The organism is Actinoplanes sp. NPDC048796, from assembly GCF_040650035.1.
GTDB lineage: Bacteria > Actinomycetota > Actinomycetes > Mycobacteriales > Micromonosporaceae > Actinoplanes.
Genome location: NZ_JBEZGO010000015.1, coordinates 1 through 54,663, shown reverse-complemented (window position 1 = coordinate 54,663; position 54,663 = coordinate 1). Strand labels below are relative to the sequence as shown.

57 protein-coding genes and 2 pseudogenes (1 of these 59 only partly in view) are annotated in these 54,663 nt (G+C 70.8%); 28 read left to right on the top strand and 31 right to left on the bottom strand.

From position 1 onward, the window contains the following. The 4 genes in view from AB0C26_RS38775 to AB0C26_RS38760 are tightly spaced (at most 11 nt apart) and all read left to right on the top strand, a layout consistent with a single transcriptional unit that may run on beyond the window. A protein-coding gene (locus AB0C26_RS38775; protein ID WP_360258122.1) for an AMP-binding protein crosses the window boundary here: on the top strand, window positions 1–1,130 show its 3' portion. 430 nt of this gene lie to the left of the window's left edge; the window shows 1,130 of its 1,560 coding nt (coding positions 431–1,560); its start codon lies off the left edge, out of view; the stop codon is at window positions 1,128–1,130. Between the two features lies 1 nt (window position 1,131). Beyond that, window positions 1,132–1,758 carry an isochorismatase family protein gene (locus AB0C26_RS38770; RefSeq protein ID WP_360258119.1) on the top strand — a complete coding sequence of 209 codons (627 nt, stop codon included), beginning with the start codon at window positions 1,132–1,134 and terminating at the stop codon, window positions 1,756–1,758. Between the two features lie 11 nt (window positions 1,759–1,769). Beyond that, window positions 1,770–3,029: a SidA/IucD/PvdA family monooxygenase gene (locus AB0C26_RS38765; protein ID WP_360258117.1), complete on the top strand. Its 1,260-nt coding sequence runs from the start codon at window positions 1,770–1,772 to the stop codon at window positions 3,027–3,029. A gap of 7 nt (window positions 3,030–3,036) precedes the next feature. Further along, window positions 3,037–4,929: an ATP-binding protein gene (locus AB0C26_RS38760; RefSeq protein WP_360258114.1), complete on the top strand. Its 1,893-nt coding sequence runs from the start codon at window positions 3,037–3,039 to the stop codon at window positions 4,927–4,929. A gap of 13 nt (window positions 4,930–4,942) precedes the next feature. Here AB0C26_RS38760 and AB0C26_RS38755 read toward each other — a convergent pair whose 3' ends face one another. Both AB0C26_RS38755 and AB0C26_RS38750 read right to left on the bottom strand, forming a co-directional pair. Continuing rightward, window positions 4,943–5,824 carry an alpha/beta hydrolase gene (locus AB0C26_RS38755; RefSeq protein WP_360258112.1) on the bottom strand — a complete coding sequence of 294 codons (882 nt, stop codon included), beginning with the start codon at window positions 5,822–5,824 and terminating at the stop codon, window positions 4,943–4,945. Between the two features lie 86 nt (window positions 5,825–5,910). Then, window positions 5,911–6,828: an S-4TM family putative pore-forming effector gene (locus AB0C26_RS38750; RefSeq protein ID WP_360258110.1), complete on the bottom strand. Its 918-nt coding sequence runs from the start codon at window positions 6,826–6,828 to the stop codon at window positions 5,911–5,913. 93 nt (window positions 6,829–6,921) lie between these two features. Here AB0C26_RS38750 and AB0C26_RS38745 point away from each other — a divergent pair, with 93 nt between their 5' ends. Together AB0C26_RS38745 and AB0C26_RS38740 are read left to right on the top strand one after the other, a co-directional pair. Beyond that, complete coding sequence (locus AB0C26_RS38745; RefSeq protein ID WP_360258108.1) at window positions 6,922–8,082, top strand: hypothetical protein; 1,161 nt, start codon at window positions 6,922–6,924, stop codon at window positions 8,080–8,082. Between the two features lie 73 nt (window positions 8,083–8,155). Beyond that, on the top strand, window positions 8,156–8,611 hold the full coding sequence (locus tag AB0C26_RS38740; protein WP_360258105.1) for a GNAT family N-acetyltransferase: 456 nt from the start codon (window positions 8,156–8,158) through the stop codon (window positions 8,609–8,611). Between the two features lie 230 nt (window positions 8,612–8,841). Here the strand turns inward: AB0C26_RS38740 and AB0C26_RS38735 are convergent, their stop codons facing one another. Both AB0C26_RS38735 and AB0C26_RS38730 read right to left on the bottom strand, forming a co-directional pair. Then, window positions 8,842–9,123, bottom strand: a complete 282-nt coding sequence (locus AB0C26_RS38735) for a hypothetical protein (protein WP_360258103.1) — start codon at window positions 9,121–9,123, stop codon at window positions 8,842–8,844. A 95-nt stretch (window positions 9,124–9,218) separates the two neighbouring features. Further along, complete coding sequence (locus tag AB0C26_RS38730; RefSeq protein WP_360258101.1) at window positions 9,219–9,368, bottom strand: hypothetical protein; 150 nt, start codon at window positions 9,366–9,368, stop codon at window positions 9,219–9,221. 367 nt (window positions 9,369–9,735) lie between these two features. On the opposite strand from AB0C26_RS38730, the gene AB0C26_RS38725 reads away from it, so the two are divergent. Beyond that, the gene (locus tag AB0C26_RS38725; RefSeq protein ID WP_360258099.1) at window positions 9,736–10,410 is read left to right on the top strand and encodes a TetR/AcrR family transcriptional regulator C-terminal domain-containing protein; all 675 of its coding nucleotides are present in this window, start codon (window positions 9,736–9,738) and stop codon (window positions 10,408–10,410) included. Window positions 10,411–10,507: 97 nt separating this feature from the next. Then, window positions 10,508–11,638 (top strand): NAD(P)/FAD-dependent oxidoreductase, encoded by a 1,131-nt coding sequence (locus AB0C26_RS38720; protein WP_360258096.1) that lies wholly within the window; start codon window positions 10,508–10,510, stop codon window positions 11,636–11,638. On the opposite strand, the gene AB0C26_RS38715 is transcribed toward AB0C26_RS38720, so the two are convergent. After that, window positions 11,635–12,567 carry an AbfB domain-containing protein gene (locus tag AB0C26_RS38715; protein ID WP_360258094.1) on the bottom strand — a complete coding sequence of 311 codons (933 nt, stop codon included), beginning with the start codon at window positions 12,565–12,567 and terminating at the stop codon, window positions 11,635–11,637. The genes AB0C26_RS38720 and AB0C26_RS38715 overlap by 4 nt on opposite strands. Before the next feature lie 171 nt (window positions 12,568–12,738). On the opposite strand from AB0C26_RS38715, the gene AB0C26_RS38710 reads away from it, so the two are divergent. Next, complete coding sequence (locus tag AB0C26_RS38710) at window positions 12,739–13,746, top strand: hypothetical protein (protein WP_360258092.1); 1,008 nt, start codon at window positions 12,739–12,741, stop codon at window positions 13,744–13,746. On the opposite strand, the gene AB0C26_RS38705 is transcribed toward AB0C26_RS38710, so the two are convergent. Beyond that, on the bottom strand, window positions 13,743–15,302 hold the full coding sequence (locus tag AB0C26_RS38705) for an alpha/beta fold hydrolase (RefSeq protein ID WP_360258089.1): 1,560 nt from the start codon (window positions 15,300–15,302) through the stop codon (window positions 13,743–13,745). The two genes, AB0C26_RS38710 and AB0C26_RS38705, sit on opposite strands and share 4 nt — an antisense overlap. Further along, window positions 15,302–15,937, bottom strand: a complete 636-nt coding sequence (locus tag AB0C26_RS38700) for a class I SAM-dependent methyltransferase (RefSeq protein WP_360258087.1) — start codon at window positions 15,935–15,937, stop codon at window positions 15,302–15,304. The genes AB0C26_RS38705 and AB0C26_RS38700 overlap by 1 nt, the downstream gene beginning before the upstream one ends. 315 nt (window positions 15,938–16,252) lie before the next feature. Here AB0C26_RS38700 and AB0C26_RS38695 point away from each other — a divergent pair, with 315 nt between their 5' ends. Beyond that, on the top strand, window positions 16,253–17,263 hold the full coding sequence (locus tag AB0C26_RS38695; RefSeq protein WP_360258085.1) for an aldo/keto reductase: 1,011 nt from the start codon (window positions 16,253–16,255) through the stop codon (window positions 17,261–17,263). A gap of 15 nt (window positions 17,264–17,278) precedes the next feature. Here the strand turns inward: AB0C26_RS38695 and AB0C26_RS38690 are convergent, their stop codons facing one another. After that, complete coding sequence (locus tag AB0C26_RS38690; protein WP_360258082.1) at window positions 17,279–18,418, bottom strand: lipase family protein; 1,140 nt, start codon at window positions 18,416–18,418, stop codon at window positions 17,279–17,281. Between the two features lie 357 nt (window positions 18,419–18,775). Here AB0C26_RS38690 and AB0C26_RS38685 point away from each other — a divergent pair, with 357 nt between their 5' ends. Next, window positions 18,776–19,537: a hypothetical protein gene (locus AB0C26_RS38685; RefSeq protein WP_360258080.1), complete on the top strand. Its 762-nt coding sequence runs from the start codon at window positions 18,776–18,778 to the stop codon at window positions 19,535–19,537. A 160-nt stretch (window positions 19,538–19,697) separates the two neighbouring features. On the opposite strand, the gene AB0C26_RS38680 is transcribed toward AB0C26_RS38685, so the two are convergent. Together AB0C26_RS38680 and AB0C26_RS38675 are read right to left on the bottom strand one after the other, a co-directional pair. Beyond that, a complete protein-coding gene (locus AB0C26_RS38680) occupies window positions 19,698–20,249 on the bottom strand; it encodes an ATP-binding protein (protein WP_360258078.1) in 552 nt (183 codons plus the stop codon). Beyond that, complete coding sequence (locus AB0C26_RS38675) at window positions 20,250–21,314, bottom strand: M20/M25/M40 family metallo-hydrolase (RefSeq protein ID WP_360258076.1); 1,065 nt, start codon at window positions 21,312–21,314, stop codon at window positions 20,250–20,252. A gap of 108 nt (window positions 21,315–21,422) precedes the next feature. On the opposite strand from AB0C26_RS38675, the gene AB0C26_RS38670 reads away from it, so the two are divergent. From AB0C26_RS38670 to menC, 3 genes are read left to right on the top strand one after another with little or no spacing between them, the layout of a single operon-like run. Further along, a complete protein-coding gene (locus tag AB0C26_RS38670) occupies window positions 21,423–22,061 on the top strand; it encodes a GNAT family N-acetyltransferase (RefSeq protein WP_360258074.1) in 639 nt (212 codons plus the stop codon). Next, complete coding sequence (locus tag AB0C26_RS38665) at window positions 22,058–22,669, top strand: SIS domain-containing protein (protein ID WP_360258072.1); 612 nt, start codon at window positions 22,058–22,060, stop codon at window positions 22,667–22,669. The genes AB0C26_RS38670 and AB0C26_RS38665 overlap by 4 nt, the downstream gene beginning before the upstream one ends. Next, window positions 22,666–23,781 (top strand): o-succinylbenzoate synthase, encoded by a 1,116-nt coding sequence (gene menC / locus AB0C26_RS38660; protein WP_360258070.1) that lies wholly within the window; start codon window positions 22,666–22,668, stop codon window positions 23,779–23,781. The genes AB0C26_RS38665 and menC overlap by 4 nt, the downstream gene beginning before the upstream one ends. A 136-nt stretch (window positions 23,782–23,917) precedes the next feature. Here the strand turns inward: menC and AB0C26_RS38655 are convergent, their stop codons facing one another. After that, complete coding sequence (locus tag AB0C26_RS38655; protein ID WP_360258068.1) at window positions 23,918–24,385, bottom strand: arylamine N-acetyltransferase; 468 nt, start codon at window positions 24,383–24,385, stop codon at window positions 23,918–23,920. Between the two features lie 36 nt (window positions 24,386–24,421). Next, a complete protein-coding gene (locus AB0C26_RS38650) occupies window positions 24,422–25,042 on the bottom strand; it encodes a hypothetical protein (protein WP_360258066.1) in 621 nt (206 codons plus the stop codon). 119 nt (window positions 25,043–25,161) lie between these two features. Between AB0C26_RS38650 and AB0C26_RS38645 the strand changes: the two genes are divergently transcribed. Then, window positions 25,162–25,626, top strand: a complete 465-nt coding sequence (locus tag AB0C26_RS38645) for a hypothetical protein (RefSeq protein WP_360258064.1) — start codon at window positions 25,162–25,164, stop codon at window positions 25,624–25,626. Here AB0C26_RS38645 and AB0C26_RS38640 read toward each other — a convergent pair. The 6 genes and pseudogenes from AB0C26_RS38640 to AB0C26_RS38615 all read right to left on the bottom strand — a co-directional run. Continuing rightward, window positions 25,623–28,724: a PAS domain S-box protein gene (locus AB0C26_RS38640; RefSeq protein ID WP_360258062.1), complete on the bottom strand. Its 3,102-nt coding sequence runs from the start codon at window positions 28,722–28,724 to the stop codon at window positions 25,623–25,625. The two genes, AB0C26_RS38645 and AB0C26_RS38640, sit on opposite strands and share 4 nt — an antisense overlap. Window positions 28,725–28,730: 6 nt before the next feature. Beyond that, the gene (locus AB0C26_RS38635) at window positions 28,731–29,681 is read right to left on the bottom strand and encodes a DUF5995 family protein (protein ID WP_360258059.1); all 951 of its coding nucleotides are present in this window, start codon (window positions 29,679–29,681) and stop codon (window positions 28,731–28,733) included. 68 nt (window positions 29,682–29,749) lie between these two features. Continuing rightward, a complete protein-coding gene (locus tag AB0C26_RS38630) occupies window positions 29,750–30,514 on the bottom strand; it encodes an aminoglycoside phosphotransferase family protein (RefSeq protein ID WP_360258057.1) in 765 nt (254 codons plus the stop codon). Continuing rightward, the gene (locus AB0C26_RS38625; RefSeq protein WP_360258055.1) at window positions 30,514–31,047 is read right to left on the bottom strand and encodes a hypothetical protein; all 534 of its coding nucleotides are present in this window, start codon (window positions 31,045–31,047) and stop codon (window positions 30,514–30,516) included. The genes AB0C26_RS38630 and AB0C26_RS38625 overlap by 1 nt, the downstream gene beginning before the upstream one ends. Before the next feature lie 31 nt (window positions 31,048–31,078). Beyond that, the gene (locus tag AB0C26_RS38620; RefSeq protein ID WP_360258053.1) at window positions 31,079–31,579 is read right to left on the bottom strand and encodes a hypothetical protein; all 501 of its coding nucleotides are present in this window, start codon (window positions 31,577–31,579) and stop codon (window positions 31,079–31,081) included. 35 nt (window positions 31,580–31,614) lie between these two features. After that, window positions 31,615–31,875: pseudogene (locus AB0C26_RS38615) on the bottom strand (class I SAM-dependent methyltransferase); the annotation flags it as partial. A 135-nt stretch (window positions 31,876–32,010) separates the two neighbouring features. On the opposite strand from AB0C26_RS38615, the gene AB0C26_RS38610 reads away from it, so the two are divergent. Further along, window positions 32,011–32,442, top strand: a complete 432-nt coding sequence (locus tag AB0C26_RS38610) for a hypothetical protein (protein WP_360258051.1) — start codon at window positions 32,011–32,013, stop codon at window positions 32,440–32,442. Here the strand turns inward: AB0C26_RS38610 and AB0C26_RS38605 are convergent. Continuing rightward, window positions 32,417–32,632 (bottom strand): hypothetical protein, encoded by a 216-nt coding sequence (locus AB0C26_RS38605; protein WP_360258048.1) that lies wholly within the window; start codon window positions 32,630–32,632, stop codon window positions 32,417–32,419. The two genes, AB0C26_RS38610 and AB0C26_RS38605, sit on opposite strands and share 26 nt — an antisense overlap. A 30-nt stretch (window positions 32,633–32,662) precedes the next feature. On the opposite strand from AB0C26_RS38605, the gene AB0C26_RS38600 reads away from it, so the two are divergent. From AB0C26_RS38600 to AB0C26_RS38580, 5 genes and pseudogenes are all read left to right on the top strand, one after another. Next, on the top strand, window positions 32,663–32,992 hold the full coding sequence (locus tag AB0C26_RS38600; RefSeq protein ID WP_360258046.1) for a nucleoside triphosphate pyrophosphohydrolase family protein: 330 nt from the start codon (window positions 32,663–32,665) through the stop codon (window positions 32,990–32,992). Window positions 32,993–33,099: 107 nt separating this feature from the next. Then, window positions 33,100–33,930, top strand: a complete 831-nt coding sequence (locus AB0C26_RS38595) for a MerR family transcriptional regulator (protein WP_360258044.1) — start codon at window positions 33,100–33,102, stop codon at window positions 33,928–33,930. A gap of 47 nt (window positions 33,931–33,977) precedes the next feature. After that, window positions 33,978–34,358, top strand: coding sequence for a VOC family protein (locus tag AB0C26_RS38590; RefSeq protein ID WP_360258041.1), 381 nt, complete (start codon window positions 33,978–33,980; stop codon window positions 34,356–34,358). Between the two features lie 11 nt (window positions 34,359–34,369). Beyond that, a complete protein-coding gene (locus AB0C26_RS38585) occupies window positions 34,370–34,933 on the top strand; it encodes a hypothetical protein (protein ID WP_360258039.1) in 564 nt (187 codons plus the stop codon). A 96-nt stretch (window positions 34,934–35,029) separates the two neighbouring features. Further along, window positions 35,030–35,200: pseudogene (locus AB0C26_RS38580) on the top strand (IS5/IS1182 family transposase); the annotation flags it as partial. 79 nt (window positions 35,201–35,279) lie between these two features. Here AB0C26_RS38580 and AB0C26_RS38575 read toward each other — a convergent pair. From AB0C26_RS38575 to AB0C26_RS38560, 4 genes are all read right to left on the bottom strand, one after another. Then, a complete protein-coding gene (locus tag AB0C26_RS38575; protein ID WP_360258036.1) occupies window positions 35,280–35,576 on the bottom strand; it encodes a hypothetical protein in 297 nt (98 codons plus the stop codon). A 73-nt stretch (window positions 35,577–35,649) separates the two neighbouring features. Then, window positions 35,650–37,002, bottom strand: coding sequence for an ISL3 family transposase (locus AB0C26_RS38570; protein WP_360258034.1), 1,353 nt, complete (start codon window positions 37,000–37,002; stop codon window positions 35,650–35,652). Then, window positions 36,933–37,163 (bottom strand): transposase family protein, encoded by a 231-nt coding sequence (locus tag AB0C26_RS38565; RefSeq protein ID WP_360258031.1) that lies wholly within the window; start codon window positions 37,161–37,163, stop codon window positions 36,933–36,935. The genes AB0C26_RS38570 and AB0C26_RS38565 overlap by 70 nt, the downstream gene beginning before the upstream one ends. 129 nt (window positions 37,164–37,292) lie before the next feature. Further along, on the bottom strand, window positions 37,293–37,937 hold the full coding sequence (locus tag AB0C26_RS38560; protein WP_360258028.1) for a hypothetical protein: 645 nt from the start codon (window positions 37,935–37,937) through the stop codon (window positions 37,293–37,295). Here AB0C26_RS38560 and AB0C26_RS38555 point away from each other — a divergent pair. Continuing rightward, complete coding sequence (locus tag AB0C26_RS38555) at window positions 37,930–38,058, top strand: hypothetical protein (RefSeq protein ID WP_360258026.1); 129 nt, start codon at window positions 37,930–37,932, stop codon at window positions 38,056–38,058. The two genes, AB0C26_RS38560 and AB0C26_RS38555, sit on opposite strands and share 8 nt — an antisense overlap. On the opposite strand, the gene AB0C26_RS38550 is transcribed toward AB0C26_RS38555, so the two are convergent. Continuing rightward, window positions 38,052–39,026 (bottom strand): DUF2332 domain-containing protein, encoded by a 975-nt coding sequence (locus AB0C26_RS38550; RefSeq protein WP_360258024.1) that lies wholly within the window; start codon window positions 39,024–39,026, stop codon window positions 38,052–38,054. The two genes, AB0C26_RS38555 and AB0C26_RS38550, sit on opposite strands and share 7 nt — an antisense overlap. A gap of 56 nt (window positions 39,027–39,082) precedes the next feature. Here AB0C26_RS38550 and AB0C26_RS38545 point away from each other — a divergent pair, with 56 nt between their 5' ends. Further along, window positions 39,083–39,715 carry a maleylpyruvate isomerase N-terminal domain-containing protein gene (locus AB0C26_RS38545; RefSeq protein WP_360258022.1) on the top strand — a complete coding sequence of 211 codons (633 nt, stop codon included), beginning with the start codon at window positions 39,083–39,085 and terminating at the stop codon, window positions 39,713–39,715. Between the two features lie 12 nt (window positions 39,716–39,727). Here the strand turns inward: AB0C26_RS38545 and AB0C26_RS38540 are convergent, their stop codons facing one another. Next, complete coding sequence (locus AB0C26_RS38540) at window positions 39,728–40,540, bottom strand: MBL fold metallo-hydrolase (RefSeq protein WP_360258020.1); 813 nt, start codon at window positions 40,538–40,540, stop codon at window positions 39,728–39,730. A 28-nt stretch (window positions 40,541–40,568) separates the two neighbouring features. Then, complete coding sequence (locus tag AB0C26_RS38535; protein WP_360258017.1) at window positions 40,569–41,543, bottom strand: iron-containing redox enzyme family protein; 975 nt, start codon at window positions 41,541–41,543, stop codon at window positions 40,569–40,571. A gap of 74 nt (window positions 41,544–41,617) precedes the next feature. On the opposite strand from AB0C26_RS38535, the gene AB0C26_RS38530 reads away from it, so the two are divergent. The 3 genes from AB0C26_RS38530 to AB0C26_RS38520 all read left to right on the top strand — a co-directional run bounded on the left by AB0C26_RS38530 (window position 41,618) and on the right by AB0C26_RS38520 (window position 43,623). Then, window positions 41,618–41,833: a CDGSH iron-sulfur domain-containing protein gene (locus AB0C26_RS38530; protein ID WP_360258015.1), complete on the top strand. Its 216-nt coding sequence runs from the start codon at window positions 41,618–41,620 to the stop codon at window positions 41,831–41,833. Between the two features lie 66 nt (window positions 41,834–41,899). Next, entirely contained in the window at window positions 41,900–43,270 is a 1,371-nt protein-coding gene (locus tag AB0C26_RS38525) for a hypothetical protein (RefSeq protein ID WP_360258013.1), read from the top strand. An 89-nt stretch (window positions 43,271–43,359) separates the two neighbouring features. Beyond that, a complete protein-coding gene (locus tag AB0C26_RS38520; protein ID WP_360258011.1) occupies window positions 43,360–43,623 on the top strand; it encodes a GlsB/YeaQ/YmgE family stress response membrane protein in 264 nt (87 codons plus the stop codon). On the opposite strand, the gene AB0C26_RS38515 is transcribed toward AB0C26_RS38520, so the two are convergent. Together AB0C26_RS38515 and AB0C26_RS38510 are read right to left on the bottom strand one after the other, a co-directional pair. Continuing rightward, the gene (locus tag AB0C26_RS38515; RefSeq protein ID WP_360258008.1) at window positions 43,589–43,930 is read right to left on the bottom strand and encodes an SMI1/KNR4 family protein; all 342 of its coding nucleotides are present in this window, start codon (window positions 43,928–43,930) and stop codon (window positions 43,589–43,591) included. The genes AB0C26_RS38520 and AB0C26_RS38515 overlap by 35 nt on opposite strands. Before the next feature lie 160 nt (window positions 43,931–44,090). Beyond that, window positions 44,091–44,528, bottom strand: a complete 438-nt coding sequence (locus AB0C26_RS38510) for a hypothetical protein (RefSeq protein WP_360258005.1) — start codon at window positions 44,526–44,528, stop codon at window positions 44,091–44,093. A 440-nt stretch (window positions 44,529–44,968) separates the two neighbouring features. On the opposite strand from AB0C26_RS38510, the gene AB0C26_RS38505 reads away from it, so the two are divergent. After that, window positions 44,969–45,382, top strand: a complete 414-nt coding sequence (locus AB0C26_RS38505) for a hypothetical protein (RefSeq protein WP_360258003.1) — start codon at window positions 44,969–44,971, stop codon at window positions 45,380–45,382. A 1,797-nt stretch (window positions 45,383–47,179) separates the two neighbouring features. Here AB0C26_RS38505 and AB0C26_RS38500 read toward each other — a convergent pair. The 3 genes from AB0C26_RS38500 to AB0C26_RS38490 all read right to left on the bottom strand — a co-directional run bounded on the left by AB0C26_RS38500 (window position 47,180) and on the right by AB0C26_RS38490 (window position 52,306). Continuing rightward, window positions 47,180–49,714, bottom strand: a complete 2,535-nt coding sequence (locus tag AB0C26_RS38500; RefSeq protein ID WP_360258000.1) for a tetratricopeptide repeat protein — start codon at window positions 49,712–49,714, stop codon at window positions 47,180–47,182. A 197-nt stretch (window positions 49,715–49,911) separates the two neighbouring features. Continuing rightward, window positions 49,912–50,553 carry a TetR/AcrR family transcriptional regulator gene (locus AB0C26_RS38495; protein ID WP_360257997.1) on the bottom strand — a complete coding sequence of 214 codons (642 nt, stop codon included), beginning with the start codon at window positions 50,551–50,553 and terminating at the stop codon, window positions 49,912–49,914. A gap of 22 nt (window positions 50,554–50,575) precedes the next feature. Then, window positions 50,576–52,306 carry an MFS transporter gene (locus tag AB0C26_RS38490; RefSeq protein WP_360257994.1) on the bottom strand — a complete coding sequence of 577 codons (1,731 nt, stop codon included), beginning with the start codon at window positions 52,304–52,306 and terminating at the stop codon, window positions 50,576–50,578. Window positions 52,307–52,326: 20 nt separating this feature from the next. Between AB0C26_RS38490 and AB0C26_RS38485 the strand changes: the two genes are divergently transcribed. Next, a complete protein-coding gene (locus AB0C26_RS38485; protein ID WP_360257992.1) occupies window positions 52,327–54,573 on the top strand; it encodes an EAL domain-containing protein in 2,247 nt (748 codons plus the stop codon). Window positions 54,574–54,663 lie beyond the last annotated feature (90 nt).

Below are 54,663 nucleotides of genomic sequence, written 5' to 3'. Positions count from 1 at the left end.
CGGAACTCGGCGACCTGCACGCCGATCCGTCCGGACTGCCGGACGGGCCGTCCGCCGACGAACTGGCCTTCCTCCAGCTCTCCGGCGGCAGCACCGGGCTGCCCAAGCTCATCCCGCGCACCCACGACGACTACCTCTACAGCGTTCGCGAGAGCGCCCGGATCTGCGCCCTGACACCGGAATCCGTCTATCTCGCCGTCCTGCCGGTGGCGCACAACTTCACCATGTCCTCGCCGGGCGTGCTCGGCGTGCTGCACGCGGGCGGCCGGATCGTGCTGGCCCGCCGGCCCGACCCGGCCACGGTGTTGCCGCTCATCGCGGTCGAGCGGGTCACCATCACCGCCGTCGTGCCGCCGCTGGCCCAGCTGTGGCTGGACGCGGTCACGGCGATGGAGAAGAAACCCGACCTGTCCAGCCTTCAGGTGCTGCAGGTGGGCGGGGCGAAGCTGGGCAGCACGGTCGCGGCCCGGGTCGGGCCCGTCCTCGGCTGCCGCCTCCAGCAGGTGTTCGGGATGGCCGAGGGACTGGTCAACTACACCCGGCTCGACGACCCGGACGAGATCGTGCTGAACACCCAGGGACGGCCCATCTCGCCGGACGACGAGATCCTCGTGGTCGACGACGCCGGCCGGCCGGTGGCCCGGGGCGAGGTGGGCCATCTGCTCACCCGCGGCCCGTACACCATCAAGGGTTACTGGAACGCCGAGGAACACAACCGGACCGCGTTCACCGCCGACGGTTTCTACCGCACCGGCGACCTGGTGCGGCACCGCCCCGACGGCTATCTCGTGGTCGAGGGACGGGCCAAGGACCAGATCAACCGGGGCGGCGAGAAGATCGCCGCCGAGGAGGTGGAGAACCATCTGCTCACCCATCCGGCCGTGCACGACGTGGCCGTGGTCGCCATCCCCGACGCCTATCTGGGCGAGCGGACGTGCGCCTTCGTCGTGCCGTGCCCGGACGCCACGATCACCCTGCCGGACATCCGCGCCCACCTGAGGGAACGCGGCCTGGCCGCCTACAAGATCCCCGACCGGCTGACCGTGGTCGAGGCGTTCCCCGTCACCGGCGTCGGCAAGATCAGCCGGCGTGAGCTGCGTGCGGCCCTGCGATCGCTGAAGGAAGGCTGACATGCTCCCGCGCATCACCCCGTACCCCCTCCCCACCGGTTTCTCCGTGCACAACGCCCGCGTCGGCTGGCACCCGGACCCGAACCGGGCCGCCCTGCTCGTGCACGACATGCAGAACTACTTCCTGGCCCCGTTCGGCACGGCCGACCACGCCCTCCTGGCCCGGGTCGTCGACAACATCGCGGCGCTGCGCAAGCACGCCCACGAGGCCGGCATGCCGGTCGTCTTCTCGGCCCAGCCCGGCGGGCAGAGCCTGGCCGACCGCGGTCTGCTGCAGGACTTCTGGGGCGACGGGCCGCCGCCGTCGGAGAGCGCGCTGGCCATCACCGACGCCCTCACGCCCGGCCCGGGCGACGTCCGGATCACCAAGCGCCGCTACAGCGCCTTCGTCGGCACCCCCCTGGCCGACCTGCTCGACGGACGCGACCAGCTCATCGTCACCGGGGTCTACGCGCACATCGGCGTGCTCGCCACCACCCTCGACGCGTTCATGCGCGACATCCAGCCGTTCGTCGTCGCCGACGCCGTCGCCGACTTCAGCCCCGCCCACCACCGCGACGCGCTGCGGCACGTCGCCGACCGGTGCGGTGTGGTCGGCACGGCCTCCGAGATCGCCACCTTCCTCTGAAAGGCAAAGACATGTTGGTGTACGACCTCGTCGGCATCGGCTTCGGCCCGTCGAACCTGGCGCTGGCCATCGCCGTCGAAGAACACGACACCCCGCTGAACGCGGTCTTCCTGGAGAAGCAGGAGGATTTCGGGTGGCACCGGGGGATGCTCTTCGAGGACGCCACCATGCAGGTGTCGTTCCTCAAGGACCTGGTCACCATGCGCAACCCGGCCAGCGACTTCAGCTTCGTGTCGTACCTGCACGCCCACGACCGCCTCGCCGAGTTCATCAACTTCAAGTCGATGTACCCGCTGCGCGTCGAGTTCCACGACTACTTCGCGTGGGCCGCCCGCCGGGTGGGCCACCTGGTCCGCTACGGCCACACGGTGACCGACGTGGTGCCCGTCCACGACGAGAACGGCGAGGCGTGGGCGGTCGACGTGATCAGCCCGCGCGGCACCTTCCGGGCCCGCAACGTCGTCGTGGCGGTCGGCCTGGAATCGAGCCTGCCGCCCGACGTCACCCCCGGGCCGCGCGTCTGGCACAACCTCGATCTGCTCCATCGGGTCGCGTCCTTCGACGTGCCGCAACCGCAACGCTTCATCGTCGTCGGCGCCGGGCAGAGCGCCGCGGAATCGGTCGCCTACCTGCATTCCCGCTACCCCACGGCCGAGGTCGACAGCGTTTTCTTCCGGTACGGCTACAGTCCCGCCGACGACAGCAGCTTCGCCAACCAGATCTTCGACCCGGCCGCCGTCGACCTGTACTACGACGCCCCGGCCGACGTGAAACGGATGCTGTTCGACTACCACCGCAACACGAACTACTCGGTGGTCGACGGCGACCTCATCGAGGAGCTGTACCGCCGTACGTACCGGGAAAGGGTCCTGGGCCGTGACCGTCTCCGCATGAGGCGCGCCTCCCGCATCGCCGGCCTGACGCCACGCGCCGACGGCGTGACCGCCGTGGTCGAGCACCTGCCCACCGGCGAGCTCACCACCCTGGAGGCCGACGCCATCGTCTACGCCACCGGCTACCGCCCGGTCGACGTGACCCGGCTGCTGGGCACCGCGGGCAAGCACTGCCTGCGCGACGAGGAGGACCTGCTGCGCGCCGGCCGCGACTACCGCCTGCTCACCGACCCGGACCTCAAGGCCGGCGTCTACCTGCAGGGCGGAACCGAACACGCGCACGGGATAACGGCCACCCTGCTCTCGGCCGGCGCCGTCCGGGCCGGCGAGATCCTCGCCTCGGTCGCCACCTCAACTGCGGCGCCCGGCGGCCGATAGGACGAACGTGCCGGAGCAGCTGTACCTGCTCGCGAACCTGGTCATCATGGTCGCCTACGCGGGGATCATGGTGGCCATCGTGGTGCCCGTGAGCCGGGCGGGACAGCTGCGCACGAACCGGCTGGCCCTGGCCACCGCGCTCATCTTCTTCAGCTGCGCGATCGGGCACGGTCTGCACGCGTGGTCGGTGTACCGGGCGATCCTCGACCACTCGGGCCACCTGCCGGGCTGGCCGCTCGCCGTGTGGGACGCCCTGACCGCCGGGGTCGGCGTCTACTACTGGTCGCTGCGCCGCAGCTACGGCGTCCTGCTCGGCGGCGGCTCCATGTACGTCTCGCCGGGCGAGCAGAGCCGCCTGGCCGAGGCTCGCTCGACGCTGGCGGCCGTGGTCGAGTACACCGACGACGCCATCATCGGCCTCGGCCTGGACGGGCGGGTGACCGCCTGGAACGGCGGCGCCGAGCGGCTGTTCGGCTACCGCGCCGACGAGATCGTCGGCCGGCCGGCTTCCCTGCTGACCGACGACGCCGGCCTCGCTCGGCAGACGGAGGTGCGGGAACGCATCGCCGCCGGCGAACGTGGCGTCTACTACGAGGCCCGGCGCCTGCACAAGGACGGCACGCCGGTCGAGGTCTCGCTGAACGTGGCCCCGATCCGCGACAACCTCGGCCGGGTCACCGGTGTCTCGGTGGTGGCCCGCGACATCCGCCAGGCCCGGGAGGCGGCCGAGCGGCAGCGCGCCCTCGAGGAGCGCACCCATCAGGCCCAGCGGATGGAGAGCCTGGGCAAGCTGGCCGGCGGCATCGCCCACGACTTCAACAACATCCTGGCCATCATCGTGAACTACACCGAGTTCGCCATCGAGGAGAGCGCCGGCCATCCCGGCGTCCAGGCCGACCTGAACCATGTGCGCACGGCGGCCGACCGGGCCATGGGGCTGACCCGGCAGCTGCTCACCTTCACTCGCGGCGACACGGTGCAGCCGCAGGACGTCGACCTCAACCGGGCCTTGGCCGAGGTGCGCGACATGCTGGAACGCACCATCGGCGAGCACATCACCCTGGCCGCCCGCCCCGGGGAGCAGCCGGTCATCGTGCGCGCCGACCCCGGCCAGCTCCAGCAGATCCTGCTCAACCTGGCCCTCAACGCCCGCGACGCGATGCCCGACGGCGGCGCGCTCGTGCTGGAGGCCGGCACCGCCGAGCTCGACGGCGACGAGGTGAAGATGCAGCCGGCCCTGCCCGCCGGCCGCTACGCCCGCCTTCAGGTCAGCGACACCGGCGAGGGCATGCCGCCCGAGGTGGTCCAGCGCATCTTCGAGCCGTTCTTCACCACGAAACCCCGGGGCCGGGGTACGGGGCTGGGCCTGTCGACGGTCTACGGCATCGTCACCGAGGCCGGTGGCGCCCTGAACGTCTACTCCGAGCCCGGCGTGGGCACCACCTTCCGCATCTATCTCCCGCTGGCCGCCGACTCCGCCGGCGCGGCGGTGACCGTACGGCCGGCGGCCCCGCCATCGGGCGACGGCCGCACCATCCTGGTCGTCGAGGACGAGATCGACCTGGCCCGGGTGGTGACCCGCATCCTGACCGCCGCCGGATACCACGTGCTGCTGGCCGACAGCGCCCCGCACGCCCTGGAACTGTTCGCCGACAAGGGCTGTGACGCCCTGCTGACCGACGTCATCATGCCGGAGATGTCCGGCCCCCGCCTGGCCGAGCTCCTGCACGAACGCGACCCCGCCCTCCCGGTCGTCTACATGTCCGGATACAGCAACGGCCTGCTCGGCGAGACGAGGGTCCTCGACCCCGGCATCCCCTTCGTCGAAAAGCCCTTCACCCGTCAGGACCTCCTGCACAAAGTCCACGACGCGCTGCCGGCCGCCCGCGTGTCGCCGTAGCGTTCTTCGAGGCCTACGACCATTGGCGTACGGTCGCCACGGCCTCCGCGAAGGCGGCGGGCGCCTCCTGCGGAAGGTTGTGGCCGGCGGCGACCAGGCGGTGCTCGTGCCGGGCGCTGAACATGGAGGCGTGCCCGGCGGTGCCGCCGGGCTTCAGGGTGTCGGTGGCGCCGTCCAGGGTCACCGCCGGCACCGTGATCTTCGGGCGCGCGGCGAGGCGGGCCTCGAGGTCCTCGTAGGCCGGATCGCCGGCGGCCCGGCCGAGCGCGTGCCGGTAGGCGTGGACGACGACGTCGACGAAGTCGGGATTGCCGAACGAGGGGGCGGTCCGGGCGAACGTCGCCTCGTCGAAGGCCCACTCGGGGGACCACTGCCGCCACAGCATCCGGCACAGGCCGGCCCGATGGGCGGCGAGGACTTCGCGGCCACGCTCGGTCTGGAACAGATGCTGATACCAGACCGCGTGCTCGACGGCGGGATCGAACGCGTGCCGTTGCCGCTCGATGTCGATGATGTCGTACCCGGCCAGTGACACCAGCCCGGCCACGCGCTCCGGCCACAGGGCGGCCACCACGCAGGAGGCGAGGCCGCCCCAGTCGTACCCGGCGACGATCGGCCGGTCGAGCCCCAGAGCGTCGATCAGCGCGAGCAGATCGGACCCGAGGGCGGCCTGCTGCCCGCTGCGAACGGTGGCCCCGGAACGGAACCGGGTGGGTCCGAAACCCCGCAGGTACGGCCGGACGACCCGCGCGCCTCGCGCCACGAGCACCGGGACGACCTCGTCGTAGGCGTGCGCGTCGTAGGGAAACCCGTGCGACAGGACGACCGGCCAGCCGCCGGCCGGCCCGTCCTCGAGATAGGCGACGGACAGCACACCGGCATCGACACTCTTCATGACCACACCATACGAACCCGGCTCGGCTCAGACGCGCGACACCGCCGCCGACACGTCACCGGGCCCGACCGGGACCGACCTCTCCGTCATGGCGCCGGCGACAGCGTGGCCAGAGCGTCGGCCACGCCGCGCGTACACTCGCGGCAATTGAGTTTGTCGCGTTCGTACGACAACCGGTAGAACGGGAACTTCGGCACCCGGGGAGCCCTGCTCCTCGTTCTGAACAAGACGTCCTGAAGTTGCCGGGAAAGTGTCACCAGCGACGCGCGCAGTGCCGGATCCAGGGGCCGTCGAGCAGCTTCCAATATCTGCTTCTCGGCGTAGTCGGCGACGCGTTCCCTCTCCTTGGCGACTGCCAATTGTTGCCGGATCGATTCGAGACCGAACAGCAGACCGCCGAGTGAGGGAACGTACCAGCCGACGAAGATCTGAGCGACCGTGAAGCCGCCCGCAACGCCGACAACGGCCCCGGCGAGGGTCCACGCGCCTATGACGACAGCGACGACGTTGGCGTACCTCCGCCGAACGCGGGCTCCCCACACAAGGTTCGTCAATTGGCGGGCGAGGACGTCGAAGGGCGGATCGAAGGCGGGTACGTCGTCCCAGTCGCTGTCTATGCGTCCTTTCTTGAATTTCCGGCTCAGGGCGCTCCGGTCGGCCGACCTGACCTCCGGCCCGGCGGCGACGTGGTTCCAAGGCAGCCTGAAGGCCTCGACTTCGAACTTCTCCTGCAGCTTCGCGGCCCGTTGAAGTTCGGCGTCCGCCCACCATGTCAATCCGACCGAGTTGATGGCGGCCCAGGCCGCACCGGCAAGGGTTACCCACGTCGCCGGAACCGATCTGATCGTCAATACGGCGCCCGTGACCGCAATGCCCGCTGAAATCAATAGCCGAGCCCCGAAAAGTAGGCGAACCCGTCGATGCGAAATTGACATGGCGCGCAGGGCGCTTTGGCCTTCGCGGCTCACCTGAAGCTTTTTGGTGGGCGGGTCGGGCGAAGACATGGCAGCAGTCTAGGCCATGCCGGCCATGGCGTTCCATACCCGTAAGTGTCAATGTCGTGAATCGCGGAACCCCATTGCTAGAGTTTGACTTTGATGAGCACCTTCGAACAGGTCGGCGGCCTTGATCGGTATCTGAACGACCCGCACGTGACCCGGGCGGTTCGAGCATGGGCACGCGATCAAGGTTTTGTCGCGACGGTGCCGGCGGCGCCTTGGCGCCGGCGAGGCGGAAGCGGTGCGTTGCTCGTCAGGCTCCACATCGTCGTGCCGGCCCATGAGCGGCTGTCGGCGGACCTGCTGGTGAAGGTGTGCTCGGCGGGCAGTCCGGCCCGGGAGCCGGCGAACCACCAGCGCGCCTGGCGGGATTCTCCGGTCTTCGCCACCCGGCACCTTTTCCGTCAGATCTACCCGCCGGTCGCCCTGGCCGACGGTCGCGTTCTCATGTTTCTCGATTCGTCGAGCTCCCTCACCGCCGCGGTGACACTGGGGCAGCTGCCGGGCGCCGCCCGTCTGGACGGCGGCGTCGCCACCATCCGTCTGGTGCTCGGCGACTGGAATTCACCCAATTCCCGGGAGCGTCGCACGTCGAGCGTGGAGCAGTTCCTGGCGGCGGAGCTGAGGGGCGTCCTGGATCGCGGCCGATCGGCTTACACCTGGGCGCGAGACGCGGGACTGATCCCCGATGCCCGGGCCGGCGACGTGCGGGCGGGATTGCCTGACCTGGCCCGCCGTTTCCAGTTGACGTCCGAACTGGCGGGGGCGGTGGAATTCCTGGCCGGCCGGTCCCACGGTGACCTGCACGTCGACAACATCATCGTTTCCCGGACACCTGACGGCGAACTCGACTTCGAGGGCATCCGGCTCATTGATCTTTCCGCCTTCGATCCGCGGGCGCCGTTGTCACGAGACGTCGCCGCGTTGCTGCTGTCCCTCATATTTCCGGCCGTGCGGTCCGGCGCTGTCCCGTCCCTTGTCGATGCGCTCACCTCGGCAGCTCCGGCGACGGCCACCCCTCGCACCGCCCTGGAGCGCGTGGTGAACTCCGTTCGCCTCGAAGCTGTCAAGCAGGTCGAAAGCCGGGACCAAGCGATGTTTCACCGCCAATACCTGCTGTCGCTGATTGCTCAATCGGTCACCTACACGTCGTACGACAACGCGGGGGAGGACGGGCGCCTGTGGTATCTGCGGTTGGGGGCGGCGGCCGCCCATGCCTACCGATCGTTCGGTGCGGGACCGTCCGGTCACCACGCCTGACCCCTCGGGCGCCGCCGTCGTGCATCACGAGCGCGGATCGAACGAGCGTTGTGGGGTCGGTAGGTTGTCGGGCATGGGGACTGTCCGGCTGGTGCCGATGACTCAGGAGCAGTACGGGCCGTGGCGGGTCGAGGCGGAGGCGCACTATGCGCGCAGCGCGGCCTCCTCGGGCCGGTCGGCGGAAGAGTCGGTGCGGGACGCGGCCGAGACGTATGCGCGGCTGCTTCCGGAAGGGCTTGCCACCGCCGGAAATCATTTGTGGTTCGCCTACGACGGTGACCGTCGGGTCGGGTTCCTCTGGGTGAAGGTCGAGCGGGACACCGCCTTCGTCCACAACGTCGCTGTCGAGGCGGACCTGCGCCGGCGGGGATACGGGCGGGCGATCATGGTGGCGGCCGAGCGGTGGTGTCACGACAACGGGCTGAGCCGGATCGGGCTGCACGTCTTCGCGCACAACGCCGGTGCGCGGGCTCTCTACGAACAGCTGGGGTTCAGCGAGACCGGGCGCAACATGGCCAAGAACCTGTGACGGGCCGATGGGGTGCCGCTGGGCCCGGCCGCGTGAGCTACGGGTGCCGCGAAGGTGTGGTCCGTACGGGAAATCGCAGCGAAAGAGTTGCACGTACCGCTACCGTCGCAGTCCTGATGATCTTCCGTTCGCGGTAACGGCAGCTGCCGCGCGCGGAGCGGGCGAATCGTCCGGGAGACCACCCGAGAGCTGGATGACCGGCCGGCTCAGGGGGTCGCCCGGGCGATTCGTTAAGCCACCGGCGGGACGCCGGCATGGGCCGCCCGCAGATGCTGGGACTGCCGCGCGACGTGGCGCAGCGCCGCGAGCCATTCCCGGTGCGTGACCACGAAGGCGCCGACCTCCCGCATGGCGGCGCTGATCAGTTCGGCCGGTGTACGACCGGTGGGAGCGCCCGCCAGGTAGTCCGTCTCGACCACGCCCGCGGAGGCGCCCCGGGCCTGGTCAGGGAAGCAGATCGTCGGGCTCTCAGTGGCCACGGTTTCCCTGAGCGTCAGCCTGATCGGCGTCATCCTGCCCAAGGAACACGCCGGCGCCGGCATCGCCCTGATCAGCGCGATGCTCGGCGTGGGCGGCGCCCTCGGCCTGCCGCTGGCCGGGTCATCGCTCAGTACGCCGACGACCACGTCATGTTTCGGGCCTGCGTGGCCGGCGGCACCATCGCCATCCCCGGCATCCTGGTGCTGGTGCCCTCACCCCAGACGGCCGCGTCGGGCGGCATGGACATCCCCGGCACGGTGTTGCTGGGAGCCGCCATGCCGGCCTCCTGCTTCCGCTCGCCCAGGGCGAGTCTTGGGCTGGACCGACCCGCTGGCCCTGGGCCTGCTGGCGGCGGCCGTGGTGCTGCTGGTGGCGTTCGCGCTGATCGACGCCATCGGCGGCGCCATTCCGGCCGCCAAAGACGCTGGACCTGGGCGGGCACGCCCTCCCATCCCTGGGCGCTGGCGCGGGCTTCGATTCTCCAAGGATGGGCGCGCCGCCGACTTCGGGCGTTCCTGGGTCGTGCGCGGCGCTGGGCTCAGGCGTTCCTAGGCGGGATGAGGTCCCTGATCTGGATCTCACGTGAGACCGGCGTCTCTTCCTGAGGCGGTGCTTTTGACGAACACGTTCGCTACGATCGTGTTATGAGTCCTCGTCGTGTTCCGGTCAGCCGGCGTGATCGGCCCGCCAAGCCGGCGCTCAGCCGGGAAGGCATGGTGGCGGTTGCTCTGCGGGTCATGCGGGAGGAAGGCCTGGAGCGGCTGACCATGCGCCGGCTGGCCGCGGAGCTTGATACCGGGCCTGCCTCTCTTTACGTGTACGTGCGGAATACCGCCGAGCTGCACGGGGCGATCCTGGACGAGCTCGTCGCCGGGCTCGAGCAACCCGCCGGAGGGCCGTGGCGGGAGCGGCTCGTCGGGCTGCTCACCGCCTACAGCGATCTGCTGTTCGCCCATCCGGGGCTGGCCCGTTCGGTGCTGACGCTGCGGCCGTCCGGGCCGCACTATCTGCGGCTGATCGACACGTTGCTCGGCTTGCTGCTCGCGGGTGGGCTGCCCGAACGGCAGGCCGCGTGGGGGGTCGACATCCTGTTGCAGCAGGCGACGGCCACGGCCGCCGAGCAGACCGGGCGCGACGAGTCGGCCGACGCGGACGCCGAGGAGCAGGATCTGGCGCTCGCGGTCGCCGAGGCCCGGCCGGACGAGTACCCCCATCTGGCGCGCGTCCGCGACGAGATCCTGTCCGGCACCGGCGAGCAGCGCCGGCGCTGGGCGTTCGAAACGCTCATCGACGGCCTCGGCCCCACTCGAGAGGGCTGAATCCACGGACGCTGAATTCGGCAGAACGACGCAATTCCGTATACCCAGCGCGAACGTGTTCGTTGCGAACGCGTTCTACCAATCATCGGAGGGCACTATGAACATCGCCATCGTCGGAGCTGGACTGGGTGGATTGACCCTGGCCCGGGTTCTGCACCTGCACGGGATCGCCGCCACCGTCTACGAGCTGGACGCCTCGGCGGCAGCCCGGACCCAGGGCGGCATGCTCGACATCCACGACTACAACGGGCAGGTCGCGTTGCGCGACGCGGGGCTCTTCGAGCAGTTTCAGGCGATCATTCATGAGGGCGGGCAGGCGATGCGCGTGCTCGACAAGCGCAACACCGTGCTCATGGAGGAGTCGGACGAGCAGAGCGCCGGCAACCGCCCCGAGGTCGACCGGGGACAGCTGCGGCAGCTTCTGCTCGACTCGCTGCCGGACGGCACCGTCCAGTGGGGCCGGAAGGTCACCGCCGCTACGCCGTTGGGTGATGGGCGGCACGAGCTGCGCTTCGCCGGGGGCGAGGTGGTCACCACCGATCTGCTGGTCGGTGCCGACGGCGCGTGGTCGCGGATCCGGCCGTTGCTGTCGGGGGCGCAACCGGCGTACACGGGAATCTCGTTCGTCGAAGTCGACCATCGTGAGGTGGACCCCGTGCCGGCCTCGGTGGTCGGCGGCGGGATGCTGTTCGCGCTGGCGCCGGGCAAGGGCTTTCTGGCCCACAAGGAGGCCGACGGCAGCCTGCACGTCTACGTCGCGCTCACGACGCCGAAGGACTGGGTCGAGCGGACCGACTGGGCCGACGCCGGCCGCGGCAAGGCCGTGCTGCTGGACGAGTTCGCCGACTGGGCGCCGGAGCTGCGGTCGCTGATCAGCGACGCGGACGGGGCTCTCGTCCCGCGGACCATCAACGCGCTGCCGGTCGGGCACCGCTGGGATCGGATTCCGGGGGTGACCCTGCTCGGCGACGCCGCGCACGTGATGTCGCCGTTCGCCGGTGAGGGCGCGAACCTGGCCATGGTCGACGGGGCCGAGCTCGGCAAGGCCCTCGCGGCCCGTCCGGATGACATCGAGGGAGCGCTTGCGGCGTACGAGAAGGAACTCTTCGAGCGCAGCGAGGCCGTCGCCCAGGAGTCGGCCGACAGCCTCGAGCTGATCTTCGACGACAACGCGCCGCGGTCGCTGGTCGACATGTTCACCAGCTTCGGCGAGGCGGGAAGCGACTAGGGATTCCGTACGACGAAGGCCGTGGCCTGGCCGGGGGAGACCTGGGCCAGGCGAACGCCGCGGCCGTCGGCGACCAGGACGTGAGTGGGGTAATTGGTCGCGGCGAAGATGAATGCCGGGCCGGTGGGCTTCGGGCAGAATGTGGCGTCCTGCTGGAACAATGGTGAACCGTCCTGCCGGTCCAGGCGCAGGATGAAGTCACGATGGCGCAAGAAATAGCCCGGATAGTTAACTGATTCCAAAGAGACGCAGCCCTGCCCGTTCAAACCATTGCGGACGGTGAAACGGGAACTGTCGCGGTCGGCTTCGGAGCGGAGAACCTCGAGCCGGGCGAGGAAGTCGCGGTGGCGCAGCCGGCGTCCCGACCGGTCGGCGGCCTCGAGCGCGACCCGCGCCCCGGGTACCAGGGCCGGAGCCGGAGGCGGCGGGGGCGACGACGGCTTCGGCGGCGGGGGCGTCGTCGTGGCCCGCTCGACCGGCTTGGTCGTCGTCCGGACCGGGGTGGTCGGCGGCGGCACGAACGTCGGCGGCGGAGGCGGCGACAGCGTCGGCTCGGGCCGGATCGACACCGGCGCGGCCGGCGAGAACGAGGGCACGACGAGCAGAGCCGCTGGTGGCGGCGTGGGCTCGTCGCCGCCGCCGACCGTGAGGGCGACGAGGCCGGCGGCCACGATCACGACGGCGGTGACGCCGGCCAGCAGTACGCGCCGCGGTGATCCGCCGCTCAGCGTGCTGACGAGAGAGTGCCGCGGCGGGTTGGCGCCGAGCAGGGTCAGCAGCCGGCGCTGAAGGTCGCCCGCCGCGCCCGGGGACGGCGTGGTCAACGGCGGAACCGGCCGCGGGGAGGGTGCGGAGCCGGGGCCGGAGGCGTCGCGATAGGGGCCCCAACCGCCGACACGCAGACCCTCGTCCCTATCATCTTCGGTCATCAGAATTCCGCTCCGAGGGCGCGCGCTAAGACTTTCTTAAGCTGTCGAAAAGGCATTCTTACGGCGAAGGACGCCAATGGCAAGATTCTTCACGCGTTCGATCGTGATCGAACTATCCGGGGCCGGTGTCCGTACTCCGGGCTGACGGCGCCCGCACGAGGAGACGACGCCATGGACGGTCCTGGCCCGCAGCAGCCCACACTGGACGACACCGCCGGATGGCCGAAGATCTCGGACTACTGGCCGGACACCAGGAAGGATGAGGACGACGAGGGTGACGGCGAGAAGCCGTACCCCCCGAAGCGGAAACCGCCGCGCCTGGCCCTCGTGGCCGGCGCGGTCGTGGCCGTCGTGCTGGTCGTGGTCACCGGCGTGGTGCTGTTGCGCATGGCCACGACGTCCGACCGGCCGCCCGCCGCCGCGCCGCCCGCCCCCGCCACCGGCCCGGAGATCGTGGTGCCGTCGCCCAACCCTCCGGTGTCGATCGAGCCGGCGCCCGCCTCACCCACCCCCGGCGCGACCACCACCGCCGCCCCGTCCTCACCGGCGGCCACCTCGAAGGCGCCGTCCTCGCCGGCGGTCACCGATCCCGGGCCGGCCTTCCCGGCGGGGACGTTCGTGCTGGCCGGCGGCATGCGGGAGCTCAACGTGTCGGTCGGCCGGCCGCCCACCAACGGCATCGCCCGCGTGCACACGCCCGAGGACAGCAGCGTGACCCCGGACGCGACGCTCAAGGGCACCACGCTGACCCTGACCACCAAGGCCAACGACAAGAAGGGCGAGGCCGTCGTCGACGTCGTGCTCGACGAGCGGATCGCCTGGACCATCAAGACCACCCATGGGGTACGCCGGGCCACGTTCGCCATGGCCGAGGGGCGCGTGGGCGCGTTCGACCTCCAGGGTGGCGCCAACAGCTTCGAGATGACGCTGCCGCGGCAGGACGCGGAGATCCCGCTGCGCATGTCGGGCGGCGTGAACAGCTGGAAGATCCGTACCGAGGGATCGTTTCCGGTCAAGCTGATCGTCGCCAAGGGCGTGGGGGAGTCGAAGCTCAACGGTGACCGCGACCAGGATCTGGCACCCGGCGACACCCGCCGCGCCGGCGGGGACGACTCCTCGGGCGGCCTGAAAATCGACGCGGTGGGAGGGATCGGCACGCTGGACGTGGCGCCGTTCTAAGCGCCGACGAAACCGGCGATCTCGTCGACGACGCGGTCCAGGTCGGCCGCGTCAGGCAGGTGGTAGCGGCCCTCCAGCGCGATCAGCCGCGCGCCGGGCAGACCCGCGGCGAGCTGCCGGCCCCCGTCGAACGGGATCACCCGGTCGCCGCGGTAGTGCAGCACGAGCGCCGGCACCGTGATCCCGGGCAGCAGATCGCCGACGTCCGCCTCGTACGCGGCCTCCAGGTAGGCGGCCGCCACCTCCCGGTCGGCCGAGTCGCGCAGCACCTCGGCCAGGTGCTGGGCGGCGTGGTCACTCGCGCCGGGCCGGTAAAGGTCGGCGAAGACCTTCGAACCCAGACCCCAGTGGGTACGGATCATGGCGACCAGCGCGGCGTTCAGCTCCGGGCGCCGGAAGGTCGCGGGCCCGTCCGCGTACGTGCCGACGAAGACCAGACGGTCGACGAGCTCGGGGTGGGCGGCGGCCAGAGCCACGGCCAGCGGGCCGGCCTCCGACATGGCCAAGACGTTTGCGGGTACGCCGATCCGCCTGACCACCGCGAGAAGCTCCGCGGCCGACGCCTCGAGCCCGAAGTCGCCGACCGGGCCCCGGGACAATCCCGTGCCGTACCGGTCGAACAGCGTCAGCTCGCACCGGCCGGCCAGCCGCTCCAGCAGACTCGACCGGGGATCGCGCCCGGCCGCGATCACGTCGAGGGCCGACACCCAGCCCGGCAACGCCACCAGCGGTGGGCCCTCCCCGAGGGTGGCGGTGGCGATCGAGTACCCGCCCGGCACGGAGAGATACACGGCGCGCAGCCGCGACAACGGCGGCGCCGAACCCACCTCGCGGGGCAGGTCGTGGCGCAGCACCCGCAGGTGCGTGTCGCGGATCGCGGCGGCCGGCTCCAAGCCGAGCTCACCGGCCAGCCGCGCGGTGTAGTCGCGGTAGCTGTCCAGGGCCTCGGCGTGCCGGCCGAGCGCGTACAGGGTGCGCAGCAACAGATCGCGGGCCTGCTCACGCAGCGGATGGGCGGCCACGAACGCCTCCAGGCCCGGCAGCGACTGGGCGGCCCGCCCGGCCCCGAGCAGCGCGCGATGCCACTGCTCGGTCGCGTGCAGGCGCGCCTCACCGAGCCGGATGGCCTCCAGCCGGGCGATCTCCGAGTCGGCGACCTCGGCGTACGGCTCGCCGCCCCACAACCGCAGGGCCTCCTCCAGCAGCGGGGCGGCGGCGGCCGGCGGCTCCCGGGCGGCCCGGGCCACCAGGTCGTCGAAGCGGGCGGCGTCCACGTCACCCGGGCCCAGCCGCAGCACGTAGCCGGGTGACTCGGTGACCAGCCGGGTGTCGGCGGGCAGCGCGCGGCGCAGCCGGGACACCTGACTGTGCAGCGCCGCCGCCGGATCGGCCGGCAGCTGCCCGCCCCAGATCAGCTCGGCCAGCCGGTCGGCCGCGACGGTACGCCCGGCCCGGGCCAGCAGCGCGGCGAGCAGCGCCCGCTGCCGGTCGCCGAGCGGGATCGGGGTGCCGTCCGCGGCGTACGCCCGCACCGCGCCGAGCACCCCGAACCGCATCAGCGCACCGCCACGCCGGCGATCTGCGTGTTGATCGGCAGGAACACCGACCGCAGCCGATAACGCGACACGGACAGGCGGGCGAACCCGGCGGCGCCCAGCAGCCCTTCGGTGTCGCGGCTGACCTCACACCCTTCGAAGAACCACCGCCACGGCTTGGCGACGGCCCGTTGCAGCCGGTCGTAGCCGCTGCCGGAGTCGGCGCCCACATGCTCGACGAAGATCAGCCGCCCGCCGGGCCGCAGAATCCGCGCGATCTCACGGAGCGCCGCGGCCGGATCGGGCACAGTGCACAGCACGAGGGTGCTGACGGCGGCCTCGGCCTCGCCGTCGCCGAGCCCGGTGTGCTCGGCCCCGGCCGCCCGCAGATCGACGGTGACGCCGCGGCGGCGGGCGTTGGCCAGCAGGGGCTCGTGCATGTACGGGTTCGGCTCGATCGCGATCAGCCGCGTACCGGGCCGGTAATGCCGCAAGTTGGCCCCGGTACCGGGCCCGATCTCGACCACGGTGTCGGGCAGCGCGGCGAAAAGCTCCCGCTTGCGCTGGCCGAACAGCAAATCCGCGTACCCGTCGACGCTCCGGAAAACAGCGGCGTTGAGCCGCCCGCGCACCGGGTGCGCGGTGAACTCGGTCATCGCGTCACCTCCGCGCCTCCACGGTAGTGACGCATCCGGCCGCGGCGGTCGTAGTGACGCGACCCGGACTCGAATCGGAAGACGTACATCGGAACTCCTTGTCCTCGCCGATGCCGCCGACCCTGCCCCGCGCCCCTGTCACCCGGCGGTCATCCCACTGTCGCCCGCCTGCCGTGACCAGCTCCCCATCGTCGGTGACCCCGCCCTCGACTGCCCAGCCGCGCCCGAGGCCGGCGTGTGGAAGTAGTGCCGGCACGAACCGTACCGCCGAACGGGGTTGACCTCGAGTGTGCTCGAGGTCCTAGCGTTCTCGGCATGCAGACGATCGAATTGGGCCGTACCGGGCAGCAGGTGAGCCGGCTGGCGCTGGGGGCCATGCAGATGGGCAACGCCACCGACGAGAAGGACTCGTTCCGCATTCTCGATCGGTACTTCGAGGTCGGCGGGTCCTTCGTGGACACCGCGAACTGCTACGAGTGGTGGGCTCGCCGGGACAGCCGGGGCGGGGAGAGCGAAGAGCTGCTCGGGCGCTGGATGCGGCAGGGCAACCGGCGGGACGAGGTGTTCCTGGCGACCAAGGCCACGGCGCTGCCGCGCTACTCGCCGGATCTGTGGGCGGCGGACGGCACGGCCAACTGGGAGCTGGCCCGCCGTACCTTCGAGGGCGCAGGGGCGCAGACGCTGCGCCACGCGCTCGACGGGAGCCTGAAGCGGCTGGGCACCGACCACGTCGACCTGTTCTACGTGCACGTCGACGACCGGAACACGCCGCTCGAGGAAACCCTGGAGGCCCTGGCCGGCCTGGTGCGGTCGGGCAAGGTGCGTCACCTGGGCTGGTCCAACGTACGCACGTGGCGGCTCGAACGGATCCGCGGGTTGTGCCGGGCCAACGGGTGGCCGCTGCCGGTGGCCGTCCAGCAGCAGCACTCGTATCTGCGGCCGAACCCCGGCGCCGACAGCGCCTCCATCGTCGACGGGGAGCAGCTCGACTACCTGCGCGAACACGACGATCAGACGCTGGTGGCGTACTCGCCGATCCTGAAAGGCATCTACGACTCGGCGGAGAAGCGGGCCGAGCACTGGGTGTTCAGCTCGTACGGCGGGCCGGACACCGAGGCCCGGCTGGCCGCGCTGCTCGAGGTGGCCGACGAGGCCGGCGTCACCCCGAACCAGCTGGTGCTGGCCTGGCTGATGCACCAGAGCTCGCCGCGAGTGCTGCCGCTGATCGGGCCGCGCACGCCGGAACAGTTCGAGGACATGCTGCCCGCGCTGGACGTGAAGCTCAGCGACGATCAGCTGACCCGCCTCGACACCGCCGGGGTCTGACCGCTCGCCGGTCCGTCAGCGGAGACGGTCGGCGATCCAGTCGGCGACCGTCTCCGTGGAGGCGAACACGGCGCCGTCGTGGGTCTGGCCGGGCAGCTTGTCGTAGCGGACCGGGCGGTAGTCGTCGAGCTGGTCCACGAGGATGTCGGTCACGGGGGCCGGCACGGCCTCGTCGGCGGTGCCCTGCACGATCAGGACGGGGGCGCTGGGCGCGGTCCGGGCCGGGTTGTCGTACTGGGCCAGCTTGGTCACCCAGGCGGCCGGAAGCTGGCCGCCGTCGAGCAGTTGGGTGGCGGTCAGCGGCGCGAAAGCGGCCAGGATCTCGTTGAGGCAGCCGGTCTCCAGCACGCCGGCCCGCTGGCGGGCGGGCGCGGCGAGCACGTCGGCCGGGCGGAACGAAGGCTCGACGGCGTTGAGGCCGTACAGACCCATGACCAGATATCCCTGCCCGGGCGTGCCGGGGATCTGCGGGGCGAGGACGTCGACGTTGGAGACGGGGGCGATGGCGGCGGTGCCGCGCAGTTGAAGGTCGCCGTCGTACGAAGGGGCGAGCTGGTTGGCGAACAGGGCGCCCTGGCCGCCTTGGGAATGGCCGTCGATCGCGTAGCGCGTACCCAGGGAAGGGTTGAGCCGGCGGGCGGCGCGGACGCTGTCGATGAGGGAACGGCCCTCGCCGGCGCCGATCAGGTACGGGTGCGGCTGCGCGGTGCCGAGGCCGGGATAGTCGGGGGCGGCCACGGTCCAGCCGCGGCTGAGAAGCTCGGCGACGGCGGCGCGGGCCTCGGGCCAGAAGACGTCCTGGTGGGCCGAGGGCGCGCAGCGGTCGGCGAGCCCGGTCGTGCCGTGCGCCCAGACGACGACGTGATCCTTGCGGTTGGTACGCGGGGTCAGCACCAGGCCGGTGGCGGGGACGCGCCGGCCCCGGACGTCGGTGGTCACATACTTCACGAACCGTCCGGTGGCGGCGGCCAGCTCCTTGGGCAGGGCGGCGGGCGAGGAACTGATCACGCTTCCGGGCTGATCGTCCCCGCTCAGCTGAGCAGCGCTCGGCGCCGGAGTGACCGCGGGCGCCGCTTCGGCGGCGGTGCTGGCGGGGACGATGGCGCCGCTACCGATCAGCAGCGACGCTGCCAGCAGACGGTGGACTCTCCTCATGCGTACTCCCCGGGCCGTGGCGACGTGACGCTGAGGACGTTAGAGGCGACGAACCGGAAATGTCGGCAATGTACCTCGATCGCCGCACGCCGAAAACCCGATCAGGTGACGGCGAAGGCCCCGGCGCGACGGCGATCGACCTGTTGCCGCTGCTCGACGGGGACGCGCCGCGCGCGGCAAACCCGGCGATGGACCCGTCTGGACGGCGACGGCGACGTGGCGGTCGAGGGCCGGCTCACTCACCCAGCACGAAGCGGTGCTGGACGCCTCGGTGGTCTCCACATCCAGACCCTGGACTGACACGCGCGTTGTCGGCCCACTGACACATCCCTTAATCGCCGGCCGGAGGGGCGGACCATGAGGGAGCCCGGTGCGTCGATCGGTGAAGGGGCGGCGAAGATGTCCACACCCGCCCCCGCCGGCCCCTCACCGTCGGAAGATCCCGCGCCTCGGGCCGATCGTGATCTGGTGACAAGATGTCTGGTCACCTTCGAGGGCCAATTCCGGACAGGCGGCCTGGGAACGCTGTGCTACGGATATGACACCCGATATCGCCAAAAAGCCAGACGGGTAGCGGCTATCCTGGCTGCTGCCCTCCTCACCTATCAAACGATCCAGATCATGCGAGGCCATCAACTAGAGCCGCTCTTGGTCTACAGTCTGTCGGTAGGCATAGCAGCCGCAGCACAAGAAGCCTATCCGGGAATTATTACGCGCCCGTGGCGTACGAAGAGGGCATCCACTCTGGGATGGGCCGGGATTTACTTTGTCGCGTTCGTCATCGCGGGCTGGGTCTTCGGAGGCTTTCGTACGGGGATTGTCATAGCCGTGACAACTGCGGTCGCGTGGCCCGCCATGGCCCTCGTCGCTACTGCCGTTCCGCTTCTGCTGCATGTCGCGGGTTCCATCCGATTCGGCCTCATCGGAAGCCTGGAGAGAATGCTCCAAGTATTTCCCACGCTCTTCGCGGCCACGCTGATCATTTTCGTGACGGAGGACGCGTGGAAATTGCTCGGGCAGATGTCGAAGGCGGGACTGGTCCTCACGCTCGGACTGTTCGCCATTCTCGCAGGGAGCTGGTGTGTCTCTCGGCGGTCCTGGGCGCCTTCGCGGGCCTGACCTTCGCGGCCGCCCCGCGAGGGCGCCGCGCTCCCGAGTCCGACTCGCCGGAACTAATCGCGGCGCAGGAGCTCGAGGGCGTAGAGCGGCTCATCGCCACCCGCGCCTACTACCAGAGCGGCGCCGCCCAGATCGGAAAACTTCCATACAGCCGTTTTCCCTAGATCTCCAGAGTGGCCGCCAACAGGTCGTAGGTTTCCCGCACCGCCCCGGTGGTGCTCGGCACCACAACCGTGCCTGGGCGCAGGCGTACGACCTCGATCAGGTTGTCGTACATGGCTTTCAGCGCGGCCGCGCCGCCGGCCCGCTCGATGAGGCGGTGGTGGTGGCGGATCCACGGGTCGCCGGTTTCCTGAGCGCGGCGCTCGAACCGCTCGATGGCCGCCTCCCGGTCGGTGAGCAGGACCACCTCGCGGAAGCCGGCCCCGTGCCGGTGGGCCAGCTGCTCGAACTCGGCGATCCGGTCGAGGTCGGCTGCGTACTGGGGCAGGATGACATCGTGGCCGCCCGTCAGGTGGGTCGCCGCCATCGCCCAGACCAGGGACCACACGGCCGGCCAGGTGTCGATCTGTTCGTTCTGCCAGCCGCCGACCAGGCGGTGCACGGCGTCGACGTCGAGGTTCAGCGTGCCGGGGCTGCTGTCCGCGTAGCGGGCGGCCAGGGTGGACTTGCCGATGCCCGGTGGGCCGTTCAGGTGGATCAGCCTGGCCATCTACCAGCCTCCGATCAGGGCTTCGAGCAGGGCGACGCGCTCGGCGATGCCGGCCGCCGACACCCATTCGTGGCGGGCGTGGGCGCCTCCGCCGCGCGGGGCCAGGCCGTCGACCGTGGGTATGCCTTGAGCGCCCGTGGTGTTGGTGTCGGCGGCGCCGTCGGCGGGGCGGCCGTCCAGGGACTGGCCGACGGTGGCGGCGACCTCGGCGACGCGGGCGAGCAGGGCCGCACCGGCCTCGTTCGGGCGCCAGGTGGCGCGGTGGGCCAGCAGGGTGCTTCGGACACGGGCCCTCTCGCGTACGGGAACCAGGTCTGTCAAGGCTTGCAGGACGGCCTCCTCGTTCTCCGGGTCGAGGAAGCGCAGGCCCAGGTCGGCGTGGGCGTGGCCGGCGACCACGTTGGTGCGGCCGCCGCCCTCGATCGTGCCGACGTTGAGCAGGACCGGGCGGGGGCGGACGAACTCGCGGACGCGCAGGAGCTGGTCGAGGAGTTCGTCGATGGCGTTGACGCCGGCGTCGGGGTCGAGGGCGGCGTGGGACTCGATCCCGGTCACCTCGATCCGGGCCCGCGTGCTGCCGCGACGGCCGGTCTTGAGGGCGCCGTCGGGGTGTGGCGGCTCCATCCCGAACACGGCCGCCGCCTTCGCGGCCTCGGAGCGGACCAGGCCGGTAGCGGTGGGGGAGCCGATCTCCTCGTCCGCGACCACGAGCACCCGGATCTCGGGCCCGTCGTGACCGGCTCGCGAGGCGGCGGCCAGCAGCGCCGCGAGGCCGGACTTGGTGTCGTACACCCCGGGGCCCTTGATGGTGTCGTCCTCGACCAGCCAGGGCATGTCGCGCAGCGTGCCCACCGGCCAGACGGTGTCGTAGTGGCTCAGGAACAGCAGCGGGCGGCCCGCGCGGCCGGGCCGGGACCAGAGCAGATGGCCGTCCTCGCGGCCGGTGTGGAAGCCGGCGCGGGCGGCGTCGGCCTCGAGCACCTCGGCCAGCGCGTCGAGTGACGCGCGGTCGCCGGTCGGCGTCTCGATCAGCGTGTACCGGCGCAGAGTCTCGATCACGTCCATATATGAACGCTAAGTTGGGGCTGATGCGTTGTCAACGCGGCGAACAGAGTGCATCATGCCGGTTATACGATTCGTATCTTTGCATGAGGGCGCGAGGGGAGTGGCCGGGTGATAGTGGTTCGTGATCTCGCCGGGCTCGGTGAGTGGACGGCGGCCTCGGCGCTCTACCGGTCCGTCTTCGGGTACGAGCAGCCCGAGTTCGGCGTCAGCCCGCGCCTGCTGGCCGCTCTGCGGGAGAACGCCGGCACCGTGATCGGCGCGTTCCGGGACGCCGAGCTCGTCGGTTTCTGTTACGGGTTCAGCGCCGTCGAGGAGGGCGAGCTCTACCACTACTCGCAGGCGGCGGCGGTCGCTCCCGGGCTGCAGGGCACCGGCGTGGGGCGCAAGCTCAAGCAGGCGCAGGCCGAGGCCGCGCGGGCGACGGGAGCGCGGACGATGCGGTGGACCTTCGACCCGTACGCGCTGCGCAACGCCCATTTCAACTTCGCGGTCCTGGGCGCCACGGCGATCCGGTTCCTGCCCGACTACTACGACGACGGCGACTCGGATCGGCTGCTGGTGTCCTGGGACCTCTACCCGGCTCGCGGCGGGAAGACGGAGTCGTCAGTCGTGGTGGCGCCGGTGGCCGATCGGCCGGCCCTGCGGGAGCGGCTGCGGGCCGCGTTCGGCGGTGGGCGGCGGCTCGTCGCCGTGGAAAGACAGGACGACGACCAGGTGGCCTACACCTTCGTACGGGACGTGCCGTGACCACGCCCGCCGAGCGTTTCGACCGCAACGTTCAGCGCCGCTCGGCGCGGGTGCTCAAGCAGCGCGTCCTCGAGCAGCAGCGCGCCGAGTTCGGCAAGGCGCTCGCCTGGGCGGCCGAACACGACGCGATCGAGCGCGCGGCCGCCCGCATCGTCTCGGCCCGGCGGCGCTTCGTGCTGGGCAACGGCAAGTCCCAGGCGTACGCGGCCCTGCTCACCGCCGACCTCAGCGCCGGCCTGTCCGCCGTGCAGCAGGTCGTGCGGCCACTCGACCTGCTCGGCGACATCCGGCAGGGCGATCTGCTCGTCGCCGTCTCCATGGAGCGCTACCGGCGGGACACTGTGGACGTCGCCGCGGCGTACACACGCCATGGGGGTGAATTGATCCTGATCACCGACGCCCCGGACGCGCCGCTGACGAGCGCGGCCGGCACCGCCATCGTCGTCGAGCGGGACAGCGCCTCGTACGCCAACTCGCCGACCTCGATCGTCCTGGCCCTGCACCTGCTGGCCACCCTGACCATCGCCAGCTCCAAGGGCGCGGGCCGCCGCCTGCACGACCGCGACGCCCTGGCCGCGGAGCTCGACCTCTACATGGACGAGACATGACCCGTATCGCCTCCGTTCAGCTGCGCCGCGTCCGCCTGCCGTTGGTGCACGAGTTCCAGACCAGCTCGCACGCCAAGCGTTTCCTCGAGCACATCCTGGTCACGCTGACCGCCTCCGACGGCGCCGTCGGATGGGGTGAGATCGCCTCACCGAGCGGCCCGTTCTACTCGGCCGAGACCGTGGAGTCGTGCTGGGCCGTGGCGCGTGATCACCTGGCGCCGCTGACGTTCAAAACCGATGTGCTTGAGCCGTACGACCTCTTCGACGCGCTGGCCAAAGTTCGCGGCAACCAGTTCGCCCGCGCCGGTTTCGACATGGCCGCCTGGGATCTGACGTCGAGAGCCGCGGGCCGGCCGCTCGCCGCGGCCCTGGGCGGAACGCGGGCGAGGGTCGAGGCGGGGGTCTCCCTCGGCATCGAACCGACCATCGACGCCCTGCTGGAACAGGTCGCCCAGCGGGTCGCCGAGGGCTACCGCCGGGTCAAACTGAAGATCGCCCCCGGCTGGGACGTCGAACCGGTCCGCGCCGTCCGCGCCGCCTTCCCGGCGGTGCCGCTGCACGTCGACGCGAACGGCGTCTACACCCCCGGCGACCTCGGCGTCCTGACGGAGCTGGACGGCCTCGGGCTGTTGATGATCGAGCAGCCGTACGCGCCGCGCGCGCTCGCCGCGCTGGCCGACCTGCAGGATCGCTTGTCCACCCCGGTGTGCCTGGACGAGTCGGTCGAGGAGCTGGACGACCTGCACACCGCGCTGCGCCTGGGTTCCGGCCGCGTGCTGAACATCAAGGTCTCCCGGATGGGCGGCCTGACCGCGGCCGTACGGGCCCACGACCTGGCCCGGGAACACGGCATCCCGGTCTGGTGCGGCGGCATGCACGAGTTCGGTCTCGGCCGCGCCGCGAACGTGGCCCTGAGCGCCCTGCCCGGTTTCACCCTGCCCTCGGACGTGTCCGGCTCCGACAAGTACTACGCCCGCGACGTCACCACCGAGCCCATCCTCAGCGTCGACGGGCTGGTCGAGGTCCCCACCGGCCCCGGCCTCGGCTACGACCCGGACTTGAGGTTCATCACAGCCCACACCAACGACTTCCTAGAGCTGCACCGCACCTGACCGCTCGTGCGCCGCCGCGAGCCGCCCCCACAGAACGTCCCGCTCGGCGGCGGTGACATCGTCGAAGACGAGCCCGAAGAGGTCGCCCAGCGCGCCGAAGTAGTCGCCCGGCGTCTCCAGAAAACCCCCACGTGGGTCATGGTCGAAGCGCCAGCCCCCCGGCTTCGGCCTCGGAGGGGCGCAGGCCGTACGTGAAAGGACCCTGCCGATGGGCGCCCTCGACCAGTGGCAGGGGCCCGTGCAGCCCATCGCCCATACCCAGATCGACCAGCCAGCGCCCGTCCGGCGCCTCCGCCGACGGCAGTCCCGACACGGTGAGCACCAGGTGGTTGCCGTCCGCCCCGGCCGCCCGCCCAGACAGGGACTGCACCCCGCCGACGTGCCGGCTCACCTGGTATCCCAGTGCGTGAAGCAGTGCGGAGAAGGCGCCGTTGAGGTGATAGCAGTACCCGCCGCGCCCCCGCGTGATCCGTTTCACCGACTCTGCCGGGTCCACAGTGGTCGGCCGTCCGAGCCAGATCTCGAGGTTCTCGTACGGGACACGCTCCGCGTGCGCCCGGTGCAGCTCACCCAGTTCCTCGACGCCGGGCCGCCGTCCCGCCATTCGGCCGAGACCCAGCCGGCACAAATAGGCATCCATCTACTGGGGCGCCGTTTTCGTGGCGGTCCAGACGCCGGCGATGAACAGGGCCGGCACGAGCATGAAGAACACGAAGTTGTCCTCGCGGCCGTCGTTGGCGAGCACGAGGGCCAGGGCGAAGGCCGCCCCCACGAGGCCGATCGCCCAGGTGGCGTAGAAGCGGCGGGAGTGGCGGCGCGGAGCGGGCACGTCGGTGACCGTCACGCCCGGGTTGAGCCTGATCCACTCCTGGGCCACCTCGAGCGGCACGCCCGGGATGCGCAGATCTCCCGCCGGGGTGCGGTACGGGTGGAGGTCCGGGCGGCCCCGGCCCTCGACCAGGCTCCACAGCGGGCCGATCAGCGAACCCGCCAGGGCCAGGGTCGAGCCTGCGCTGACGCCGACGGCCAGGAAGGCGATCGACAGCAGCGAGACCGGCAGGGACAGCGGGGCCAGGCGGGCGTGGCGGCGCAGGGCGCGGGCCGTGGCGGCGTCGACGGGCAGGCGCTGGGCCGGCCGGCGGCGGAAGGTCCAGGCGCTCATCGGCACGTCGGCCCACTCGGGGCCGGGGGAGCCGTCGGTGACGGCCAGGGCGGGCATCCGCACGTCGGCGACCAGCGCGGCGGGAACGACGAGATCCATGGTCGGTTCAGGGTAGCCATGCGGCGCCGGCGCCCGCGAATCGGCCGAAAGCCCGCTGAGCGCGCCCCGGCTCACCTAGAGTCGGTTTTCGGGGGAAAGCCGACCGAAAGGGGTGCGTGGTGTTCGAGCCGATGCTCATCGGAGGCGCGGCCCACTTCGACTGGGCCGAACCGGACGGGGTGCTGGCCACCTACGTCTCGCAGATGGACCGCCTCAGCGACCCCGTCGACCCCGGCGTGCCGATCGGTCTCAGCGTCGGCGGCCTGCTCATCAGCGGCGAGCTGATCCCGCAGTGGCAGTGGTTCGCCGAGGTCAGCGAGCTCAACGACCACGAGGACGCCTTCTACGTCGGCACCGCCGAGCACGTCAAGGAGCAGTCCGACCTGGCCCACGCGGCGATCAAGTCACGGGACATCGGCGACGAGGTCACCCAGCGCCAGTACGCCGCCCTGATGGCTCCGACCCGCTACATCCACCTGCGGAACTCGCGTATCCACTTCCCAGGCACGCAGCCGACCAAGGGCCGCCTGTGGCGCGGCCGCCTGTCCGACATCTCCGGCTGGACCCCGGGCGCCAGCATCTAAGAACAGGCCTCCAGGTCCAGTACGAAGATCGAGCCGCCGTCCGGGTCGGGCGTGTAGCGGATGTCGCCCTCGTTCGCCCGGGCCAGCCCGCGCACGATGTACAGGCCCAGGCCGGTGCCGCGCACGCTGGTCGCGTCGCGTTCGGCGCGGGCCAGCCGCTCGAAGAGCCGGTGCCGGAACTCGGCCGGCACGCCCGGTCCGCCGTCGGCCACGCTGACCGTCACCCGTGAGCCGTCGCGGCCCACCGTGATCGAGGTGGCCCCGCCGCCGTACTTGGCCGCGTTCGACAGCAGGTTGGCCAGGATCTGTTGCAGATGCCCGGGATTGCACCAGGCCCGGGTGTCGTCGCCGAGCACCGGCAGGCCGTCCAGGTCCATCGCCACGAGGGCCTGGGTGATCTGGTCACGCATGCCGATTTCCTGCCGTACGGCGGTGAGTGAACCGGCGTCGATGGACACCATCGCCAGGACCTCGCGCACGATGTCGTCGAGCCGCCCGGCCTGCCGGGCGATCGCCTCGACGGCCCGTTCCCGCATGGCCGCGCTCGTGCCCTCGGCCAGCACCTCGGCGTAGCCGCGGATCGACGACAGCGGGTTGCCGATCTCGTGCCCGAGCATCCCGATGATGTCGAGCTTGAGCCGGTCGGCCGCCTCCAGCTCGGCGTTGCGCTCGGCCAGCGCCGCCGCCGACCGGTCCCGGTCGGCCTCGGCCGCCCGGCGCGCGGACACGTCGGTGATCACGCCGATCAGGTGCTTGGGCCGCCCGCCCACCTCGCGGACGACCGAGAAGGTGGCCGACACGTCGACCCAGTGCCCGTCGGCGTGCCGCAGACGGCCCTCCTGGGTGTAGGCGTCGCGGTCGCCGGTGAACAGGTCGGCCCGGTGCCGGCGGCTCTCCATCAGGTCGTCGGGGTGCGCGAACTCGCGGTCGTGGCGGCCCACGAGCTGCTCGACGGTGTGCCCGAGCATCGCCGCGTAGGCCGGGTTGACCGAGACCAGCGACCCGTCCAGCCCGTAGATGACCTGCCCGGCGGCGGAATGGGTGAACTGGGCCCGGAACCGCTGCTCGCTCTCGGCCAGGGCCTGCTCGGCGGCGCGGGCCGCCGTCACGTCGGTGTTGATCTCGAGGACCTGGTCGGCCGGCAGATGCAGCACCTGGCGGCTGAGCACGGTGACGACCCGGCCGGACGCCGTCAGGTGGTCGAGCTGGCCGTCCCAGTGCCCGCTGCGGACCAGGCCGTCGAGCGCGTCCTGCTCGGTGCACTCGTCCGGGAAGACCGTGGAGAGCAGCCGGTGGATGTTCTTGCCGGCGACCGCCGACAGCGGCCAGCCGTACAACTGCTCGGCGCCGGCGTTCCACCAGCGGATCGTGCCGTCGCGGTCGCGCACGATGACCGCGGCCGGGATCAGCTCCAGCAGCCGGGCCTGCCGGCGCAGCTGCGCCTCGGCCGCCCGCTGCGCGGTCACGTCCTCGACCTGGCTGACCAGGTAGAGCGGCCGCCCGGTGTCGTCACGCACCTCGGCCGTGCGCGACGACACCCACACCTCGTGGCCGTCCTTGTGCCGGTAGCGCACGACCGAGCGGCCCGGCGCGGTGCCGGTGGGACGGTCGTCCGGGTGCAGGATCTCGCCGTACGTCATCAGCTGCAGTTCGCCGGCGTCGTAGCCGGTGATGGCCGACAGGGCCGGGTTGGCCTGCAGGTAGCGGCCGGGCACCCCGTCGGCCAGGCTGATCAGGCCGAGCCCGAGCGGCGAGTTGTCGAAGGTCATCCGGAAGCGGGTCTCGCTCGCCTCCAGCAGGGCCAGCGCGTGGGTGCGCTCGACGAGCAGCGCGGCGTTGCGGGCGGCGTCGTCGGCGTGTTGCAGGGCCGAGCCGAGGCTGTCGGCCAGCAGGGCGAGCTGCTGCACCTCGGGGGCGTCGAAGGCGCCGGTCCGGGCCGAGGAGACCTTCAGACAGCCGATCACCCGGTTCTCGGCGTGCAGCGGGGCGATCATCATCGAGCCGATGCCGTGCCGCTCGCAGGCGGCCCGGTCGACCCGGGAGTCGGTGGCGGTGTCCGTGCAGTGCGCGGGGGCGCCGGTGGTCAGCACCTGGCCGCTGAGCGAGCCGGCGACCGGCACGCGGGCGTTCTTGGCGCCGGCCAGGGTGCCGGCCGTGGCCGCGTACACCAGATCGTCGCCCTCGACCAGCTCGACCGTCGCGCCGTCGGCGTCCTCGAAGAGCTCGACGGCCCGGGCCGCGACCACGCGCAGCGCCGCGTCCCGGTCGGCCGCGGCCGCGGTGACGTCGCGCTGCACGGCCAAGGTGGCCCGCAGCCGCTGCACCTCCCGCTCGGCGGCGAGCGCGGCGACCCGTTCGGCCGTGATGTCCTGCAACTGCACGAGCCGCCAGCGGCGCCCGTCCGGGCCCGGGATCAGCGACAGGCTGACCCGGGTCCAGCTGATCCGGCCGTCGGCGTGCCGCAGCCGGTTGTCGTACTGCACGTCGGCCGCGCCGCGCAGCAGCGCCAGGCGGGCCCGGGCGCTCGCCTCGATGTCGGCCGGGTCGGTGATCTCGCGATGGGTCAGGCCGATCAGCGCGTCCACCGGGCGCCCGGTCAGCTCGGCCGCGGCCGGGTTGGCCCGCCGGAACCGGCCGTGCTCGTCGGCGATGAGCAGGCCGATCGGGCTGGCGTCGAACGCGGTGCGGAACTGCTCCTCGCTGCGCTCGTGCGCCTGCTGGGCGGCGATGGTGGCGGTGACGTCGACGAGCTGGCCCAGGAAGTGCGCCGGCTCGCCGGCGTCGTCGCGCAGCAGGGTGACGGTCAGCAGGCAGTGGGTCAGCCCGCCGTCGCGGCGCCGGTAACGCTTGCGCACGCGGTAGCTGTCGACCCGCCCGGCGAGCAGATCGGCCGCCTGCGCCGCGTCGTTGTCGACGTCCTCCGGGTGGATGACCGACTTGCGGGTACGGGCGAGCAGCTCGTCCGGCGTGTAGCCGAGCATGGCGGCGATGGCCGCGTTGACCCGTACCCACTCGCCGTCGAGACCGACCATGGCCATGCCGATGGGCGACGACTCGAACAGGGCGCCGAACGAGGGGGGCGCCGCCGTACGAAGCATGTACCTCTAATCGGCCGCGCCCCGGCCGATGTGAGCCCCCGGATCCCGATCCCGGTCGCGCCCGAACAGCCGGCGCAGCAGATCGCGGCCGCCGTCGACGACCTCGCCCGCCTCGGACAGGATCCGGTCGCCGGCGATGGCCCACTCGGCCAGCAGCGACGCGGCCCGGTCCATGGTGCGGCGGGCCTGCTCGAAGTCGTCCTCGTCGTGGCGCAGCAGCCACAACCGGCGCGCCTGGTCCCAGGCCCGGGCCCGGGTCATGGTGACCAGCATGCGCTGGCTCCAGTCGTCCAGCGGCCCGACGAACTCGTCCAGCTCCAGCTGCCAGGGGTCGGAGAAGCCCCGGCGCAACGGTGGGATCTCCTGGTAGAAGATCTCGTTCACCAGCAGGTAGTCGGGGTGGATGATGTCGTCGGTGGGAGCGCCCAAATCGGCCCAGGTGGCGATCAGGGCCAGCGCCAGGTCATGGTTGATGTGCGCGTTGACGCCGAGCATGGCCGCCGTCAGCCGGGTCATCTCCACGTCGCCGGCCCGCTTGAAGAGCACCTCCCACACATCCGGGGTGTCCTCGTTGTCGTTGTTCCACAGGTCGATGGCCGCGAAGTAGCGCCGGGCGAACTCGACGTCGAGCCGTTCCAGGAACTCCGGCGAGTTGACCCCGTCGACCAGCGCCGCGTCCACCCGGCGGGTGATCTTCAGGTAGAGCTCGTTGAAGGCGGACACCCGGTTGTTGGCCGGGCTCGGCGGCAGCTCGTCGAGGATCCGCTGCATCGTGACCAGCATGCCGATCACTTCACCGATGGTCGCCGGCTGCTTCACCAGGCACTCGGTCACCTGCGAGCCGAGCGGCGCCCAGCCCCGCCCCGAGGGGATCGTCAGGGCGGACAGCTCGAGCCGCTTCTCCCGCAGAAGCTCCGCGCTGCCCCGCGCGGCAGCACGATCGAACGTCGTAGTCATGGCGACAGCCTTCACAGCGAAACATCGTTCCGCCACCGACTTGTCGGTAACCTGTCCCGCGAGATCCATCACAGCCCTGATGCGAACAGTGCCCGATTCTCCCGGCTCCACCGGATCCGCTCCGCCGTCTCGTCGAGCAAGCCGCTCGCCAGCCACCCGGCCTGCGGCTCCAGCCCCTGCCGGGCCAGCGATGTCGCCCGCTCCCAGACCAGCTCCTGCTGCGCGATGACCTCCTCCACGTCGACTGCCGTCCCGTACGCCCCGGCGAAAATCTCCATCCGGCGCCGCCGGTCCGGCGGGCCGGGGTAGCGCAGCCACCGCCGACAGGTCTCGTCGTCGCGGAACGGCGCCACATACTCCAGTGCGTACGCCACGTCGTGAACCGGTTTCGCCGGCCAGGCGTAGTCCCAGTCGATGACCCCGACGGGCCGATTCCCGTGCCACACGAGGTTCCACGGCCCGAAATCCCCGTGACAGACGATCTCGTCCTCGGCCATCGGCGCCGTCCGCCCGGCCCACACGGCCCGCGGCCGAAACCCGTTCACCGCCTCGTGGTACTCCCGCAGCAGCCGCGCCATGGCGATCAGCCCGTCCTCGTCGACGACCTTGGCCCAGCCGTCGGGCCCGGAGTCGCCCTCGACGTACGTCAGCACTTCCCGGCCTTCGTCATCGACACCGAGGACCCGGGGCGCGTACGGAAACCCCACCGCCTCCAGATGCCGCAGCAGCTCATGCACGGCGGCCGACCAGGGCAGCAGAGGACGCCGTACGGTGTCCCCGACCCGGACGATCCGCCGGTGCGGCGTGTCCTGCAGCATCTCGTGGCCGGTCACTACCGCCGTCCGCGCGCGAGCAGTTCGCTGAACCAGGCCGCGTCGGCGAGCGGAACCATCTCGGCCCGTGACCAGAAGGCGCGGGCGGTGTCGGTCTCCGGATCGCCCACGCGGGGCGTGGTGGCGACGTTGCCGGTGAGGTACACCGTCACATGCCGGGCGTCGTCACGGACGCACATCTCGGCGTTCGCGCACGTGTCGGTGGGCTGGGTGGCCAGCTCGACGAGGGCGCTGAGCTTCTGCCCGCCGAACTGGTAGGAGTCGACCACCGAGCCGGGCCCGTCGGACCCGATACCCATGCGCAGCAGACCGGGCGGGCGCTCCCGGGGTACGAGGGCGAAGTGCGCCTCATCGCCGTGGCGCCGCTCGAAGTCGACGCGCAGAACGTCCTCGACCAGAGACCGCTCGGGCACCGACTCGTCGACCGTCAGGTCACTGACCTGGGCCACGGGAGCCTCGGCGCGCCCGGCGAGCGCCGTCACGCCCACGGCGGCCAGAACACCGGCGGTGACCAGGAGAAGAGCGCGTCTCACGTGGCGATACTAGAGTTCCCCGTCGGGTCTGTCACAGAAGCTCGAACCGGCCGTGTTCGATCGCGACCGCTACGCCGGTTTCGGCGGTCAGCGCCCGCGCCAGCGCGGCGTCCGCGTCGGGAACACCCTCCGCGGGAGCGTGAATGTAGTCGCCCTGGACGGTGACGCCATCGAAGTCGATGTCGAAGGCGGCCACCGAGCTGACCGCGAAGTTCCGGAACACGCCGGTGCCCGAGCCGATGGCGATGAGCTGGTCGACGGCGCGTTCGAGCTCGCCCATGCTGTGCGCGCGGTGTTGGACGGAGACGGGAATGTCCCGCCGCCGGGCCTCGTCCATGATCCGCTGCTGCATGCGATCGGCCGGTCCGTGCCACACCAGGATGGTCGATCCGGCGTCCGGATCGTTGATGGAGGTGACGTAGCCGCTGGCCTCGATCCCGGGCTGGGCTTTGATCCAGACCCTCAGATCGCTGAGCCGATCCTGGCGGCGCCAGAGCGCCTCTTCGTCGCTCGACCACGCCTCGGGTAACACATGGCGACCCTACCCCCGCCTGAGTTACCAGCCTGCGACTGCCATGCGAGCAGACCGGCCAGCGAGGAGGCCGGCAGGCTCAGGTGTGTCATCGAGCCCACCTCGAACCGCAGGTGAGGGTGGTCGCGCCGGGCGACCGCGATCATCCCCGGCGACAGGTCGACGCCGAAGGCATCGAGAACGAGTTCGTGCAGATGTGCGGTGACGTGTCCAGGCCCGCATCCGATGTCCGCCACTGGCCCGCCTCCCGAAGCGATCACGCCGTCGGCGAACAGCGTCGGTGCGGAGCGGAGATACTGAAGATCGGAGAGCGCACTGGTTGTGGCAGGACGGCCACTTCCCCCGACCCGCCCGGACGATAAACGCGCCGTCACCTTGAATTGATCTCGAATGATGTGTGCTCATGGATCCCTTGAGTCAGGGGAGGCATGATGTTCGGACGTCGGCCGATCGTCAACCAGTGGAAACGGATGAACCCGTCGGAACGGGTCCAGTGGTGCGAGTCCCAGCTCGCCCGGATCGCGGAACTGGAACAAATCATGATCCAGAACCCGTACTCCCCGGACTACGACGAGGCCATGAACAACTTCGCTAGTGCCCGGTACGACATCACCAACGTCCTGAACTCATTGCGGGGCGTCCGGATGCCGTCGGAGTATCTGACCGTGTGGGGCAGGTTGAATCGGTTGGTGTCCGACTGGGCCGAAGCCGATCGGCGGCGCGAGCAGGCCCGCCGGGCAAATGCCGCGTGCCCGAACTGCGGGGGGCGCGGGAAGACGATCGAGGGATCGTACCGTCCGTACTTCGCACCATGCCGGAGCTGCGGGGAAACAGGCTTCATCGATATGCGCTACGGCCGCTGACGGGACGGCACGACGGGTCGCCGATGGTCAGGCTGAACTCCTCGGTGCCGGCCCCGGGGGCCACGCTCCGGTTGTCGCCGTCGGTCTTCGTCTCGCCCGCGTACGCCTCCGCGATCATCGTCGAGGCGCCGTCGGCGCTGTAGTCCGCGACGTAGCCGGAGACGATCGCCGTGGATCCGGTGTGCCCCATGCACGCTCGACCTTGGCTATAACTGGGTTCGTGAATCTGAACGACTACCAGAAGGCGGCCCTGCGCACCGCCGCCCCGCGGGACAAGCACAACGAGGTCTTTCACCTGCTTCTCGGGCTGGCGGGGGAGACCGGGGAGATCGCCGAGAAGGCGAAGAAGATCGTGCGGGACAAGGGCAGCGACTTCGGCCGGTGGGACCGGGAGGACCTCAAGAAGGAGCTCGGGGACGCGCTCTGGTACCTCGCCGTCCTCGCGGACCACTTCGGCCTGGACCTCGAGGACGTCGCCGCCTCGAACGTCGCCAAGCTGGCCGACCGGCAGCGGCGCGGCGTCCTCGGCGGCAGCGGCGACGACCGCTAGTCAGGAACCCTTGGGGCGTGTGCCGCGCGGCAGCTCCTCAAGCCTGGCGAGGACACCTCACCACCGCCGGTTGACTCTCCTCTTGCAGGAGGGTGCAAGCTGGCCCAGTGGCAGAGCTATTGACGGTCGGGGAGTTCTCCCGGCTGACCCATTTGACGATCAAGGCGTTGCGCCGTTATCACGACGTCGGAGTGCTGGAGCCGTCGTGGGTTGATCCGTCGACGGGCTACCGCTACTACACGGCGGAGCAGGTTGAGCCGGCTCAGTTGGTGCGCCGGCTGCGCGAGGTCCGGATGCCGGTGGCCGATGTACGACGGGTGGTGTCGGCGGCCGACCCGACAGCCCGGGACTCGATGATCGCCGCCCATCTCGACGTCCTGCGGCAGGAGCTGACGGCGACCGCGGCGGCCGTCGGGTCGTTGCGGTCGCTGCTGACCGGCGGTTCGGCCGGTGAGCTGACCTTCCGGCAAGCCGACGAGCAGCAGTGTCTGCTGATCGACGGTGACGTCGATCAGGACAGCATCACCCCGTGGTGCGCCATGGCCTATCCGTTGCTGTACGCCGTGGCGGGCCGGTGGGGTCTCACGCCGAGTGGGCCCTGTGGGGCTTTGTACGCCTTCGAGTGGTTCCAAGCCGGCGGCCGGGTGACGGCGTTCCTGCCGGTCACCGTGCTCGCGGCCGACGAGCGCGGCTTGTCCTCGGACGGCGGGGTGCGGTGTGGTGTGCTTCCCGCTCAACGCTTGGCGGTCGCTGTACACGCCGGGCCGTGCCGCGACCTGGATCGTACGTATGCCGCTCTGGGCCGCCAGGTGCTGGAACGCGGCATCGGCGCCGCCGGCCCGGTCCGCGAGCTCTACCTGGTGACATCCGCCGACACCGACGACCCCAGCCAGCTGCGGACCGAAGTGTGCTGGCCCGTGACCACCGAGTCGTCCTGACCTTCCCCCTTCGTACGCCAAACCTCAACCTCCTTCAAGGACCCCTCATGCCTTTGTCGATCGCACAGATCGTCGTCGACTGCACTGACGCGCAGAAGCTGGCCGAATTCTGGGCCCAGGCCCTTGGCCGTCCGGTCGACCCCGACGCCAGCGCGGACTTCGCCACCATCGGTCACGGCGCCTCGACCACCGGCAGCGCGCCAGCTTTGATGTTCATCAAGGTCCCGGAGCCGAAACGCGGCAAGAATCGCCTGCACTTCGATCTGGCCGCTCGTCACGTGCCGAACTGGCAGGACGAGGTCGACCGGCTGCTCACACTCGGCGCCACCCGGATCGACGAACACGAGGCCTTCGGCTGGCACTGGGTCACCATGCGAGACCCGGAGGGCAACGAGTTCGACCTCGGCGCCGGCGCCGCGACCCCATAGTGGCTGAGTACATGGCCTATGAGCGCGGCCGACAATCGCGGCAGACCTCCACCTTCATGCTTGCTGCCGACGTGCGCGCATTCGACGACGTGCTGAGCCCGTACATCAGCGGTGGGATCGGCTGCTGGACGACCGGCTTTCACAAGTCGGAAGGACCGGTGGTTGTGCATAGTTCTCTCGGCGAAGCGCTCACCGGGGACATTCAGGCGTTCCTCCGGCTTACGGAAGAGGGAACGCCGACTGGCCCAGGACTTCAGTACTTGCCGACTAATATGGCCGGAGGTTCGTGGGCGGGGCCGCGTGTGGACCCCGAAACGCCCAATGCCTTCATCCGTGCCGGCCGGCTCGCTTACCTCTGGTTTCCCGACCGGGAGCCGGATGCCGTCCAGACCGGGTTCGCCGAGATGGTCGAGGTGGCATGGAGAGCGCTCCATGCCGTGACTGCGGCACATCTCGTTCGGTCGGACGGCAGTCCTGCTCGGTCCACCCGAATCGGCTCGGCGGCCAGAGAGTGGGCCATGAAGCACCCAAGCCAGCAACTGGTGGCTTGGAATACGCACTTGCGGCTGCGATAGCGGGAAGCCAGCGCGTGTTCTCTGCGGCTACTTGATTACTGGTGGTACGACCGCAGCCGGCCGGCTTGGTCGAGGTGACCGGTGGGATCGCTCGCTCGCGGCCGCCCACGAAAACGGCCGGCGAAGCTGCACGGCGACAAGGGCTACGCCTATCCCGGATGCCGCGAGCGGCTGCGTGAGCGCAACACTGTCCCGCGGACCGCTCGCACCGGCATTGATTCGTCCAAACGCCTGGGCCGGCATCGCTACGTCATCGAACGCTGCATGGAATGCGCCACGAGTGAGTTCGTAAGTGACTTTGAGGTTCTGTCGCACGAAGTGTGGACGGCACCCGTCGATGGGCGGTTTACAACAGGTCGAGCATGGTGTTGATCCGTGCTTCCAGGACGGTGTCGATGGCTCCGTCGATGCGGACGCTGACGACGCTGCCGCCAACAGCTTGGGCGAGGGAGACCACGACTGGTGGCGCCCCTTGAAGGGGGTATTGGAACCACGCGGTGTCGGACTCGTCGTCGGTCCCGTCGAGGGCTCCGACAAGGGCATCTTCGTCTGCCGCGTCGTACTGGTAGCCGACATATTGGCTCAGATGCTCAAGGAAGCGGACAACGTTCTGCTCGAAGATCCATCCGGCTACGGTAGTCACGGGAGTCATTGTGGACTGTGTCTCTGTGGCTGATTCTCCCGTAAGGCCAGCACGCCCGTCGTGGTCAGCCCCGTCAGGCGGCGAGCAGGACTCGTTTGCGGAGCAGGTCGAAGCCGGCGCGGCCGTACATCTGTCGTTTGATCATTTTGATGCGGTTCACGTTGCCTTCGACAGGGCCGGAGCTGTGCGGCAAGGTTAGGCCAGCGGTGTCGGCGGCGAGGTCGCTGGTCAGGCCGGTCGCGAAGCCGGTCATGCCCGGTAGCCCGGTCTGACGGGCGGCGGTGATCCAGTCGTTGAGGCGGTCGCCGTGCAGACCGGTGAGCATGGCGGCGAATGAGCGCACCAGCTCAGCGGAGGTGGCCAGTTCGGGGCGATCGAGGATGGCCCGGAGCTGACCGGTGTCGCGGCTGGTGAGGTTGTCGGGGTGTCGGCAGATCCAGCCGGTGACCTGCCGCACCGACGGCGGCTTGGTCACCGAGGTCAGGTCGGGTGTGGTGTGGTGCTGTTCCATGAACGCCCGCACGATGCCGTAGCTGCCGGTGAAGCCCTGGGCGGTGACCTCGCGGTGCAGGGTGATCGCGTTGAGGCACCCCTCGCTGATACGGCGGAGAACGTGGGGCTTGAATGGGTCGAGTCGGCTGGGGCGCGGTTTCTGCCCGACGACCATTTCCTGCCAAGTGGTAGCGCGGGCGTAGCGCTGCACAGTGTGCCTGCCCCAGCCCAGGTGACGGGCGATTTGCCGAAGCCCGGCGCCCTGGGCGATCAGATCGTGGACCAGCTTGTGGTGCTCGCGGCGGCGTTGTGCCATCGCCCCGGATGGCTCTGGCGTTTCAGTGAGCGATGGCGGCTGTTGCTCGGCCGGTGTATTGGCGGCGGGTTCGTGCAGGCAGGCTTTGTGTCGGGCGACGCAGCGTTCCACGGCGGTGGCCAGGTTCGCCCACAGATGGAACCGGTCGGCGACCTGCACCGCGTCAGGTGCGCTGGTGCGGGCGGCTTCGGCGTAGGCGCTGGCTCGGTCCCGGCAGATCACCTGCGGTGTCGGATGCGCAGCGAGCCAGCTGGCCAGCGGCGCGGCATCACGGCCGACGAGCAGGTCTATGACCTGCCCTGTCTCGCAGTCGATCAGCACGGTGCCGTAGTGGTGGCCACGTTTGATCGCGAAGTCGTCGACACCCAGCACCGCCACCAGCCGCTGCGGCGGGTCCGGCAGAGCTCGTACCAGCCGGAGCAGGCTGCTGGGACTGGTAAGCACGCCCAGCACGGCTGCCAGACGTGTTCCGGCCCGGCCTGCCAGCGCCAGCGCGATCGCGGTCAACATCCGCAGCAGGCCATCGGTGCTGCGCACCCGCCGCCGGGTCAACCCATTGACCTGCTCGACGAACGTCCGGACCGCACAAGCGGTGTTTGCGCAGATGAAGCGGCGCACCCGCAAAGAATCCGGGTCGGCTGACCGGCGACCGGAGTGTCGGTCAACTGGCGCAGGTAGCGCCCGTGCACCCGAGCTGTCGCAGTGCCGCAGGTCGGACAAACCGCCGTTCGGTCGCGAACGCTGGCCCACAGCTGCAAGCCGGCCTCCGACCGCTCCACTTTCTCGACATCGAGGGCATCAAGATGAGACAGGACCAGCTGGACCGAAGCATCGCACAGTGACCCAACGATTCATCAGCAGACTTCGATCACGTTTCGTGCGACAGAACCGACTTTGAGCGCCGCGGGTCAGTCAGTTTCAGCGCCGTCCGCAGGGGCTGGCCTGCGCTTGGAGGCGAGCCACGCTGTCCAGTGGAGTAGCTGGTCTCGCTCCCGGCGTCTGGCGCGGCGTAGGGAGTCGAAGTCGGTCCGGGCGATGTCGAGACGGCCGAAGGTAACTTCGGGCCGAGTACCGGGCGGTGGGTTCCAGTCGTTGACCTGGATGACCAAGCACATCCATGAAGCCTCTGGGGAGCCCTCGTAGAGGTACGGCAGCACGGCGAAGGTCTCTCCGCCTCGCGGGTGAAGATCCTTGGCGGTGCGGCTGAACCCTCGTTTCTCAGCGGTGCTGATCAGTTCTGTCAGTTCGTCGCTGGAGACGACGCGCAGGTCAGCGGGCACGGGCAATCCCCACCACGACTGCGCTGATCTCCGCTTGATGCCGCGGCCGAACAACCGGACCAACCAAGCCTCCTTAATCGACACGTATGCGGCGATCCGCTGGGACTCGTGGGTCGGCATGGTGGGACGGCCCTCGGTCGGCGCCGCTTGGACGTCGGCATGGCTCCTCCAACGCAAGCCGTTGCCCCCCGACACACCGCGAAACGAATCTTCGATCGACTGATCGACGAACACGGCATGTCCGGCGTCTCCTACCAAGTAGTCCGTGGTCACCGTCGCCGAGCGGAAGCCGAAGATCCGGGTCGAAACCGATCGCGGTCCGGTCGATGTGTTTCTCCCGCAGGCGCACCAGCCGGGCGAGCGTCGACCGTCTCAACGCGACAACCCCTACTGACGCGCGGTCTGAGCACGCTCCTCGTGGAGCGGGGGCGGGCCGAACCAGGTCATCCCCTCGCCGTGGCCGGCGGTCCAGGCCAGGGGCTTTCCGTCGAGTGCGAGCACGTTCTTGTGGCTCGGGTCCGCCGCCGCGAGGCCCGGGTAGACGAGGACCTCCGGGTCCTCCACGGCGATCCAGTGGCCGGGCAGCGAGCCGGCCAGCGCCGTGAACTGGCGGCGCCGCTCGTCGGGTACCTGGTACAGCACCGACGTGTGGAAGACGACCAGGGTGGCGTCGCGTGGGGCCGACAGGGCCAGGCCCGTCAGGTGGTCGACCAGGTCGCCGCGGATCAGGTCGGGCGGGTCGGCGGCGGCGATGGCCGCCGCCTCGCGGAGCCGGGCCCGGCGGTGGTCGTGTTCGGGCCAGATCAGGGCGTCCAGCCAGGCCAGGTCGGACGGGTCGGTGACGTCGAGCGGGTTGAGGTCGAGGCCGGCGCGCCAGACGACCGTCGGCAGGGACGGGGGCAGCGGTACGCCGGTGGCCGCGCACGACAGCAGCGGGCCGGCCGTGCCGACGCGGTGGTCGCCGTAGGCGTACGAGTAGCGGTCCGGATAGAGGTTGAGACCGGCCGAGCACCCCACCTCGAGCAGCGCCAGGGGCTGCGGCAGGGCGGCCAGCACCGGCAGGAGCAGCGCGCAGCGGTTGGCCTCGTTCGTCTGCGTCGCCCGGGTCAGTAGTTCGCGCTGCACCGCCGGCCAATGGGACCGGACGAAATCCGCGAACGCGGTGGGGGAGTGCACCGGCCCGCCGAGCAGCCGCACGACCCCGAACAGCAGGTTCGGCTGGCGCTTGGGCGGCGGCACGGTGTCGAGCAGCGCTAGTAGGCCGGCGTTGCCCGCGACGGACCTCGCCAGGCGCTCGTACGTCAGCGAGACGCCCCGCGCCTGACGCTCCGCGAAATCCTCGTACCAATGGGCCGCCGTCATGATCCGCATGATCGCAGACATTCGCGTTCATGTCCGCCGCGACCCACACTGAACTGGTGACAGTGATAGAGATCTATCTGGAGACGGCCACAGCCACCCATGACTTCCTGGGCCACCCGGCGGTGGCCGAGCGCTGGGACGCCCCGAGCGCGCTGGCCCGCCTGCGCGTCGGCCCGCTCGCCGCCCACCTGGCCGGCCAGCTCGTTCAGGTGCCGCCCGTGCTCGACGCCCCGGTCACCGGCGAGCGGGTCACGCTGGCCGAGCACTTCGCCCGCTCCACCTGGACCGACGGCGACCTCGACAGCGAGGTGAACACCTACATCCGCCGGGTCTCCGAGGACGCCGCCGCCGTGGGCCACGCCGCCGTGACCGCCACCGCCGGTGAGGCCCTGGAAAGACTGCGCCGCCGGCTGCCGTCCGAAGAGCCCGGTCGCGCCGTCCAGCTGCCGTTCGGCCCGTGGTCGCTGACGCTGGCCGACTATCTCACCACCCGGCTGCTCGAGCTCACCGTGCACGGCGACGACCTGGCCGTCAGCGTCGACGTCGATCCACCCGCCGTGCCCGCGGCCGCCCTCGACTCCACCATCGGCGTCCTGTGCCGGTTGGCGGCCGTACGGCACGGCCCCACCGCGGTCCTGCGCGCGCTCAGCCGCGCCGAGCGAGCACCGCGAACGATCGCCGCGCTTTGACGAAGCGGACGATCAGGCGACTTCGCCGATCACCTCGCGGCGCAGCGGAAGGGTCATCGTGGCGCCGCGCTCGATCGGGCGTACACCGGAAAGACCCTGGTCCTCGGCTCTGGTCATGAAGTCGCTCAGCGGGGACTTCATCACCTTGTAGTCGTCGTAGTGGATCGGCAGGGTCAGGCCGGGACGGATCAGGTGGGTCAGCTCGACACCCTGCTCGCCGTCCATGGTCAGCAGCATGCCGGCCAGCTTCGTGCCGCCGAGGTGGATCAGCATGGCGTCGATCTCGCCCATCCGGCGCGGGATCGCGGCCAGCGCGGTGTCGTACAGCGTGTCGCCGGTGATGTAGAGGCGCAGGGCGCACCGCCCGTCCACCTCGAGCTCGACCACCGAGCCCATCACGTCCGGGAGCAGGTGGTCGGCGACACCCGGTCCGTGCCGGCCGGGCACCGCTGTGACCCGCAGGCGCTGCCGGTCGCGGGTCCACTCGTGGCACTCCCAGGTCGGCAGGCCGCTGACCGCGAGGTAGCGGCGGCGGCGCAGGCGGCGCTGGGCCTGCGGCGTGGTGATGATGGGCAGCGTCGGCTCGATCCGCTGCCGCGCGGCCCGGTCGAAGTGGTCGCCGTGCAGGTGCGACAGGAGCATGGCGTCGACCTCGCGCATGTCGAGGACGTCCAGGGCCGGGTCGCGCAGTCTCTTCGACCAGGCGCCGTAGCCCAGGTAGACGCGGCTCCCGGCCGCGCCGAACGCGGGGTCGGTGAGCAGGGTGAAACTGCCCAACCGCAGGATGGTGGTGGCGTTTCCGACAAAAGTGACGCTGGACTGCATCCGAGGGGCCTTCCCAGTTCTTACCGTTCTACACCACGCAGTGACGAAGGGATGACTCGCCGGCGTCCCAGGCCGACAGGACGCCGCGGGCCCACAGCTCGTCGATCTTCAGCGCGCAGCGCGCTCCGAACAGGACGTCCCCCGCGAGCTCGGGCTCGGCGGCGGCGAAGGAGCCGCACAGGTCGTACGCGGCGATCTGCTCGTGCACCGCGTCCGCCTCCACGTGCTCGTCGTAGTACGCGGTCGACGCCGCGTCCCCGCCGAGACGGCGCAACCCGTTGCCGTACGCCCGGTTGGGCAGGGTCGAGGTCATCTCGTACGCCGCCAGATGCCCCACCATCGCGCCGCGCCACCGGCGGCGCAGGCCGAACAGCGACATCACGTTGTTCACGGCCAGCGTCGCCGCCCCGGCCGAGTCCACGTACGTCCCGTAGGTCGTGTCCAGGCCGAGCCAGCCCATCGTCTGCTTGAACAGCTCCTGATGCATCTTCGGCAGCTCACCACCGCCGTACTCGTCGGCCTGGATCTCGATCAGCGCCGCCTTGGCCTTCCCGCCCAGCCGGGGGATGACGAACGTGTGCGGATCGGCCTCACGCAGCTGATAGACCGAGCGGTGCGCGACGAACTCGCGGAACTGCTCCAGGGTGGCCCGGCCGCGCAGGTAACCGGAGAGCGACGGCCCGTCGTCCTCCTCGACGATCTTCACCAGCTGGGCCGGAACCGTGGCCGGGTCGACCCGCGGGGGCGGGCCCACCAGTTCCACCAGCGTCGCCTCGAAGGCACGTTCGGCGGCCGCCCGTACCCGCAGCATGTCCGGGTCCCATTCCCACAGGTCGTCGACGCCGTCCCAGCCCCGGTAAGCCAGCTCGTAGCAGATGAACAGGCTCAGGTGCAGGTCCTCGTCGTCGTCGAAGACCGGCGCGGCGGGCAGGGAACCACCCCGGCCGCCCAGCACGTCGATCAGTGCGGCCGAGACGGAGCCGCGAGCCGTGGGGAGCTTCATGGCCGCAAGGCTTCCCCGTACCGGATCGCATAAACGATCAGTTTGATCCGCTGCTCAGCGGGCACCTGCCCGCCATGTCGACAAAGATCGTGCCCTACCAGGACGGCCCGCTGATCGTGCGGGGCGACTTCGAACTGCTGACCCCCGACGGCGAGCCGATCGACCCCGGCCGCGGCACCATCGCCCTGTGCCGCTGCGGGCGATCGGCCGTCAAACCGTTCTGCGACGGTACGCACAAGGCCGTCCGCTTTCGCGCCGGTACCGACCGGGAGACACCCGCGCCGCGCTGAAAAGTCCCACGTTTCGCCGCCGTTGAACGGGGTAGGCCGCTGCGGCGAATGAGGGAGCTGATGTGGGTGATCCCGTTTGGGGCGCTGTCCGGCCTGCCGGTTGATCGGGTCGTATGCGAGGACAGTCTGGGACGCTCGTTGCTGGGTGCGGTGGCCCGGGAGTACGGGGCGTCGGCCGGCCGGATTCCGGTGCTGGGGCGCCTCGGCCAGCTCCCGCCCGACCAGCGCCGGGCCGAACTGGCCCGCGAAGCCCACGACGAGGCGGTGCCGCACAACGCGGCGGCCGCGATCGACGCCGAGGCCGTCGCCGCCTGGGTGACCGGACACTATCGGAACGCCACGTATCCGGCCGTCCTGCTCGGATCGCCGCACGGCGCCGCCGCCCACCTCGCGGTGACGCTCGGCGCGGCCTGGCTCCCTACCAGCTTCACCACCACCCTGACCTGGCCCGGCGGCGACGCCGGGAACTGGCCGGGCGCGCTCGAGTGGGGCGCCGCGCTGGCCGAACGGATCCTCGCCCGCAACCCCGGCGTCAGCGTGCGGCAGGTGCACGACCCGCTGCGCGGGGGACCGCCCTGCGGATCGACGGTGCGGCTGTACGTGCGCTGGCACAGCATGCCGGAGGCATACGAGACCTTCCTGCGCGAACGCGTCGCCGACGACGGCGCCTCGCTGCTGCTGCGCGACCTGCGCACCTGGCCGGTGCGGTCGCTGACGTCCCGGCACAGCTTCCAGCTCGGCAGCCCGGTCGGCGGCTGGAAACCGGAGGACTACGCGATCGGCAACCCGGCGTTCCGGGTGGTCCTCGACGATCTGGGCGTGGACCGGTGGCCGGCGCCGTCGGAGGCGCCACCGCGCTACGCCGAACGCTCCGGCGAGCCCGCCTTCGGCATGGACCTCAACCGTCTCGCGGTCGAGACCGGCCGGCCCTCGCACCGCGTCCTCTACGCCCAGCCCGAGACGTTGAGCGCCTGCGTGGCCGACCTGATCCGGAACCTCTCCCGCACCGCGCCGGCCGAACGCTGCGCGGTCGACTGCGGCGGGCTGTTCGATCCGTGGCAGGCGCGGGCGAACGGCCTGGTGCCGTACTGGTGCGAGTCGGCGGCCCGGCCCGCGGTCGAGGCGGCCGAATGGTGGCTGGCCGGCAGCCGAGCCTTCGACGAGGTGACGGCCCTGCCGGACGCTCCGGGCCACGACAGCGACCAGGTGGCCACCCTCGCGCACTGGCGGTCGCTGACCGCCTTCGGCCGCGAGCGGGGCCGGCTCGACCAGCTGACGGTCAGCCGTTACCCGATGCTGCCGCTGGCGCCCGGTCACGCGAGCCGGGTGCTGGCCTCGGCGGGCGAGGCGGGTCCGGCTTCACCACCGATTCCCTTGCCGTACGCGGTCTCCCGGCTCCAGAAAGCGGGCACGCCCCTCGGGCTGCTCGTGAGCTGACGCCACGGCGTCTTTCCGGCGGCGCACAAGTTTCTCTCAGGCCGGCGCGGCACATTGGGCGCACGCCTTTCAGTGGAGGAAAAAGCGCCGTGCACTTCTCGGGTCTGATCAGCGCCGTCATCGTGGGTCTCATCATCGGCGCCCTCGGGCGGCTGGTGGTGCCGGGACGGCAGAACATTCCCCTCTGGCTCACCATATTGATCGGCATCGTGGCCGCCGTTCTCGGCACGTTCATCGCCGCCGCCATGGGCGTGGCGGAGACACCGGGCGTCGACTGGATCGAGCTGGTGGTCCAGGTGATCCTGGCCGCGGCCGGCGTCAGCCTGGTGTCGGGCTCGCGAAGCTACCGGTAGCTGGGACTTTGCTGCGAATGTCGGATGATCTCCCAGCGGAGACCTCGTACGGCCGGCAGCCGCCGTCGACGGCCTTCGCGAACGGCACGAACGTCCGGTCCCACCCGCCGGCGACGCGGCAGTTCACCTGCCAGTCGAGCAGGATGTCGTCGAGCGCGGACGGCGCGTAGAAAGGCGGCAGGTCGCACCCCGACGCCGCTGACAGCCCGTCGTGCCGCCGCAGGGAGGCGGCCAGGTCGGCCGGGAAGGCTACCGACATCCGCCGTTGGACCGCGTCGATCCGATCGGCGGTCGCCGGGCGGCCCACGGCTCACGCGCTGACCGGGGCGTGCGCGGCCAGCCAGCCCTCGATGCGCGCGGTGCTGCCCTTGTCCGGCCGCGCCGGGGTGACCAGGCCCGTGGGCCGCTCCCTGCTCCCTGCTCCCTGCTCCCTGCTCCCACGAGCATCGGCACGGAGGTGGCTCTGGTCATCTCCGCCCGAACCAGGCGACCCCGCACACCAGCAAAATCATGACCAGGAAGACCGCGGCGAGGGCCATCGCGATCCGCCGCCCGCTGACCCCCGGCTTCCGGTCCAGCACGGCCGGCTCCGCCACGACGACGTCGCGCGCCACCAGCATGTCGTCGAGCCACACGTCGGCACCGAGGCGCCCGGCCGGCCGTACCGGCAAAGCGTCGTCGTCGACGTCGCCTGAGGTCACCACGGCCGCCGAGATCCCGTGCCCCGCCAGTGCCCCCAGCATGAGCGTCGTGTGGTTGACCGCGTCGGCGCCCGCCCCGGTGACCACGACGGCCGGCGCCCGAACCGCCTCGGCGAGGTCGGCCAGCGTCCACCCATCAGCCCCGAGCGGAACGAGCAGCCCTTCCGGCGCCACAACGAGAACCAGCCCATAGGCCCGCCGCACGGCCGCCACCAACTCGCGCGCCTGCTCCAAACCAAGCCGCGAAACGTCAGTCAGCTCAACGACACCGGCCACATGCCCCCGCGCCGGATCGCCTTCCCCGACAGCGCTACCCAAGCTGACCAGCCCCACGGGAACCTCAGACGCCGCCGCAAGCGCCGCCACAGCGCCGCGCCAGTCCACGTCCCCCGAAGTGCCCGCGACAACCCAGATCCGCAGCCCCCGCCAACCTAGATCCACGTCGATACCTTACCGACCCCACCCAACCCAACACGTCGATATGTCAGCGCCCTTCGGACCCCCGGCCACGTCAATGCCTCAGTGGCCCCGGTGGAGCCGGTAGCGTCGATACCTTGCCCGGCCCGGCAACATCTCAGTGACTCCGGCCGCCCCGGCAGCGTCGATACCTTGCCCGCCTTGGCCGCCCCGGTACCTTGGTGCCCATGAGCCGAGCAACCGATCTGGCCGCGCTAACCGGCGTAGCCGTCGCCGGCATCATCGCCATCAGCTCGGCCGAGGGCCGCTACGAGCCTTTCGACGCCACTTCCGGCATAGTCCTGTCCATTCTGCTCGCCTGCTTCTACCGACTGCCCCGCGCGTTGGCCTGGCGAGACGCCCTACGCGAGGCAACCCCGGTAGCCGCCGTCGGCGCACTCCTCTTCTGCATCATGCTCGCCCCAGTAATAGACGCCGCGGTAGCCCCCTTGTCGGAGCCCTTGACCGACAAACGCGCCACAGAGATCACCGCCTTGGTGAGCCTCCGCCTGTTCTGGACATGGCTGATGACCTTCGTTCCCTTGTGGATAGTCCTCTTCGCCACCGCGATAACGTCACCCGCTCCGCGCCCGGCCCGATAGATCCACGCGCCGCTGGCCCGCTCTCCCCGCTGTCCCGCCGTCCCGCCGTCTCGCTGTCTCGCTGTCTCGACCTCTCGCCCTTGCCCCTCGCCCTCGCCCTTGCCTCTCGGCCTCACGCCCTCTTACCCCTGTCCCTCGTCCGTTCGCCGGTCTGTCCGTTAGCTCGCCGATCTGCCCGTTCGCTTGCCCGCCTGCCTGTTCGTTGGCCCGCCTGACCGTTCGTTGGCCCGCGCTGTCGTTGGACCGACCGCTCGCTGGCCCTCGCACGCCAACCCGCGCGTCTGCCTCTCCTGACTGGAGGCTCTGCCTTCCGATACGGCTTCCCTCACATCTACGGTCAGCCGATGATTCGCCTACGCTCCGTGACGACGCTGCGAAGCGAGACGTACTCTGGCCGGTGGCATGTGAGCCTCAGTCCGTCGACCTAAAGCTCTCCTCCCCGGCTTCTAATTGGCATGATCCTTTCTTTGTATTGGATCTCCGCGGTGCGGGATAATGGTTTATGGCGCAGCTGGAGTTCTTTTCTAGGTCTGAGATAGCGGCGATGCGTGATTGGTCCGGCGTGCCGAGTCATTCGCCTGCCATGCTGGAATTCCGGCGCGATCATGAAGCGCGGCGACAGTGGGGTCTGAAACGCCGTCATGCGTTGAAGCTATGTCAATTACACGGCTGTTCACGACTGTGCGGCGAGCTGGGCCTGCACGATCCGGTCGAGCGGATACCGCCGCTTCTCTGGGACGATGAGCTCACCTGCGAGCGACGGCCCATTGCCCCGGCGGGAGCCGCTGATCACCCACAGGAGACATCGCAGCCCGCCTTCGCTGGTCGTGCGCAGAATGCGGTTGAGGCGGAGACGCGAACCGGGATGGTGGCCCAGGCCGCGGCGGCATCTCAGCCGGAACCGACGGTTGAGGCTGAGGTAGCGGCTCGGTCCGGGTCGATGGTTGAGGCTGAGGTAGCGGCTCGGTCCGGGTCGATGGTTGAGGCGGCGGCTCGGTCCGGGTCGATGGTTGAGGCTGAGGCAGCAGGCCAGTCCGGGTCGATGGCTGAGGCTGAGGCGGCGGCGCGGTCCGAGCCGGCGGTTGAAGCCGAGGCGGCAATGCGGCCCGAGTTCACGGTTGGACTCGACGCTGCAGTGCGGCCCGAGCCCGCCATCCACGCTGATGGGGCAGCGCGTCCTGAGGCCATGGTTGGGGCCGAGGCCGCCGCTCAGCGAAGGCCGCAGCGTGGGCCCGATTCGCCGAGCGGTGTTGAGCCCCGGTCCTGCCGAGGGTTCCGGTCCATAAGAGGCGGTCGCGGAATTCAGAACCGGCCGATGTTGCAACGGATGCACTCATTCCAACAAGGCGTGCGCTGGCGGCATTTGTGGCAGCCCTGAGGTCATTCGCTTCGGTTTGGGAGCGGCGAATTCTGCAGATGCTCCCTCGTGGGTGATCGATTGTCACGGAGAGTGAAGAGACTCGGAATTGCGGAGCCGATTCTCGGCAGCGTCACGGTCTGGTGGTGGAAGTAAGAGAACTTCAAAGTCGACGTGCTTCTCGCCGCAAGCCGGGTGGAGTCGGCCGTGACAAGGCCCTGCTGCGCGCCTAGATCGTGGCCGCGCCAGGTGGGTCGCGTTTGAGCAGGAGGTCGCGGCCGTTGAGGGGAACTGAGCGTGCGGGCTTGGCGCGGAGAGTGAGCCGGTAGGTGAGCTGGCGGGCAGCGGCGCGGTTGGCGCGGGGCAGAGGTAAGGGTGGCGGCGGCGTGGCCCTGCGCGAGAGGGCTGAGCCGTAGGGGGTGGGGCCCAGCGGTTCGGGCTCAATGAGTTTGGCGGCCGGAAAGGTTGGTTTCGGTGTCTAGGCGGGCTGTGATGCGGTTGGCCTCGGGGGAGCGGAGCACGATCCACAAAGCTCGGGCCTCGTAGTAGTGCTTGCGGGCCTCGTCGCGGTTGTCTGTTGCCCATAGGCAGTCGGCCAAGCCGGTCAGGGCACGGGCCTGCTGCTGGCGGTCGGCGGCGGTTACCGCGGCCTCGTGGGCCCTGGTGTGGGCCGCTATGGCCTCGGGGTGGTCGCCTGCCTGGTGGGCGTCCTCGCCCAGGCCGTTGTGGGCCCAGGCCTGGCCGTCCACGTCGGACGTCTCGGTGAAGATCTGCAGGGCCGCTCGGTGGCTTGCGGTGGCCTTCTCCACGTCGCCCCGGGATCTGTGGGCTGTGCCCAGGCTGTCCAGGGCCCAGGCCTCCAGGCTGCGGTTGCCCAGGCGGCGGGCGATCGACAAGGCCTCACCCACGTGGGCCACCGCGTCGTCGTGGCGGTTGAGGAGGGTCTCCACCTCGCCCAGGTTGGACAGGGCGCCGCAGGCGCCCAGCTCGTCGCCGGTCGCCTTGTACAGGGCCAGGGCCGCTGAATACTGGCCCGCGGCCACTGCGGGGTCGCCCGTGCGGGACTCCAGGTTGGCCACGTTCACCAAGGCCCGGGCCTGGCCTGTGCGATCGCCGGCCTGCTCGTACAGGGACAGGGCCTCGCGGTGGCGGCCCGCCGCGCGTTCATAACGGCCCAGGCGGGTCTCGGCGACGCCCAGGTTGTTCAAGGTGCGGGCCTGGTCCACGCCGTCGCCGGCGTGGCGGAACAGCTGCAGCGACTGTTCCAGGTGGGCGGCGGCTTCCTCGTGCCGGCCCAGCTGCACCTCGGCCACGGCCAGGTGGGCCAGGGCGCGGGCGTGGCCGTGGGCGTCGCCGGACGTGCGGGCCGCGTCGCGGGCGTGGCCGTGCACGACCAGGGCCTCGGCGTGGTATCCGCCCATCAGGTAGCGGAACAGCACCGCCGCCAGCCGGGTCGTGTGCGACGGCCAGCCCTCCGTGGCCGTGTAGGCGGTGACCGCGATGAGGTTGGCGCGTTCGGCCGCCAGCCAGCGCAGCGGGTCGGTGACCTCCGGCAGCGGGGTCGCGGGGGCGTCGATCGCCGGTCGGCGGTGGGCCTCGACCGGGTCGAGACGGTTCATGGTGGCGGCCGCCGCGGCCAGGTACAGGTCGAACAGGCGGGTCAGGGCGGCGCGGCGGTCCGCCCGGCGGTCCTCGTCGGCGGCGCGGCCCACGGCGTACGACCGAATCAGATCGTGCAGTGTGAAACGGCCGCCGGTGGACTGCTGGACCAGGTGGTGCGCGGCGAGCTCGCCCAGGCGGGCGGCGGCGTCGGGGACGGAACAGCCGGCCAGCGCGGCCGCCGCCGAGACGTCGAAATCCTGGCCCGGGTGCTGCGCGACCAGGCGGAGCAGGTCGCGGGTGTCCGCCGGCAGGTTGCGGTACGAGACGTCGAGCGCGAACTGCACGCCCGAGTCGAGGCGGCCGGCACGGTGGCGTTCGTCGAGCCAGTCGGCGTGGTCGGTCAGCGTCCAGCCGGGCTTGGCCCGCATGTGGCCGGCGACCAGGGCCAGGGCGAGCGGCAGGTGGCCGCAGCGGGCGGCGATGCGGTCGGCCGCCCGCGGGTCGGTGCCGGCCGGCACGCCGGGGACGTCGCGGGCCAGGAAGGCCAGCGCCTCGCCGGGGGTGAACACGCCGACGTCGACGGTGGCCAGGCCGGGGAAGCTGCGGCGGCTCGTCACCAGCGCGACACAGCCCTCGGCCTCGGGCAGCAGCGGCCGCACCTGCTCCTCGGAGGCCGCGTCGTCCAGGACCACCAGGGTCCGGGTTCCCCAGACCTTTTTCCGGTACGCGGCGGCGCGCGCACCGAGATCGTGCGGCAGCTGCTGGCCGGGCACGCCGAGCAGGCGCAGGAAGGCGTCGAGCACCGCCGACGGGTCGGCCGGTGGCTGCGCCTGGTCCGGGTGGAAGCCGCGCAGGTTGACGAAGAGCACGTGGTCGAAGGCGCCCAGCCGGTGGGCGGCGTGCACGGCCAGGCGGGTCTTGCCGACCCCGGCCATGCCCGAGATCATCACCGCTGAGCCGTCCCGGACGGCGGCGGCCAGCCGGTCGGCCTCGGCCGCGCGCCCGGTGAAGCCGGGCAGGTCGTCGGGGAGCGTGTCCTGCACCCGGACCTGGGCCGCGGCCCGGGACTCACCGCTGATCACGCGCAGCGCGTGCCGCCACTGGGTCACATACCCGGCGTCGCCGTGCAGGGCCTCGACCACGGCCACGACCAGTTCGTCGTCGAGGCGGCGCCGGCCCGGGCGGAAGCAGTCGACCACCGTGGTCTTGCCGACCGTCCGCGCGGCGGGCCGGCCGGCGTTGACCCGGCCGGTGATCGTCTCGTACGACGGATTGCCCGCCCAGGCCTTGAGCAGCCGCAACGCGGCGGCGAACTCGTCCAGCGTCGTGGCCTGCCCCGGGTCGGGCAGCGTGGCGAACCGGTCGGCAGGCAAGGCGCGGCTCCGGGGGGTGAGCGAACCACCGACGGTAGTCGCTCGGCGCCAGCCCGGTTGTCGGCCGGCGGACATTCGGATTCGTTCGGATTCCGCCCGCGCGGGCGGATTCTGCCGCAGAGTGAACAGGCGCGGCCGGATCGGTAACGGGGGGTCGTTCCCATCGTGGCTGGGGAGCGGCACGGACCGGCCGCGCCCTAAGACGGCCCTTCGGCAGGGGGCTGAGACGCGGCGGCTCCGCGGAGAAATTCGTCGACCAGGGACTCGGCGAAGCCCTCCTCGGGCACCTTGGGTGCCCAGCGGAGCATGCCGTGCATCATCGACGGCGCGGTCAGCATCAGCACGGCCAGCTCGAGGTCGAGGTCGGCCCGCAGCTCGCCGCTGTCGACACCGCGGCGCAGCACCCCACGGGTCACGTCGCGCCGGGGCTCCATGACCGCCTGCCACATGTCGAACAGGTTGTCGTCGCGCAGGAACTCGGGCAGCAGGCAGGCGGTGACCTTGCTGTAGCGCTTGGCCCGGCCGCTGCGGTTGGCCTTGATCAGCATGATCAGGTCGTCGCGCACCGACGCGCCGGCCGGGGTCGGCAACGGGCCTTTCATGCCGCGGATGGCGTCCATGATCAGCGCGTCCTTGTTGGCCCAGCGACGGTAGATCGTCGCCTTGCCCACGCCGGCCCGGGCCGCCACCGCCTCGATCGAGACGGCGGCGGCGCTGGAACCCTCGGCGAGCAGGTCGAGGACGGCGTCGAGGATGGCCTCGTCCGCTTGGGCGTTGCGGGGCCGCCCAGGAGCCTTACGCTCCTGGGCGGTCTCGGATGTGGCCTCGGCCGTGGTCATGTCCATCATTGTTACCGACGTGTCAGGCTTCGACCAGTTCGACGCCCTGCTCCTCGGCCAGCCCCTCGGCGCTGGTCGGGGCGGGCGCGCCGGCCGGGCGCTTGCCGGGGATCCAGATGAGCGCGACCAGGGCGCCGAGCACGGCGAACACCATCGAACCGGCCGAGGCCCAGTGCATGGCCGTGACGAACGCCTCGTTGGCGTGCGACAGCAACTCCGGCGCGGCCGGGCCGGCCTGGGCCGCCACCCCGTACGCCCCGGAGATCGACTCCCGGGCGGCGTCGGCCGCGGCCGCCGGCAGGCCGTCGGTGGCCGAGCCGAGCTGGTCGCGGTAGACCGAGGAGAGCACGGCGCCGAGTGCGGCCACGCCGAGCGCGCCGCCGAGCTGGCGGATCGTGTTGCTGACGGCCGAGCCCACGCCGGCCTTCTCCCGGGGGAGCGCCGCCATGATCGACTCGGTGGCGGGCGGCATCACGTTGGCCATGCCGACGCCCATGATGAAGAACGCGGCGCCGACGATCCAGATCGGCGTGGTCTCACCGACGAACAGCCAGGCGGCCAGGCCGATCGCGACCAGGATCAGGCCCACGGTGCTGACCACCTTGGGGCCGAACCGCTTGACCATGGCGGCGCTGCGCGGGGCGAAGACCATCTGGGCGACCGCGAACGGGACGAACAGCGCGCCGGACGCGAGCGGGCCGTAGCCGCGCACGAGCTGCAGGTAGAACGCGCCGAAGAACATCGCGCCCATGGCCGCGAAGAAGATCAGGCCGATGACGCCGGTCGAGGCCGAGAACTGCCGGTTGGCGAACAGCCGGACGTCCAGCGACGGGAACTCGACGCGCAGCTCCCAGAGGATGAAGCCGGCCAGCACGACGGCCGCCGCCACCAGGGTGCCCCACGACTTGGGGTCGCCGAAGCCGGCGTCGCCGCCCTCGATCACGCCGTAGGTGAGGAGGGTGAGGCCGATGACCGACAGGATGACGCCGACGATGTCGATGCGGTTGGGCTTCGGGTCGCGCGACTCGGGCACCAGGACCAGCACGAGGACGACGCCGGCGGCGGCGATCGGCACGTTGATCAGGAAGACCGAGCCCCACCAGAAGTGTTCGAGCAGCAGGCCGCCGACGATCGGGCCGATCGCCACGCCGAGGCCGACCGCGCCCGCCCAGACGCCGATGGCGCGGCCGCGCTCACGCGGCTCGAAGACGTTCGCGATGATCGACAGGGTGGCCGGCATGACGGCCGCGGCGCCCAGGCCCATCAGGGCGCGGGCGGCGATGAGCTGGTTCGCCGAGTCGGCGTAGCTGGACACCAGCGAGGCGATCGCGAAGATCGCGAGGCCGGTGACCAGGGTGATCCGGCGGCCCAGCCGGTCGGCCAGGATGCCGGCGGTGAACAGCAGGCCGGCGAAGACCAGCGTGTACGAGTTGATCGACCATTCCAGCTCGCTCTGCGTCGCGCCGAGCCCGTGCACCGGGTCGGCGATCGTCCGCAGGGCGACGTTGAGAACGGTGTTGTCCAGCACGACCACCAGCAGGCTGATGACCAGGACGCCGAGGATGGCCCAGCGGCGGGGATGCCCGGCCGGTGCCGTCACGGTCTGATCCATCTGGTGTTTCCCCCACGTTTCGATACGAGACTGTTCCGTATTCGTGGAGCCTAAGCGAAACGAGACGTATCCGTATCGGAATGTGGGGCCGGTCACGATTGCTACCGTCCCGCAACCGTCGCGGGCTGAGACCCGCACCATGCGAGGCCGATCGTCGAAGCATGCTCAACATCAGGGCCTGGCTACCGGCCGGCGGGGGACTGCGCGACGAGGACTGGACGCGCCGCCACCGGCTGCTGACGCTGATCCTCGCCGGGTGCGTGGGCGGCCTCACCGTCTTCGGCGCGTGGCGCGACGAGCTGGGCGACCCGCTCACCCTCGCACTGCTGTTCCTGACCCTGGCCTGCGTGGTGGCCGGCCGGTTCTTCGACGGCCGGCGCCTGTCCTCGTCGTTCGTGTCGCTCGGCTTCACCGTCGCCTGCGCGGACTTCGTCGTGATGTGCCACGGGCAGACCGAGGCCCACTTCACGTTCTTCATCTCCGTCGCGGCGCTGGCCCTGTACCGCGACTGGGCGCCGTTCGGCATGGTCCTGGTGGCCACCACGGCCCACCACGCGCTGTTCGGCGTCTTCGACGCCGAGGCGACGTACGGTCACCACTCGGCCCAGCAGCACCCGCTGTTCTGGGCCGTGCTGCACGGCGTGGCCGTGCTGTTCGCGGCCGCCTTCCAGGTGGTGGCGTGGCGCCTGACCGAGACCGAGGAGGCGCGGGCCAAGGCCAGCCTCGACAAGAGCCAGGCCCAGCTGAGCGCCGCCTTCGACGAGACGCCGGTCCCGATGGCGATGATCTCGCCCGAGGGTGTGCTGCTGCGCACCAACACCGCCTACCGGTCCTGGCTGCGCCTGCCCGATGAGCTGCCGGCCGGCTTCCGCGTCGCCGACCTGCCGATCTCGCCGCTCGACGTCAAGGGCAGTGCCCTGGCCGAGCTGGTCGCCGCGCCCGACGACGCCGTGCTGACCCGCCAGTACCGGCGGGACGACGACGGCTCGATCATCTGGGTCGAGGTGCACAGCACCGGCGTGCGCGACGCCCACGGCAACCTCGAGATGGTCTTCGTGCACTGCCTCGACGTCACCGACAGCCGCAGGCACGAGGAGGAGCTGCGGCACCAGGTACGCCACGACGCGCTCACCGGCCTGCTCTCCCGGCCCGGCTTCGAGAGCGACCTGGCCGAGCTGCTGGCCCCGGGCGGCGAGCCGGTCTGCGTGCTCTACCTCGACGTCGACCGCTTCAAGTCGATAAACGACGGCCTCGGCCACGTGGCCGGCGACGAGCTGCTGCGCGCGCTGGCCGCCCGCCTGGCCGCCACCGTGCCCGCCGGTTCGCTGGTGGCCCGCCTCGGCGGCGACGAGTTCGTGGTGGCGCTGGCCGGTTCGGTCGACGCCGGGTGCCAGGTGGGCCGCGAGATCCTGGCCGCGTTCACCGAGCCGCTCCCGCTCAGCAGCGGGCACATGCAGATCGCGATCAGCGTCGGCATGGCCCTCGGCCGCTCACCCGAGCAGGCCGAGGACACGGTGCTGGCCGCGGACACCGCGATGTACGCGGCCAAGCGCGCCGGCGGCAACCGTCTGCAGGTCTTCAGCGACGAGCTGCGGGTGGCGGTCAAGGAGCGGATCGCGGCCGAGGCCCGGTTGCGGGCAGCCCTGGCCGGCGACCGCGAGGCGGCGCTGCCGGTCTGGTTCCAGCCGATCGTCAACACGGCCACCGGGCGCATCGTCGGCGCCGAGGCGCTGGTCCGCATGTTCACGCCCGAGGGCAACCTGCTCGGCCCGGGACACTTCATCCCGGCCGCCGAGGAGACCGGCCTGATCGTGGCGCTCGGCGAGCACGTGCTGCGCCTGGCCGTACGGCACCTGATGGCGTGGACGAACCAGCTGCCGTACATCTCGGTGAACGTCAGCCCGCGCCAGCTCGCCGAGCCCGACTTCGTGCCGATGGTGGCCGCGGTGCTGGCCGAGAACCCGGGCCTGGACCCGTCCCGCGTGGTCCTCGAGATCACCGAGACGGCCCTGCTCGGTTCCGCGGTCGACGTCCGCGAGAAGCTGGAGTCGATCAAGCGGCTCGGCGTGCGGGTGGCGCTGGACGACTTCGGCACCGGCTACAGCTCGCTGACCTGGCTCCAATCGGTCCCGGCGGACGTGGTCAAGCTCGACCGCTCGTTCGTGGCCGGCCTGGCCGCCGACTCGCGCAAGTCGTCGATCATCTCGGCCGTGCTGTGGCTGGCCCGCTCGCTGAACATGACGGTCGTGGCCGAGGGCGTCGAGGACCCGGAGGACTGGAAGGCCCTCCAGGCCGCCGACTGCCCGTCCTGTCAGGGCTACCTGTTCGGCCGCCCGCTGCCCGCCTCGGAGTTCGAGCTGATGCTCCCGTTCCCCGAGACGGCCCGCCCGCGCCAGCTGGCGGGCTAGGTGTGCTGTCCAGGGAGGTTGGTCGAGGTGGTGTGACGAGTTGATCTGACTCTGGACGGGTGAAGGCCTCCGGTTGTGGAGTGGAGCTGT

Excerpts from the sequence above, each read along its gene's own strand:
- AB0C26_RS38745 (WP_360258108.1), top strand. The coding sequence starts at position 6,922 with ATGAGCACCTTCGAACAGGTCGGCGGCCTTGATCGGTATCTGAACGAC.
- AB0C26_RS38610 (WP_360258051.1), top strand. The coding sequence starts at position 32,011 with ATGTTCGGACGTCGGCCGATCGTCAACCAGTGGAAACGGATGAACCCG.
- AB0C26_RS38605 (WP_360258048.1), bottom strand. The coding sequence starts at position 32,632 with ATGGGGCACACCGGATCCACGGCGATCGTCTCCGGCTACGTCGCGGAC.
- AB0C26_RS38735 (WP_360258103.1), bottom strand. The coding sequence starts at position 9,123 with ATGACGCCGATCAGGCTGACGCTCAGGGAAACCGTGGCCACTGAGAGC.
- AB0C26_RS38725 (WP_360258099.1), top strand. The coding sequence starts at position 9,736 with ATGAGTCCTCGTCGTGTTCCGGTCAGCCGGCGTGATCGGCCCGCCAAG.
- AB0C26_RS38495 (WP_360257997.1), bottom strand. The coding sequence starts at position 50,553 with ATGACCACGGCCGAGGCCACATCCGAGACCGCCCAGGAGCGTAAGGCT.
- AB0C26_RS38505 (WP_360258003.1), top strand. The coding sequence starts at position 44,969 with ATGAGCCGAGCAACCGATCTGGCCGCGCTAACCGGCGTAGCCGTCGCC.
- AB0C26_RS38685 (WP_360258080.1), top strand. The coding sequence starts at position 18,776 with ATGAGGGAGCCCGGTGCGTCGATCGGTGAAGGGGCGGCGAAGATGTCC.
- AB0C26_RS38550 (WP_360258024.1), bottom strand. The coding sequence starts at position 39,026 with ATGACGGCGGCCCATTGGTACGAGGATTTCGCGGAGCGTCAGGCGCGG.
- AB0C26_RS38490 (WP_360257994.1), bottom strand. The coding sequence starts at position 52,306 with ATGGTGCGGGTCTCAGCCCGCGACGGTTGCGGGACGGTAGCAATCGTG.
- AB0C26_RS38740 (WP_360258105.1), top strand. The coding sequence starts at position 8,156 with ATGGGGACTGTCCGGCTGGTGCCGATGACTCAGGAGCAGTACGGGCCG.
- AB0C26_RS38650 (WP_360258066.1), bottom strand. The coding sequence starts at position 25,042 with ATGGATCTCGTCGTTCCCGCCGCGCTGGTCGCCGACGTGCGGATGCCC.
- AB0C26_RS38700 (WP_360258087.1), bottom strand. The coding sequence starts at position 15,937 with ATGACCGAGTTCACCGCGCACCCGGTGCGCGGGCGGCTCAACGCCGCT.
- AB0C26_RS38585 (WP_360258039.1), top strand. The coding sequence starts at position 34,370 with ATGGCCTATGAGCGCGGCCGACAATCGCGGCAGACCTCCACCTTCATG.
- AB0C26_RS38690 (WP_360258082.1), bottom strand. The coding sequence starts at position 18,418 with ATGAGGAGAGTCCACCGTCTGCTGGCAGCGTCGCTGCTGATCGGTAGC.
- AB0C26_RS38750 (WP_360258110.1), bottom strand. The coding sequence starts at position 6,828 with ATGTCTTCGCCCGACCCGCCCACCAAAAAGCTTCAGGTGAGCCGCGAA.
- AB0C26_RS38770 (WP_360258119.1), top strand. The coding sequence starts at position 1,132 with ATGCTCCCGCGCATCACCCCGTACCCCCTCCCCACCGGTTTCTCCGTG.
- AB0C26_RS38705 (WP_360258089.1), bottom strand. The coding sequence starts at position 15,302 with ATGCGGTTCGGGGTGCTCGGCGCGGTGCGGGCGTACGCCGCGGACGGC.
- AB0C26_RS38655 (WP_360258068.1), bottom strand. The coding sequence starts at position 24,385 with ATGGCGGGACGGCGGCCCGGCGTCGAGGAACTGGGTGAGCTGCACCGG.
- AB0C26_RS38535 (WP_360258017.1), bottom strand. The coding sequence starts at position 41,543 with ATGAAGCTCCCCACGGCTCGCGGCTCCGTCTCGGCCGCACTGATCGAC.
- AB0C26_RS38720 (WP_360258096.1), top strand. The coding sequence starts at position 10,508 with ATGAACATCGCCATCGTCGGAGCTGGACTGGGTGGATTGACCCTGGCC.
- AB0C26_RS38765 (WP_360258117.1), top strand. The coding sequence starts at position 1,770 with ATGTTGGTGTACGACCTCGTCGGCATCGGCTTCGGCCCGTCGAACCTG.
- menC (WP_360258070.1), top strand. The coding sequence starts at position 22,666 with ATGACCCGTATCGCCTCCGTTCAGCTGCGCCGCGTCCGCCTGCCGTTG.
- AB0C26_RS38640 (WP_360258062.1), bottom strand. The coding sequence starts at position 28,724 with ATGCTTCGTACGGCGGCGCCCCCCTCGTTCGGCGCCCTGTTCGAGTCG.
- AB0C26_RS38710 (WP_360258092.1), top strand. The coding sequence starts at position 12,739 with ATGGACGGTCCTGGCCCGCAGCAGCCCACACTGGACGACACCGCCGGA.
- AB0C26_RS38730 (WP_360258101.1), bottom strand. The coding sequence starts at position 9,368 with ATGGCGGCTCCCAGCAACACCGTGCCGGGGATGTCCATGCCGCCCGAC.
- AB0C26_RS38695 (WP_360258085.1), top strand. The coding sequence starts at position 16,253 with ATGCAGACGATCGAATTGGGCCGTACCGGGCAGCAGGTGAGCCGGCTG.
- AB0C26_RS38755 (WP_360258112.1), bottom strand. The coding sequence starts at position 5,824 with ATGAAGAGTGTCGATGCCGGTGTGCTGTCCGTCGCCTATCTCGAGGAC.
- AB0C26_RS38530 (WP_360258015.1), top strand. The coding sequence starts at position 41,618 with ATGTCGACAAAGATCGTGCCCTACCAGGACGGCCCGCTGATCGTGCGG.
- AB0C26_RS38675 (WP_360258076.1), bottom strand. The coding sequence starts at position 21,314 with ATGGACGTGATCGAGACTCTGCGCCGGTACACGCTGATCGAGACGCCG.
- AB0C26_RS38540 (WP_360258020.1), bottom strand. The coding sequence starts at position 40,540 with ATGCAGTCCAGCGTCACTTTTGTCGGAAACGCCACCACCATCCTGCGG.
- AB0C26_RS38715 (WP_360258094.1), bottom strand. The coding sequence starts at position 12,567 with ATGACCGAAGATGATAGGGACGAGGGTCTGCGTGTCGGCGGTTGGGGC.
- AB0C26_RS38635 (WP_360258059.1), bottom strand. The coding sequence starts at position 29,681 with ATGACTACGACGTTCGATCGTGCTGCCGCGCGGGGCAGCGCGGAGCTT.
- AB0C26_RS38485 (WP_360257992.1), top strand. The coding sequence starts at position 52,327 with ATGCTCAACATCAGGGCCTGGCTACCGGCCGGCGGGGGACTGCGCGAC.
- AB0C26_RS38680 (WP_360258078.1), bottom strand. The coding sequence starts at position 20,249 with ATGGCCAGGCTGATCCACCTGAACGGCCCACCGGGCATCGGCAAGTCC.
- AB0C26_RS38590 (WP_360258041.1), top strand. The coding sequence starts at position 33,978 with ATGCCTTTGTCGATCGCACAGATCGTCGTCGACTGCACTGACGCGCAG.